Origin of the sequence: Nostoc sp. (assembly GCF_036916975.1) — a bacterium.
Taxonomy (GTDB): domain Bacteria; phylum Cyanobacteriota; class Cyanobacteriia; order Cyanobacteriales; family Nostocaceae; genus Nostoc.
The window spans coordinates 1-57,671 of the sequence record NZ_JBALFF010000056.1 but is presented as its reverse complement, the minus strand read 5'-3'; the positions used below and the strand labels follow the sequence as shown (position 1 = coordinate 57,671).

The 57,671-nt window shown below is 41.5% G+C and carries 49 protein-coding genes, 1 tRNA gene and 2 pseudogenes (1 of these 52 running past the window's edge); 27 read left to right on the top strand and 25 right to left on the bottom strand.

Going from position 1 to position 57,671, the window contains the following annotated elements:
• Nucleotides 1-1,125 carry the 5' portion of an aldehyde dehydrogenase family protein gene (locus tag V7K73_RS13065; RefSeq protein WP_334880541.1) on the bottom strand. 294 nt of this gene lie to the left of the window's left edge, so only the first 1,125 of its 1,419 coding nucleotides appear in the window; the start codon lies at nt 1,123-1,125; its stop codon lies beyond the left edge, outside the window.
• Nucleotides 1,126-1,217: 92 nt separating this feature from the next.
• Entirely contained in the window at nt 1,218-2,261 is a 1,044-nt protein-coding gene (locus V7K73_RS13060; protein WP_334880539.1) for a nitrilase-related carbon-nitrogen hydrolase, read from the bottom strand.
• Nucleotides 2,262-2,696: 435 nt separating this feature from the next.
• On the opposite strand from V7K73_RS13060, the gene V7K73_RS13055 reads away from it, so the two are divergent.
• Nucleotides 2,697-3,653, top strand: a complete 957-nt coding sequence (locus V7K73_RS13055) for an NmrA family NAD(P)-binding protein (RefSeq protein WP_334880538.1) — start codon at nt 2,697-2,699, stop codon at nt 3,651-3,653.
• Nucleotides 3,654-3,658: 5 nt separating this feature from the next.
• On the opposite strand, the gene V7K73_RS13050 is transcribed toward V7K73_RS13055, so the two are convergent.
• Entirely contained in the window at nt 3,659-3,829 is a 171-nt protein-coding gene (locus tag V7K73_RS13050; protein WP_334880536.1) for a hypothetical protein, read from the bottom strand.
• Between the two features lie 185 nt (nt 3,830-4,014).
• Here V7K73_RS13050 and V7K73_RS13045 point away from each other — a divergent pair, with 185 nt between their 5' ends.
• Both V7K73_RS13045 and V7K73_RS13040 read left to right on the top strand, forming a co-directional pair.
• Entirely contained in the window at nt 4,015-4,509 is a 495-nt protein-coding gene (locus tag V7K73_RS13045; protein WP_334880534.1) for a hypothetical protein, read from the top strand.
• A 146-nt stretch (nt 4,510-4,655) separates the two neighbouring features.
• Nucleotides 4,656-6,260: a sensor histidine kinase gene (locus tag V7K73_RS13040; protein ID WP_334880532.1), complete on the top strand. Its 1,605-nt coding sequence runs from the start codon at nt 4,656-4,658 to the stop codon at nt 6,258-6,260.
• A 382-nt stretch (nt 6,261-6,642) separates the two neighbouring features.
• Here the strand turns inward: V7K73_RS13040 and pbpC are convergent, their stop codons facing one another.
• Nucleotides 6,643-9,018 (bottom strand): penicillin-binding protein 1C, encoded by a 2,376-nt coding sequence (gene pbpC, locus V7K73_RS13035; protein WP_334880530.1) that lies wholly within the window; start codon nt 9,016-9,018, stop codon nt 6,643-6,645.
• A 481-nt stretch (nt 9,019-9,499) separates the two neighbouring features.
• On the opposite strand from pbpC, the gene V7K73_RS13030 reads away from it, so the two are divergent.
• From V7K73_RS13030 to V7K73_RS29870, 4 genes and pseudogenes are all read left to right on the top strand, one after another.
• On the top strand, nt 9,500-15,199 hold the full coding sequence (locus V7K73_RS13030; RefSeq protein WP_442936760.1) for an alpha-2-macroglobulin family protein: 5,700 nt from the start codon (nt 9,500-9,502) through the stop codon (nt 15,197-15,199).
• A 79-nt stretch (nt 15,200-15,278) separates the two neighbouring features.
• Nucleotides 15,279-15,818, top strand: a complete 540-nt coding sequence (locus V7K73_RS13025) for a hypothetical protein (protein WP_334880526.1) — start codon at nt 15,279-15,281, stop codon at nt 15,816-15,818.
• Nucleotides 15,815-16,216, top strand: coding sequence for a hypothetical protein (locus V7K73_RS13020; RefSeq protein ID WP_334880524.1), 402 nt, complete (start codon nt 15,815-15,817; stop codon nt 16,214-16,216). The genes V7K73_RS13025 and V7K73_RS13020 overlap by 4 nt, the downstream gene beginning before the upstream one ends.
• Before the next feature lie 33 nt (nt 16,217-16,249).
• Nucleotides 16,250-16,438: pseudogene (locus V7K73_RS29870) on the top strand (hypothetical protein); the annotation flags it as partial.
• 19 nt (nt 16,439-16,457) lie between these two features.
• Here V7K73_RS29870 and V7K73_RS13015 read toward each other — a convergent pair.
• From V7K73_RS13015 to cbiE, 3 genes are all read right to left on the bottom strand, one after another.
• The gene (locus V7K73_RS13015; protein WP_334880522.1) at nt 16,458-16,685 is read right to left on the bottom strand and encodes a type II toxin-antitoxin system HicA family toxin; all 228 of its coding nucleotides are present in this window, start codon (nt 16,683-16,685) and stop codon (nt 16,458-16,460) included.
• Nucleotides 16,682-16,885, bottom strand: a complete 204-nt coding sequence (locus tag V7K73_RS13010) for a type II toxin-antitoxin system HicB family antitoxin (protein WP_334880520.1) — start codon at nt 16,883-16,885, stop codon at nt 16,682-16,684. The genes V7K73_RS13015 and V7K73_RS13010 overlap by 4 nt, the downstream gene beginning before the upstream one ends.
• 237 nt (nt 16,886-17,122) lie before the next feature.
• On the bottom strand, nt 17,123-18,343 hold the full coding sequence (cbiE, locus tag V7K73_RS13005) for a precorrin-6y C5,15-methyltransferase (decarboxylating) subunit CbiE (protein WP_334880518.1): 1,221 nt from the start codon (nt 18,341-18,343) through the stop codon (nt 17,123-17,125).
• Nucleotides 18,344-18,462: 119 nt separating this feature from the next.
• Here cbiE and V7K73_RS13000 point away from each other — a divergent pair, with 119 nt between their 5' ends.
• Nucleotides 18,463-18,684, top strand: a complete 222-nt coding sequence (locus V7K73_RS13000) for a hypothetical protein (protein ID WP_334880516.1) — start codon at nt 18,463-18,465, stop codon at nt 18,682-18,684.
• Nucleotides 18,685-18,803: 119 nt separating this feature from the next.
• Here the strand turns inward: V7K73_RS13000 and V7K73_RS12995 are convergent, their stop codons facing one another.
• The 5 genes from V7K73_RS12995 to V7K73_RS12975 all read right to left on the bottom strand — a co-directional run bounded on the left by V7K73_RS12995 (nt 18,804) and on the right by V7K73_RS12975 (nt 24,441).
• On the bottom strand, nt 18,804-19,619 hold the full coding sequence (locus V7K73_RS12995; RefSeq protein ID WP_334880515.1) for a class I SAM-dependent methyltransferase: 816 nt from the start codon (nt 19,617-19,619) through the stop codon (nt 18,804-18,806).
• 160 nt (nt 19,620-19,779) lie between these two features.
• Nucleotides 19,780-20,988 carry a 4-hydroxy-3-methylbut-2-enyl diphosphate reductase gene (locus tag V7K73_RS12990; RefSeq protein ID WP_334880513.1) on the bottom strand — a complete coding sequence of 403 codons (1,209 nt, stop codon included), beginning with the start codon at nt 20,986-20,988 and terminating at the stop codon, nt 19,780-19,782.
• Between the two features lie 117 nt (nt 20,989-21,105).
• On the bottom strand, nt 21,106-21,939 hold the full coding sequence (locus V7K73_RS12985) for an SGNH/GDSL hydrolase family protein (protein ID WP_334880511.1): 834 nt from the start codon (nt 21,937-21,939) through the stop codon (nt 21,106-21,108).
• A gap of 296 nt (nt 21,940-22,235) precedes the next feature.
• Complete coding sequence (locus tag V7K73_RS12980) at nt 22,236-23,618, bottom strand: ammonium transporter (RefSeq protein ID WP_442936762.1); 1,383 nt, start codon at nt 23,616-23,618, stop codon at nt 22,236-22,238.
• 499 nt (nt 23,619-24,117) lie between these two features.
• Nucleotides 24,118-24,441, bottom strand: coding sequence for a YnfA family protein (locus V7K73_RS12975; protein WP_334880507.1), 324 nt, complete (start codon nt 24,439-24,441; stop codon nt 24,118-24,120).
• Nucleotides 24,442-24,703: 262 nt separating this feature from the next.
• On the opposite strand from V7K73_RS12975, the gene V7K73_RS12970 reads away from it, so the two are divergent.
• The 4 genes from V7K73_RS12970 to ilvA all read left to right on the top strand — a co-directional run bounded on the left by V7K73_RS12970 (nt 24,704) and on the right by ilvA (nt 32,402).
• A complete protein-coding gene (locus V7K73_RS12970) occupies nt 24,704-29,374 on the top strand; it encodes a GAF domain-containing protein (RefSeq protein WP_334880505.1) in 4,671 nt (1,556 codons plus the stop codon).
• An 86-nt stretch (nt 29,375-29,460) separates the two neighbouring features.
• Nucleotides 29,461-29,886 carry a DUF4363 family protein gene (locus V7K73_RS12965; RefSeq protein WP_334880503.1) on the top strand — a complete coding sequence of 142 codons (426 nt, stop codon included), beginning with the start codon at nt 29,461-29,463 and terminating at the stop codon, nt 29,884-29,886.
• A gap of 257 nt (nt 29,887-30,143) precedes the next feature.
• On the top strand, nt 30,144-30,422 hold the full coding sequence (locus V7K73_RS12960; RefSeq protein ID WP_334880501.1) for a peptidase: 279 nt from the start codon (nt 30,144-30,146) through the stop codon (nt 30,420-30,422).
• 468 nt (nt 30,423-30,890) lie between these two features.
• Complete coding sequence (gene ilvA, locus V7K73_RS12955) at nt 30,891-32,402, top strand: threonine ammonia-lyase, biosynthetic (protein WP_334880499.1); 1,512 nt, start codon at nt 30,891-30,893, stop codon at nt 32,400-32,402.
• 69 nt (nt 32,403-32,471) lie between these two features.
• On the opposite strand, the gene V7K73_RS12950 is transcribed toward ilvA, so the two are convergent.
• Together V7K73_RS12950 and V7K73_RS12945 are read right to left on the bottom strand one after the other, a co-directional pair.
• Nucleotides 32,472-33,524, bottom strand: a complete 1,053-nt coding sequence (locus V7K73_RS12950) for a hypothetical protein (RefSeq protein WP_334880497.1) — start codon at nt 33,522-33,524, stop codon at nt 32,472-32,474.
• Nucleotides 33,525-33,534: 10 nt separating this feature from the next.
• Nucleotides 33,535-33,780 (bottom strand): hypothetical protein, encoded by a 246-nt coding sequence (locus V7K73_RS12945; protein WP_094327534.1) that lies wholly within the window; start codon nt 33,778-33,780, stop codon nt 33,535-33,537.
• Nucleotides 33,781-34,130: 350 nt separating this feature from the next.
• On the opposite strand from V7K73_RS12945, the gene V7K73_RS12940 reads away from it, so the two are divergent.
• A complete protein-coding gene (locus tag V7K73_RS12940; protein ID WP_334880636.1) occupies nt 34,131-34,505 on the top strand; it encodes a HEAT repeat domain-containing protein in 375 nt (124 codons plus the stop codon).
• A gap of 243 nt (nt 34,506-34,748) precedes the next feature.
• On the opposite strand, the gene V7K73_RS12935 is transcribed toward V7K73_RS12940, so the two are convergent.
• The 8 genes and pseudogenes from V7K73_RS12935 to V7K73_RS12900 all read right to left on the bottom strand — a co-directional run bounded on the left by V7K73_RS12935 (nt 34,749) and on the right by V7K73_RS12900 (nt 41,020).
• Nucleotides 34,749-34,819: transfer RNA gene (locus V7K73_RS12935), tRNA-Cys, on the bottom strand.
• Nucleotides 34,820-35,082: 263 nt separating this feature from the next.
• Nucleotides 35,083-35,241, bottom strand: a pseudogene (locus V7K73_RS12930) (manganese catalase family protein); the annotation flags it as partial.
• A gap of 69 nt (nt 35,242-35,310) precedes the next feature.
• On the bottom strand, nt 35,311-35,652 hold the full coding sequence (locus V7K73_RS12925) for a cupin domain-containing protein (protein ID WP_334880495.1): 342 nt from the start codon (nt 35,650-35,652) through the stop codon (nt 35,311-35,313).
• 306 nt (nt 35,653-35,958) lie between these two features.
• The gene (locus V7K73_RS12920; RefSeq protein ID WP_334880493.1) at nt 35,959-37,128 is read right to left on the bottom strand and encodes a zinc-dependent alcohol dehydrogenase; all 1,170 of its coding nucleotides are present in this window, start codon (nt 37,126-37,128) and stop codon (nt 35,959-35,961) included.
• Between the two features lie 307 nt (nt 37,129-37,435).
• Nucleotides 37,436-37,801: a hypothetical protein gene (locus V7K73_RS12915; RefSeq protein ID WP_334880491.1), complete on the bottom strand. Its 366-nt coding sequence runs from the start codon at nt 37,799-37,801 to the stop codon at nt 37,436-37,438.
• A gap of 62 nt (nt 37,802-37,863) precedes the next feature.
• The gene (locus V7K73_RS12910) at nt 37,864-39,033 is read right to left on the bottom strand and encodes a zinc-dependent alcohol dehydrogenase (protein WP_334880489.1); all 1,170 of its coding nucleotides are present in this window, start codon (nt 39,031-39,033) and stop codon (nt 37,864-37,866) included.
• Nucleotides 39,034-39,126: 93 nt separating this feature from the next.
• The gene (locus V7K73_RS12905) at nt 39,127-39,825 is read right to left on the bottom strand and encodes an SRPBCC family protein (protein ID WP_334880487.1); all 699 of its coding nucleotides are present in this window, start codon (nt 39,823-39,825) and stop codon (nt 39,127-39,129) included.
• 97 nt (nt 39,826-39,922) lie between these two features.
• On the bottom strand, nt 39,923-41,020 hold the full coding sequence (locus tag V7K73_RS12900; RefSeq protein WP_334880485.1) for a DJ-1/PfpI/YhbO family deglycase/protease: 1,098 nt from the start codon (nt 41,018-41,020) through the stop codon (nt 39,923-39,925).
• 389 nt (nt 41,021-41,409) lie between these two features.
• On the opposite strand from V7K73_RS12900, the gene V7K73_RS12895 reads away from it, so the two are divergent.
• The 3 genes from V7K73_RS12895 (at nt 41,410) to V7K73_RS12885 (ending at nt 43,886) form a co-directional block, all read left to right on the top strand.
• A complete protein-coding gene (locus V7K73_RS12895) occupies nt 41,410-41,808 on the top strand; it encodes a DUF6335 family protein (protein ID WP_334880483.1) in 399 nt (132 codons plus the stop codon).
• Between the two features lie 606 nt (nt 41,809-42,414).
• Complete coding sequence (locus tag V7K73_RS12890) at nt 42,415-42,906, top strand: orange carotenoid protein N-terminal domain-containing protein (RefSeq protein ID WP_334880481.1); 492 nt, start codon at nt 42,415-42,417, stop codon at nt 42,904-42,906.
• A gap of 530 nt (nt 42,907-43,436) precedes the next feature.
• Nucleotides 43,437-43,886 (top strand): orange carotenoid protein N-terminal domain-containing protein, encoded by a 450-nt coding sequence (locus tag V7K73_RS12885; RefSeq protein WP_334880479.1) that lies wholly within the window; start codon nt 43,437-43,439, stop codon nt 43,884-43,886.
• Between the two features lie 408 nt (nt 43,887-44,294).
• Here the strand turns inward: V7K73_RS12885 and shc are convergent, their stop codons facing one another.
• Nucleotides 44,295-46,211 carry a squalene--hopene cyclase gene (gene shc, locus V7K73_RS12880; RefSeq protein ID WP_334880477.1) on the bottom strand — a complete coding sequence of 639 codons (1,917 nt, stop codon included), beginning with the start codon at nt 46,209-46,211 and terminating at the stop codon, nt 44,295-44,297.
• Nucleotides 46,212-46,330: 119 nt separating this feature from the next.
• Between shc and V7K73_RS12875 the strand changes: the two genes are divergently transcribed.
• The 3 genes from V7K73_RS12875 to V7K73_RS12865 all read left to right on the top strand — a co-directional run bounded on the left by V7K73_RS12875 (nt 46,331) and on the right by V7K73_RS12865 (nt 48,440).
• Nucleotides 46,331-47,551 (top strand): glycosyltransferase, encoded by a 1,221-nt coding sequence (locus V7K73_RS12875; protein WP_334880475.1) that lies wholly within the window; start codon nt 46,331-46,333, stop codon nt 47,549-47,551.
• Nucleotides 47,552-47,631: 80 nt separating this feature from the next.
• Nucleotides 47,632-47,868 carry a hypothetical protein gene (locus V7K73_RS12870; RefSeq protein WP_334880473.1) on the top strand — a complete coding sequence of 79 codons (237 nt, stop codon included), beginning with the start codon at nt 47,632-47,634 and terminating at the stop codon, nt 47,866-47,868.
• Nucleotides 47,865-48,440 carry a nucleotidyl transferase AbiEii/AbiGii toxin family protein gene (locus V7K73_RS12865; RefSeq protein ID WP_334880471.1) on the top strand — a complete coding sequence of 192 codons (576 nt, stop codon included), beginning with the start codon at nt 47,865-47,867 and terminating at the stop codon, nt 48,438-48,440. Before V7K73_RS12870 ends, V7K73_RS12865 begins: the two co-directional genes overlap by 4 nt.
• A gap of 238 nt (nt 48,441-48,678) precedes the next feature.
• Here V7K73_RS12865 and V7K73_RS12860 read toward each other — a convergent pair whose 3' ends face one another.
• Nucleotides 48,679-49,029 carry an ArsR/SmtB family transcription factor gene (locus V7K73_RS12860; RefSeq protein WP_334880470.1) on the bottom strand — a complete coding sequence of 117 codons (351 nt, stop codon included), beginning with the start codon at nt 49,027-49,029 and terminating at the stop codon, nt 48,679-48,681.
• 81 nt (nt 49,030-49,110) lie between these two features.
• On the opposite strand from V7K73_RS12860, the gene trxA reads away from it, so the two are divergent.
• The 6 genes from trxA to V7K73_RS12830 all read left to right on the top strand — a co-directional run bounded on the left by trxA (nt 49,111) and on the right by V7K73_RS12830 (nt 53,690).
• Nucleotides 49,111-49,434, top strand: coding sequence for a thioredoxin (gene trxA / locus V7K73_RS12855; RefSeq protein ID WP_334880469.1), 324 nt, complete (start codon nt 49,111-49,113; stop codon nt 49,432-49,434).
• A gap of 193 nt (nt 49,435-49,627) precedes the next feature.
• On the top strand, nt 49,628-49,834 hold the full coding sequence (locus V7K73_RS12850; protein WP_442936759.1) for an SDR family NAD(P)-dependent oxidoreductase: 207 nt from the start codon (nt 49,628-49,630) through the stop codon (nt 49,832-49,834).
• 105 nt (nt 49,835-49,939) lie between these two features.
• A complete protein-coding gene (locus V7K73_RS12845; protein WP_334880466.1) occupies nt 49,940-51,052 on the top strand; it encodes an alkene reductase in 1,113 nt (370 codons plus the stop codon).
• A gap of 260 nt (nt 51,053-51,312) precedes the next feature.
• On the top strand, nt 51,313-51,978 hold the full coding sequence (locus V7K73_RS12840) for a nitroreductase family protein (RefSeq protein WP_334880464.1): 666 nt from the start codon (nt 51,313-51,315) through the stop codon (nt 51,976-51,978).
• A gap of 220 nt (nt 51,979-52,198) precedes the next feature.
• Nucleotides 52,199-52,888, top strand: coding sequence for an SDR family NAD(P)-dependent oxidoreductase (locus V7K73_RS12835; protein ID WP_334880463.1), 690 nt, complete (start codon nt 52,199-52,201; stop codon nt 52,886-52,888).
• Nucleotides 52,889-52,922: 34 nt separating this feature from the next.
• Nucleotides 52,923-53,690, top strand: coding sequence for a class I SAM-dependent methyltransferase (locus V7K73_RS12830; protein ID WP_334880461.1), 768 nt, complete (start codon nt 52,923-52,925; stop codon nt 53,688-53,690).
• A gap of 103 nt (nt 53,691-53,793) precedes the next feature.
• Here V7K73_RS12830 and V7K73_RS12825 read toward each other — a convergent pair whose 3' ends face one another.
• Nucleotides 53,794-54,759 carry a class I SAM-dependent methyltransferase gene (locus V7K73_RS12825; protein WP_334880459.1) on the bottom strand — a complete coding sequence of 322 codons (966 nt, stop codon included), beginning with the start codon at nt 54,757-54,759 and terminating at the stop codon, nt 53,794-53,796.
• 267 nt (nt 54,760-55,026) lie between these two features.
• Between V7K73_RS12825 and V7K73_RS12820 the strand changes: the two genes are divergently transcribed.
• Both V7K73_RS12820 and V7K73_RS12815 read left to right on the top strand, forming a co-directional pair.
• A complete protein-coding gene (locus tag V7K73_RS12820) occupies nt 55,027-55,725 on the top strand; it encodes a glutathione binding-like protein (protein ID WP_334880457.1) in 699 nt (232 codons plus the stop codon).
• A 341-nt stretch (nt 55,726-56,066) separates the two neighbouring features.
• Nucleotides 56,067-56,915: a lysophospholipid acyltransferase family protein gene (locus V7K73_RS12815; protein WP_334880455.1), complete on the top strand. Its 849-nt coding sequence runs from the start codon at nt 56,067-56,069 to the stop codon at nt 56,913-56,915.
• Nucleotides 56,916-57,671: the final 756 nt, after the last annotated feature.

Below are 57,671 nucleotides of genomic sequence, written 5' to 3'. Positions count from 1 at the left end.
TACTGTGGAAAAAGGCATTATTGGCATAATGGGGCCGAAAGTCTCTTCGCTCATCACTTTCATGGAATGATTAACCTGGGTGAGAACTGTCGGACGACACCACCAACCCCCCCCTAAGTCTTCAATTACACCACCGCAGTGAATTACTGCTCCCTTTTCCACTGCATCTAAAAGATGGTCGCTAATAATTGCTGCTTGTTTTTCGGCAATAATCGGGCCAATTTCTCCACTTTCAACTGTGGGGTAGGCTAGCCCAAGGCGATGGGCTTTGGCTACTAATTGATGGTAAAATTTTTCAAATATCGATTCAGCAACATAAATTCGTTCAATTGATAAGCATGACTGTCCGGTGTTGACGACGGAACCCCACAAGATTGCTGAGGTTGCTAATTCTAAATTGGCTGATTCTAAAACGATCGCAGGGTCTTTTCCTCCTAATTCCAAAAAAGCTGGAATAAACCGTTTAGCAGCCGCTTCTGCTACTTTTCGCCCCGTTGCTACACTGCCTGTAAAGCATACCAAATCTACATTTTCAATCAAAGCAGATCCAGTTTCGCCTGCTCCTTCAACAAAAGTTAATACGTCGCGCAATTCAGGAACGGCGCTGATTGCTGTTTTCAGTGGTGCTACGAAGCGGGGAGCAATTTCACTGGGTTTAACAATCACAGCACAACCCGCCAGTAATGCCGGAATGGTATCAATGGCTGACAGTAACAGTGGAAAATTCCACGGGCTAATTACCCCAACTAGGGGATAAGGAACGGATGTTTGTTGCAAAGCGATAAATGGAATTGCTGTGTTTTTGGCAGAGTCTTGCAGCAATTCCGGCGCTAACTTACACCAGCGATCGATGCTAGAGAGAAAGGAGTCTATTTCTAATACTGAGGTCGATAATCTTCCTGTATCATTTACCAAAGCTTCTGTGAGGCGATCGCGCCCTGATAATATCGCTTTCTTCCACTGCTGTAAGGCTTCAATTCTCCCCTCTAAACCCAATTGCTGCCAGCTAACTTGCGCCCTGCGGGTGCGTTTACATTGCTGTGCCAGCAGCCTGGGAGGCGGCGGTATAATTACGTAGTCAAATTTGCCAGTTCGAGGATTGCGGACTTCTATTGGATTAGTCATTTGTCATTTGTCATTTGTCATTTGTCATTTGTCATTGGGCATTGATTATTAATTCTTCTCCCCCTGCTCCCCCTGCTCCCCCACTCCCCAATTCAAATTATCCCCAGTTTGGCTAACCGTTCAATGGTGGCTTGCTGCGTTTGGAGGAAGTGTTTGCGGTCTACTTCTCCCTCCAGCATAGTATTAGGTGGGTAAAAGTGTGATTGGCGATAACTTTCGGCGTATAGTTCAAATCGTTGGCGGGCAAGTAAATTATTTAACCCTGGTCGGCGGCGATCGCGGCGTAATGCTCCTAAATCAATCTCTGCAAATGCTGCCATGCTCTCACCTGCACCTGTCTCTGCTAATACTATTCCGCGATGGTCAATGATTTTAGAGCCACCATCAGCCGAAGCAATGGGGATAGCAATATTAGCGATGCCTGCGGTATTGGCTGAAACTACGTAAGCCATGTTTTCGACGGCGCGAGTGATTTTTGCCGCGTCTTTGGGGGTGAGGTTTTTGTTATACACTTCTGAGGTGGAATGGACAAAAATCTCCGCTCCTCGCATCGCCAGACACCGCGCCACTTCTGGATACAAAATTTCTTCTGATGCTAAAGCTGCCAAATTACCGATCTCCGTTTTGGCTACGGGGAAAACTCCCTCTAAACCATAGCAGTCAAGATATTTATCCCAAACATCATGGGGTGTAGGAGCAAATAAGGAATTTAGCCGCCGATATCGCAAAATAATTGAGCCAGAGGGGTCAAGAATAAAGCAGGTTTGAAAGTACAAGCCGGGGAAGTTGGGGTCAAGTTCGTAGGCATTACCAGCCAAAAATATTTTATGCTTTTGGGCAATTTTACCAAGTGCTTCATACTCAGCACCAGCCATTTCTATACAAGCTTTTTCTGCCCATCCTAAGAGAGAATCTCCCATCGGGAAACCACTCAGGAAATATTCTGGCAGTACAATTAAACGACAATCGAAGCCGATGAAAGCGATACTAGCAGCAATTTGTTGAGCTAGGCGGTTGATCGAGTTTTGCATGAGCCTACGCGCTTGTTGGCGATCGCTTGTTTGGTTGACTGCATGACAGGTAACTTGCAGCGCCAAAGCGCGGAATGAGTTGAGATTATCGGTATTATTGTCCAAAATTCCTCACCAAATTCTATAGAATGCGATTGCCACCCCAGAGAGATCGTACAAGTTTATCTGTCAATTCAGATCAAAATAGGGGTATGGCGCAATGCCCATTGATGTCAACTTAACGTGAAAGCGTTGTCTTGCAAGGAACTAAAGTTCCTCTCTTATAGCTAAAGTCATCTCTTGATGACTAAATATCCCCAAAAATTTTTAGTCTACTTCAGTAGACTTGAGCTATGAGCCATGAACTTCAGTTCAGGGCGGGTGAGAAAGCCAACAGATAAGCCATTTCTAGACTTAAGTTGACACCAATGGTCAATGCTATGAGAAATCTATATCTATCAGGATTTTCGTGAATTGGTATAAGTGGCGTGAAATTATTGTTTGCTTCTCTTGTCTTTGGATAAACTTAATTTAAATGAATAACTCCAGGTAGAAGAGAGAATGTCAAATTTCCCCGATCGCACAGAGTCAAACACTGATAAAGTTTTACTCATCGGAGTTACTGGCGGCACAGGTGGAAATGTCATTAAGGGATTTCTCGAACAGGGAGTTACAAAGATGCGAGTCATCACTAGAGAAATTGACCTTAATCGTCCCTCCTTGGCAAAACTCAACGATGCTGGAGTTGAACTGGTAAAAGCCAACCTCGACGATGAAGCCTCCCTCATAGCAGCCTTTACAGGGATTTCGGCTGTTTACTGCCATGCTACTTCTGCGGACTCCGCTAAAATTGACCCGCTAGAGGTGGATAGAGCAAGGCGAGTTGCACAAGTTGCAAAACTTGCTGACATTAAGCACTTTGTCTACAATGGAGCGGGTGGGGCAGACAGGAATTCAGGAATCCCCCGCATTGAGCAAAAGTACCAAGTGGAGCAAATTCTTAAAGAAGCTGGCTTACCGACTACCATGTTGCGAGCTTGCTTGTTTATGGAAGAGTTTTGGAAGAAGTACACGCGACCTTCCATCCTCAAAGGTAGTTTCCCATTTTCTATTCAGCCAAACAAGCCCCTTCATCTAATTACAACCAAAGATATGGGCCGCGTTGCTGCTTACGTAATTAAACATCCCACCAAGTATATTGGTCAAGAAATTGAGCTAGCTGGCGATGTGCTGACTCCTCTTGAAATGGCAGAGGCATTCTCTCAGGCGCAGGGGATGAAAGTTGTCTACAAAGAGACACCCGCCTGGATTTTCTTAATCTTGCTGCAAAAGGAACTGTTCGATTTGATTCAGTGGTATCGCAAGCAAGGTTATCAAGCCGATGTCTGGCGTTTACGAGAACAGGAGTTTCCTGGACTTCTGACTACATTTAGGGAATTTCTCGCAGAAACCAACTGGGCAAATGCCGAACTCACCTACGAGAGTCTGCGATCGCCTACCCCATCAATTAAACCATGATAAAGCTATTGCAGCAACAGACTTAAGTAGACGCGCAGAATCAAATATAATCCTGTCACTTTCAGTAGAAGGTAAACGCCGTGGCTTCCCATAGGGTAGTGAAACAAAGCGGTTAGAGGGTTTTGAGATGTACCGCTCTGCGATCGCGTACCCACACTTTCCAGTGGCGATCGCAATCACATATCAGTTCATTTAGATGCCTTTGCCTTTACTCTAAATTCAGTAATAATACTGTAGCTTCATGCAAAATAGTTTTTCTTATACTTAATTGTAAAAATAAAAATAATTTTCTCCGTAAATATAGACAAATCAGAATAAAAACAAATACTAATAAGTTAGTTCTTTTGTTATTAGTATACCTATGGCTTTCGATTTAGATGAAACTTTCCAAGTAGACATAGCTGAAATGAATTTAAAACAAGTACATTCAGCAATATTTAGTTTACATCAACCAAAAATACCTTTCGTAATTTGGTTACTAGAAAACCCTAATAGCCTATTGGCGTTACCTGGAAAAATTAGTCTGCGCCATCATGATTATATTCACATACTTTTAGGTAGAGGTATTTCTCCTCCAGATGAAGCTTTTGTAATTGGATTTACAATGGGTAATGACTTAAAGACTAATCAACTACATCTATTCATTTATAAAATTTTTGCTAGATTTATATATCCATATCCTTATAATTTATCGATATCAGATTTAATAAATTTTAATTTAGGTTTTTGTTATGGTAGAAAAATTAAAATCAAACAAATAAATGAAATAAACTTTAATATTTATCAAGATAAAACCATAGGGTATTTAAGAAATCTTTTCGGGATTAATCCTGATGAAATAAAACTTAAATATTAATTTTGGTTAATCGCTAATAGTACTTACGCATCAAGTACGAAATGTAGGAGTAATTCATGAATTGCCCCTATGAAAAATCAAGGTTTTCAGTGCATTGAAAGCGTAAGCCATAACTAATTAACATTTATCTAAAAAATATTATAAAAATGCACCTGTCTAATAAACTCAGATTCGTTCCCTCTCAAATAGTACCTATAACGTTACTACTGACATTAGTCTTGTTTATTCCTCAAATTTGCCTGAATTGGCAAGCATATTATAATTTTAATAGTATTACTAAACATGAATTTAAACTCCAAATTCTGAGTGATGAAATTACTTATCTTGATGAAGTCTTAACGATGTCAGCACGCATGAATGCTGCTACAGGAAAAATTATTTGGGAAGAACGCTATCGCCAATTTGAACCTAAACTCGATCTTGCTATTAAAGAATCTATTAAACTGGCTCCTAAAGTATATGAAAATGAGGATGCTAAAAAAGTTGATGCTGCTAATCAGCGGTTAGTAGCAATGGAAGATAAATCTTTTGAATTAGTTAAAAATAATCAAAAAGAGATGGCAGAAATATTACTTTCTAACCGGGAGTATGAAAATCAAAAACAAATTTATGCTGATGGTGTTGCTAAAAGAAAGCGTAATATATCACTTCAGTTACAGCAGAAAGTTGATGATTATTACAAAAGAATGTTTTGGGCAATTTTAGAATCTATTATAAGTTTAGCAATGCTGATTCCGGCATGGCTTTTAGTATTACATTTATTACAGCAATACTTAAAAGCTAAGAAAGTTGCTCAAGCCGCCTTAGAAGAAACGAACTATAGGTTAGAAATGCAAGTTGCAGAGAGAACGGCAAAATTAAAACAAAAAAATAATCAATTACAACAGACACTGCAAGAATTGCAACAGGCTCAAGTACAACTTATTCAAACTGAAAAAATGTCCTCATTAGGTCAGCTAGTTGCTGGTGTTGCTCATGAAATTAATAATCCAGTTAATTTCATTTATGGTAACCTGATGCATATTAGAGAATATAGTCAGGACTTACTAAATTTAATTAACCTGTATCAGCAACAAAAATTTAATTACAACCCAGAACTAAATAGTCTGATTAATGAGATAGATTTAGAGTTTATTATTGATGATCTACCGAAAATATTATCCTCAATGGCAGTTGGTACTGACCGCATTCGTGAGATTGTACTAACTTTGCGGAACTTCTCGCGTCTTGATGAAGCAGAAATGAAACCTGTTGATATTCATGAAGGAATTGATAGCACTCTATTAATTTTACAATATCGTCTCAAAGCAAACAATAAACAGCAGGAAATTGCAATAATCAAAGACTATGGTGATTTACCGCTTGTTGAATGTTATGCAGGCGGACTAAATCAGGTATTTATGAATATCTTAAGTAATGCTATCGATGCTTTATATGAATGGGAAGAAGAGTGTTTGAAAAAAGAGGCTAAAAAACACCTTAGCTCAATTATTGTCCATACTCAAGTTAAGAATGAAGAGTATGTGATTATTAGTATTAAAGATAATGGGCCAGGAATACCAGAGAAAGTTAAGGCTAAATTGTTTGATCCTTTCTTTACTACTAAACCTATAGGTAAAGGCACTGGCTTAGGATTATCTATTAGTTACCAGATTATAGTAGATAAGCACAAAGGAAAAATCGAGTGTATTTCTGCACCTGGTAAGGGTACAGAGTTTTTGATTGAGATTCCGATTAAGCAGATGCGGTAAGCAAATATATGCACTGTGCAGCTTAAGCAAACGCTATTGATAAGTAAGTGGGTCAAATTAAATATAAAACCTCACCCTGCCTCCGGCTTCCCTCTCCAAAATATCGGAGAGGGATTGAGGGTGAGGTTTTATCTTATGTTTAATTACGTCTACCTACTTATAGCTAGCTTTTCCTAATCAAATAAGGTACATAATAGCCCCCTCTTCGCTTGCGGGGAGGGGGTTCGGGGTGGGGTTCAGTAGCTACTCACTGAGAAGCACTATATTATTTGTGGTCATACCTTTGACATAATTTTGCAATGGCTTTGTCAATACGATCTGCAATAGTTTACTCATCAAACTGTTTAACGGAACTAGGCAGGTAATCCCTGCCTTTTTTTCTTTATGGACTATTCTCCTTTACCTGAGAATTACTAATAGAAAAGCCTCGATGCGTAGGTTTAATCCTAGCTAATTCTACCTGAAAAGTTACCTTGTCGGTCATTTCCCCGCTTCTTGCTTCTAAAGTCCACTTACCAGGACGCAAATTCCAAAATAAATAATTAGCTGAGTTTGTATTTAGCTTTTCTCCGTTTAGCCGCCATTCAACAGGCGCAGATTTATTTCCGCCTAATTTAAATTCGAGTTTTTGCTTCGCTTCTTCACCTGGATACAGTAAAAATAAATCGCCATGATGCGGAGATAAAATTCTCAAATTGGTAGAAACAAGACTCGATTGCTGTTGTTTTGCCAACCACTCATCATACTCTGGTGGTAAATTGAATTCATTGTCACCTTCGTAGGCAATTTTATCTTTTGGATAGAAATATTCCTGCACGACTGAGGTACAATCTGGTGTTGGTCTTAACCCCGAAATTGCACAAATAGGTAGTTGCACTAAACCTTCTGGAGGTGGAAAACCTGCTGGTTCTTGATGTTCGTGCAGGTGTAACATAATTCGATTCCACAAGGGTGCAGCCCCGGTAACACCTGAAACCTGACGCATCGGTTCGCCGTTGAAATTGCCTACCCAAGTAGCGACGGTGTAATCTGTGGTGAAGCCAACTGTCCAAGTATCACGAAAATTGGAAGAAGTGCCAGTTTTAACAGCAACCGGAAAAGGTAAATTTAATAATGAGTCTACACCAAATGCTGTTGCACGAGCATGGTTGTCACTAAGTATGTTGGTGATTAATTGCCAGATTGTCGCCGAATTTTGGATTTTAGATTTGGGATTTTGGATTGGGGAATCGGAAAATCTGCTTACTAAAGGGGTAGCATCTCCGAGTCGTGCCATAGTAACGTAAGCTCTAGCTAATTCCCATAGACTAACTTCGCCGCTACCGAGAGTTAAACCCAAACCGTAATGTTCTGGAGTTTGATTGAGGTGTTCAAATCCCAGTTGATGCAGACGTTCTAAGAAAGTTTCTACACCTACTTTTTCTAAAACCCTGACTGCGGGGACATTTAGGGAATTTGCTAAAGCGATTCGCACCCGCACTGGGCCAAGGAAGCGTTCGGTATAATCTGTGGGGCTATAAAGTTTCGCGCCGGGAATGGCATAATGTGCCGGTACATCTGCCAAAATGGTATTTGGGCGAATTAAATCTTTTTCTAAAGCTAATTCATAGACAAAAGGCTTGAGAGTAGATCCTGGTTGACGTAGCGCCTGTACTCCATCATTGCGTCCTAGTTTGGCTTCGTTAAAGTAATCAGGTGAACCGACATAAGCCAAAACTTCGCCAGTGTGGTTGTCAATTACCAACGCAGCTGCATCATGGACATTGTTAGCGGCGAGAGAAGAAATTACGTGCTGTACCTGTGCTTCGACAAACTGCTGTAATGGGCGATTTATAGTCGTGCGGATAACCGATTTATCCCCCCAACCTCCCTTAAAAAGGGAGGCTTGATTCTCCGCTTTGTAAGGAGGGCTAGGGGGAATTTGATTGGCTAACCAAAATAAAAAGTGTGGTGCGGCGATAATTCCGCGTTGGCGAGATTGAAACACAACTTTTTCGGCGGATGTTCGGGCTGCGTAGCTTGCCGCCGTAGGCATCGCATCACTAATATACTCATCGCGTACCATACGATTGAGGACGTATTTTTGTCGCTGCTTCAATCGTTCCCAATGCTGGTAAGGGTTAAAATATGTGGGATTATTAGGAATAGCAGCTAACAAACTAGCTTGGGCAAGATTCAACTCACTAGCTGGGATGGAAAAATAAGTCTGCGCGGCTGCTTCCACACCATATATATTCCCTCCCATTGGTAGGCGATTGATATATGCAGCCAAAATTTCATCTTTGCTCATCCCTGCTGCTAACCGCCAAGATAGCCAAATCTCACTTAGTTTACCAGAGAAGCTGCGGGGGACAGGATCTAACATCCGCGCTAACTGCATAGTAATTGTGGAAGCACCGGAAATAATTCGTTTCGCGTGGATAGCTTCTTTGCTGGCGCGGATAATAGCTTTCATATCCAACGCCCCGTGATGGTAAAAGCTGCCATCTTCGGCGGCTAAAATAGCATGGGTAAACTGGGGCGAAACCTGATTTAGTGGGACTACTGATGTATGTTCTTGGTCACGGGTGAGTAATGTTCCTAATGGTAAACCATTGCGATCGCTAAATTGCATTGCCAACTGATTTTGGGCAATATCTGCGGTATGAATGGCTGCAAAATAAGGTAGTAAGCGTACCAATAAGCAGATTAGCAGCACAGCTAGGATAACCTTACTAGTGTGCTTAATTTTGAGTAGCGATCGTAAAATTAGTTTCATCAGGGAATCCCTGCCCAAGAAAACTTACCTTAATTTTGACGTGGCAATTACATCTAAATCAGGAAATATGTCAAATACTTAACAATTAATTTGTTATAACTTAGCATATATAAATTAATATTTGCAGACTTAAATACTTCTTGATAGTTAAGAATTGTAGTGATTTTGCGGAACAATCACACGGTATTGGTTATCTATGTAAATAAACATAGTTAAATCCAATAATTGAGTAAAAAATAATCATCCGCCTTCCCTTATTAATCTTGGCATTGCCAACTCTATGAGGGAATACAAACTTTTATTCGCTATAATTTGTAAATTTTTATTTTGAATTACTAAAAATATGATTATCAGAGTTTTATTCCGTTTCCACCATAAAATTCTTTCTTTCTTCCTTGGCGTACTTGGCGGTTCGTTAAAAAAAATTATTCCTACTTCAAGCCAGAAGAGAAAAATACAGTTTCTTCTTCTCTTTACATTTATGCTAGCGATGACAGGGTGTAATTTTTTTGGTATTAACTCAAATAAAGAACAACTCCCAACAGTATCCGCACTCACCCCACCTAAGCTACCAGACTGGATTGAACAAATTAGTCCCATTGGAGATGCAAAATCTCTTAACCAAATCCGCATCCGTTTTAAAGAAGCTTTAATCCCAGTTGAAAGTCTTGACAGTCCAGAACAGCAGAAAATATTACAAGAATTTGCACTTTGGCCGCCTTTACCTGGTCAATTTCGCTTTTTAACACCGCGCATGGTGGGTTTTCAAGCCGAGAAAGCTTTACCAATAGCAACAAGATTTCAAGTTACCCTCAAAGCGGGTTTAGCCGATTTAAAAAATCATCGACTAGACAAAGATTTACCTTGGACATTTAATACCGAATCTATCAACCTGACTAATTTACCCGGTGTCAATCCCATTGAGAAAGCTGATATCGAACCAATTGATTTACAACAAAAATTACAGTTTACTTCTAATGTAGAATTGGATTTAGCCTCTATACAAAAACATTTACAATTAATCCCCGAAGGTAAAAAGAAAGGTACAGGTTTTAAAGTTGAATTAAACAAAGAAGAAAAACCATTAAAAGATGAAGAACCTTTAGAAAAATTTGACCCTTCAGTACGCAATTGGATTTATAACCTCATCCCCCAGCAAAATCTCGAAAAAGCAACCCCTTATCGGCTAGTATTTTCTCCCGGAATACGTCCTGCTTATGGTAATCTACCTACAGAGAAAGAATTTGCCAGTAAGCTAGCAACTTATTCGCCTTTAGCATTTCAAAAAATTAACTTTTACGGACAGCCAGATGCAGCTGGAACTATTGGAAGATTTCTTAAAGGCAGTCCACAACTAGAATTTAATAACGTCTTAGTGGCAGATTCAGCTAAAGAAAATATTACTATTAATCCAGCACCAAAAGATATTTCGAGAATTCTGCAAATAAACGATGAAGATAAAATTGTCGGCATCAACCCTTACGCGTTAGAACCTGCCAAGACTTATACAATTACTATTGGTGGAAATCTCAAAGATAAATTTGGGCAAACTTTAGGTAAACCTATCACACTTAAATATGATACTGGAGATTTAGCTGGGGATATCTGGGTACCCTCAGATTTGAATATTTTCCCCACAGGTAAAGATTTACAGCTAAATATTAGTACGGGAAATCTCCCAGAATCGAAATATAAAGCAGCTTATCGAGTAGTTAAACCGACAGATTTAGTTTATTTTAATAATGGTAGTGATTTATTACCACAACCTTCTGATTGGCAAAGCTTTAAGGTATCGGGTAAGAAAAATCAATCAGTTGATATTGCTGTTCCTCTGCGAGAAAAAATAAGTGCAGCTACGGGAATGTTAGCTTATGGAGTGCAAGCCCGCACTAATAAATATCAGGAGAATGGGAAGGAACTGTGGCGTGAACCTACAACTTATGGATTGGTTGAATTGACGAATTTGGGCGTATTTACTCAGTGGTTTCCTGAGTCAGGCTTAATTCGCATCAATCATCTTACAGATGGTTCGCCAGTTCAAGCGGCTGCTGTGGAAATTTATCAATCAAAGTTAGAGGCTAAATCTCGCCCCGAACCTGTACCTTGTGCAACGGGTAAAACTGATGAAAATGGAACTTTGACAATTATTCGTGAGCGATTACAGCAATGTTATTCTGGGAATGAAAGTTCTAATAAATCACCACAATTATTAGTAATTACCCGGCAAAATCAAGATTGGGCATTTGCTAGAGTTGAAGAATATAGCGGCATTTATGGCTATGGTATTGATGCAGGCTGGCAAGTTGGTAAACCTGAATCACGCGGGGTAATTTTCTCTGATAGACAGTTATATCAACCAGGTGAAAAAGCTTGGTTAACTGGTTTCGCTGACTTTTTACAAAATGGTATAATCCAACAAGATAAAAATGCTGTTTACCAATTAATTTTGGTTAATCCTGATGGGCAAAAGACTAATTTAGGTACGCAAACGACAAATGAATTTGGTACATTTTCTCTAGAATTGCCCATCAAGACTACTCAGCGCTTAGGCTATTATACAATCCAGGGTAAGGGGAAGAATGGGCAAGAGATTTCTGGAGAATTTCGGGTAGCTGAGTTTAAGCCACCCAATTTTAAAGTCGAACTTAACTTAGATAAAGAATTTGCTTTCATTGACGACAAAGTTAATATTAATGCCACAAGTAATTATTTATTTGGTGCGCCTGTCGAAGGTGGCGAAGCAAAATACTTTATTACTCGCCAGCAAGCTAATTTTGTTCCTAAAGGTTGGGATGAATTTACTTTTGGTAGGCAATGGTTATGGCCAGACGAAACCCCTACTATATCTAGTGATGTCTTACAAACTAATGCCCAGCTAGATGCTAATGGGAAAAGTAGTCAAACTGTGAATGTGGCTAATGATTTACCATATCCGATGACTTACCAGGTGGATGTGCAAGTTGCAGATGTTTCTAATCTATCTGTAGCAAATTCCAAAACTTTTACAGCCTTACCAAGTAATCGCCTCATCGGGTTAAAAAGTAATTTTATCGCTGATGCTGGTAAGGCTTTCCCGATTGAAGTGATTGTTACTGACCCTACAGGAAAAGCGATAACAGGTCAACCCGTGCGGCTGGAATTACAACAGATTAAATACAGCAGCGTCACGCAGTTGCTAGAAGGTAGCCGAACTCCAAAAAATCAAGTTGAATATAAAACAGTCGGACAAGCTGAAATTACATCTGCTAGCAATCCGCAATCGGTAAATTTGACAGCACCCGAATCTGGTTCATACCGGATTCGAGTTAATTTTAGTGACCCAAAAGGCGAATTAACTGCCACAGATTTACAAATTTGGGCAACTGGTGAAAATCCGGTATTTTGGGGTTCTAAAGAAAAAGATGTCTTAGAAGTTAAATTAGATAAAAAAGAGTTTCAACCTGGTGAAACCGCTACTGTATTAATTCAATCTCCCTATCCAGATGCAGAATTGTATTTTGCTGTGATTAAAGACAAACCCCTTTATCAGCAAATTACCAAAACTCAGGGAAGCGCACCACAAATTCAGTTTAAAGTCACGCCAGAAATGCTGCCAAATGCAGCCATTGAAGCTGTCTTAGTCAGACAAGGTAAACCGATAAACCAAGTGGAAGCAGGAAGTTTAGATAACTTGGTGAAGATTGGTTTTGCACCTTTTAAAGTTAACTTAGAAGATAAGTATTTAAAACTGCAAGTTAAGCCAGTGCAAGCATCATTAGAACCTGGTGCAGAAGAAACGGTACAACTGGAACTGAAGGATAATCAAGGCAATCCCACCAAAGGACAGTTTACAGTTATGGTGGTGAATGAAGCAGTGTTACAACTTTCTGGTTATCGTCCGCCAGATTTAGTGGATACAGTTTATGCAGAACAGGTAATACCTACCCGCTTTAACGATAATCGCGCCGATGTAATATTACAACCACAAGATGTAGCTAAACCTAAAGGTTGGGGTTATGGCGGTGGTTTTTCAACTGGTGCAGCCAATACTCGCACTCGCACAGATTTTCAAGCCTTAGCTTACTACAACGGTTCTGTTCTCACCGATGCAAATGGTAATGCACAGATAACCTTTAAATTACCGGATGACTTAACTACATGGCGGGTGATGGCTGTGGCCACAGATGGAAATCTGCGTTTCGGGAATGGAGACGCGACATTTATCACCACAAAGCCACTGCTAACTAATGCCATCTTGCCACAATTTGCCCGTCCAGGCGATCGCATCCTCGCTGGTTTATCTGTAACTAACAACACTGGGAATACAGGAAATCTCTCAATTAATGGCGAACTTAGCGGTAATGTGAAATTTGCTGACAAAAACCCCACAGCTACTTCTTTGCAAACCAAAGCCGAATCCGCAACTCACGCTTATCGCTTTCCAATGTTGGCGGATAGCGTCGGAGTTGGTAAAGTTCGCTTTAGCACTCAGCTAAATGGTACAGCCGCAGATGCTTTTGAAGTTCCTTTAGAAATTAAGCCAATTGAAATTACAGAACAAGTCGTTGAAACTGGTGTAATCCCCCCAAACCCCCTTACGAAAGGGGGGGATGAGGTAAAAATTCCCCTCAATGTTGATAAAAATACCTTCCCTGATGCGGGAGGTTTAGATATTCAGTTGGCGAGTACCTTAATTCCAGAGATTCAAGCACCAGCAAAACAGGTTTTAGGAGATGATGATTTACCGTTTACAGAACCTGCTGCAAGTCAGTTAATGATTACGGCTAATCTGCAAAATCTTACACAAAAATATGGTCAGACATTTTCAGAATTTAATCCTAGCCAACAAGTAAAACAAGCTATTGAAAAATTAAAAAAACTGCAAATAGCAGATGGTGGTTTTGCTGCTTTTCCCGGACAAGAAAAATCTGACCCTTGGGTTTCTTCTTACGCGGGTGAATCTTTGGCTAAAGCTAGTCAGGTGTTCCCTAATTTAGTCGATTCGGCAATGCTGTCTTGCCTCAAAACTTATCTGCAAAAAGTTCTCGCAAACCCTGGAGAATATGACTTTTGCAAACAACTACTATGTAAAAGGCAACTGCAACTTAATGCTTTAATTGCCTTAGCAGAATTGGGGGAAAAACGCAATACTTTTCTCGCAGATATTTATGAACAGCGCAATAACTTTGATTTAGTAACTCAAATTAAACTGGCGCGATACTTATCTCAATTCCCAGAATGGCAAAATGAATCTCAACAATTAGTAAACAAGCTGCAACAGAGTATATATGAAACTGGTCGCACAGCAGTTGTAAGTTTACCAGGTAATTGGGGATGGATGAGTTCATCCACCGCGACGCAAGCGCAAGCAATACGTTTATTTATTGCCAAACAAAGTAAACCCGAAGTTATAGATAAGTTATTCCAAAGTCTTCTCGCATTACGACGGGATGGCACATGGCAAACTAACTATAATAATGCCCAAGCCTTAACAGCTTTGGTAGAATATAGCCAACTGCAACCAACACCACCTAATTTTGTTTCCACAGTCCAATTAGCTGGTAAAAAGTTAAAAGAAAATCACTTTCAAGGCTACAAAAATTCTAGTTTACAGTTAAATGTACCGATGAATCAATTACCTCGTGGGCGTAATGATTTAACACTGCAAAAATCAGGTAATGGCACTTTACACTATCTGGTTGCTTATAATTATCGCTTGCAAGGAAATCAACCAGGTAGATTTAACGGTTTACGCATAACACGAGAAATTAGTCAAGTAAATAAAGAGAAAGTTTTACAAAAAACAGGTATTTACGCTTTCGATAAACCCTTGACTTTAGGCTCTGGACAGGTGTTTGATATTGGTTTAGAAATTATCGCCGATCATTCTGTGGATCATGTGGTGATTAAAGATCCGCTACCATCAGGTTTTGAGGCGGTGGATGCAAGTTTTCAAACTACCACATCTGCATTACAAGCAAAAGCCGATAGTTGGGAACTTGGGTTTAAGAATGTGTACCGCGATCGCATTATCGCCTACGCTGACCATTTGGAACCAGGAGTTTATAGTCTACATTACTTAATCCGTTCTGTTACTCCTGGTACATTTTCTTGGCCTGGTGCCGAAGTTCGCTTGCAATATACACCAGAAGAATTTGGGCGTACTGCTGAGTCTACCTTGGTGGTTGAGGATGGCAAGTAGTAATTGTAGTTTATTGCATTTCTGTAACTGCAATTAAAGTATAATCAAACTAATCACGGTAAGATTCGCTCTGTTTAGCTTGGATAAACCCCAAGAGTTAGTATTAACTAAATTAGGAGAAGGACTACCCGCTATAACTCCATCTTTTGGAGCAGCTTTAGCAGAAGCTTGTGCGGTGTGTTTGGAGGATCAAAGTCATTTGCAGGGTGTAGAACTCACAGTTAATGGAAACTTTCCTACCAGCTTTAGACTATATTGGCAACCTGTTACACAACAAATGCTCCGTTGCTGGAATGATGAAGAGTTCACCACAGAACAAGCAGCCTATGGCATTGCCTTTATGCTCATCAGACAATTGACTCAGTTTACAGTGATTGAGCGATCGCGCAAAGGCACTGGATTTGATTATTGGTTAGGTAGCGAAGACGAAGCAGGTGAACTTCCGTTTCAAAATAAAGTAAGGCTGGAAGTTTCAGGTATACGTAAAGCAGATGATAGCAGGGTTAGAGCTAGAATAAAACAAAAAATCGAGCAAACTAATCCTTCCGATGGCGAATTTCCCGCCTACATTATTATTGTTGAATTTAGCAGACCCCTATCTTTTATTGTGGAAAAATGAGTCAGATTCAAGAGTTGCATAAACAGGCGATGGATTTGGCCGAAGCAGCTTTTACTGCTAAACTCAGAGGAGACTTAAAGCAAGCTAGTCAAGTTTCTCGACAAGCTTTTGATAAAGAATCTCAAGCTGCTGCACTGATTGCCAATCAACTTGATGCCGAGCCGACTCGTTCAGTATTACATCGCAGTGCTGCAACGCTTGCAATAGACTGTGGTGAATTTCGAGCAGCAGAACGTTTGATTGCGATCGCATTATTAGGAAATCCACCCCAAGAAATTGCCCAAGAACTAAAAGATTTATTCATTAAAATAAATTTACGCCCATATTTAGAACGTCACGGGCTTACTTTTGATGAAGAAAAGTTGAGGAATTTAATAGTAGATAAACAGGGTACTTGAAACACAGGCGAACACACTACTGTAAAGGTAATTATAAATGGCGATCGCATTATCGCCTATGCTGACCACCTGGAACCAGGAGTTTATAGTCTACATTACTTAATCCGTTCTGTTACTCCTGGTACATTTTCTTGGCCTGGTGCCCAAGTTCACCTGCAATATGCACCAGAAGAATTTGGGCGTACTGCTGAGTCTACATTAATACTGGAGGATGGGAAGTAGCTATTTATGCCATCTTTGGCTACAACAAATCTAAAAATCTTTCTAAGTCTATACGAGCCTGCTTTAAAATCTTAGCTAGAGTGAAACGCTTAACTGGCCGATGAGCAGGAACAGTCAATTTCAAGACTTCATCTGGTATGCTTTTTTCCAATCTAATGTGACTACCTCGCTGGCGTACAACTATCCATCCATCCCGTTCTAAAGCAGCGATAATCTGAGTATAGGGTAAATTGGGAACTTTGCTCACAGTACCAATTCCCTGACAATTACGCCTTCTTGAGTAATCAATTCATCTTCCAATGGCTCTAGGTAAAGTTCTATTGCTTCTTGGATATTCTCTAATGCTTCTTCTACTGTTTCTCCTTCGCTGATACAGCCAGGAAGGGAGGGAACATGGACGGTGTATCCGCCTTCTTCACTGGGTTCTAATACAACTTTCAGTTTCATAACTTGGTAATGAACTTACTTTTCTATTTTTAATGATTTTTGGCGAATGCATTGTAATTGAAGTGCGAAGATTTAAAAAGGGCGCGATCGCACTACTACTGAGAGAAAAGAAAGCGATCGCTCTTTTCTTGTGATTTCTTGCAAGATATAAATATTGAGTCTTAAACAGTATCACAGTTTGATACCCCATCGGCTTCTCTAAGGACTGCAACTGATGAAGAATTATCCTCATCGGCATCACGATTTTTCAGACTTCACAACTACCCATTGCGTCACACCTGCCATTGCTCGCCAACCCAAAAATTTCCCTATAGGTTCCGCCCGTTGAATGGCAATCCGAGTTAAATCACCACCGACTCGTTCATGCCATTGAAATAAAGTTTGCTCACCCTCTACCGTTACCACATTTGCCACCAAACGTCCACCCGATTGCAGTGCTTCCCAACAAACATCAAAAAGCCCTACTGCTGTCACTCCACCACCAATAAAAATCGCATCTGGTGCAGGTAAATCTTTCAGAACATGGGGCGCTTTACCTTCAATGATTTGCAGATTTGGAGTACCTAGAGTGGCGGCATTATCAGCAATATATAGTAGTCTAGAAGAATTTTGTTCGATTGCGATCGCTCGACACCGAGCATTACTCCGCATCCATTCGATAGAAATCGAGCCGCAACCCGCGCCAACATCCCATAATAATTCTCCCGGTGTGGGTGCTAAAGCTGCTAGGGTAATTGCCCTAACTTCACGCTTCGTTAACTGTCCATCGTGGTGATAGGCGTTATCTGGTAATCCTGGTAATCTTGGTAATGGGATAACCCCAGCATCAACAATACAATCAACTGCGATCGCATTCAAAGCCGCAACTTCAGTTTCACTCCAAGATGCAGCCGTACCTTCCACAATTCTTTCATGAGCGCCGCCCATACGCTCCAATACGGTTATTTTACTGCCACTATAGCCGCGATTTGTCAAAATTCCGGCAACAATGGCGGGTGTGTCCTTCCCTTCACTCAAAATCAACAGCCGCGCTTTTGGGTAAATGTAAGATTGCAGTAGAGAGGATGGACGACCATTCAAACTCAAGGTTTCCACCTCAGTTAAAGACCATCCAACCCTACTACAGGCGAGGCTGAAGGCTGAAGGTGCGGGGATAATCGTCATTTGGGAGACGGGTATTCGCCGCATCAAGGTAACACCAATGCCATAACACATCGGATCGCCACTTGCAAGTACGCAGATTGACTCACCCCGACGTTTGATAATTTCTTCAACTGAAGCGCTAATGGGAGATGTCCAAACTAGTTTCTCACGTTGGTCATCTGTAGGGAGCATTGCTAAATGGCGATCGCCTCCCACAATTACTTTAGCTTGATTGAGTAAAGAACGAGCGATCGCGCTTAATCCCTGTAACCCATCTTCTCCAATGCCAACGATAGAAAGCCATTTCTCTGTCATGCTAATTCATGATTAATAATTATTACTTCATAACTAAGACTTGACATTAATTCTAATTCTGAATTATTCCGTCAATTTTGGTAGTATATATTGTATAGTGCTGGATTGAGGATAACTCGATGAACTCACTCTTAGAAATCGAAGCTGGTATTATGCAATTGTCTGAAGGTGAAATACGGGATCTATCGAATTGGCTTCAAGAATATCTCAATGTTGCCTGGGACAAGCAAATTCAAGTAGATGCAAAATCTGGTCGATTGGATCAGTTAATCGAGCGTACAAAAGCAGATATTGAAGCTAATCGGGTAAAACCGTTAGATGAAATCCTTAACAACCCCTGATTTTCACCCTTTAGTTGATGAAGACTTTTTGATACATACCTCGCCCCTTGTGGGCGAAAAAAGTAATCATATCGGGATTAATTCAAAGCAAGTGCATTGTGGGCGTGGTATCTCTTGGACTAATGACTAATGACTCTCGCGTTGCGGTTTGATGTTGCTACTTTATCGGCGATTACAAACAAATAATCTCCTTGATTATTTTCATACTTTTTGACAATCTCTGTGATGCGTCCTGTATTAATGTCTGCTGCTAGCCGTTTACATCCTGTTACGATTTCATCTGCCGAAGCTAGTAAAGCAAACGTAGAAATTCCAGAGCGGATATTTTCATCTAAATATATTTCAGGACGATATTTACCACTATATAAAAATAGGTCTTGCAAATTTTGGGAAATCGAATAAGGTTCGATATTAACTGAGTTAAAACTTGCCTCATTGAGAGCATATTTTACCTTTTCTAAACTTGGCATCTGTTCAGCAGATTTATGTATAGCCTCTGGAAAATATTCGACTAACCAATATTTGCTCATTTGCTCTGGGGTGGCAGTAAACAATACAAAACGACCAGCCGCTAAGACACGGTAAATCTCTCGAAAAGCAGGAGTTAGTGCAGCAAAATGATGTATCGCCAGCGTGCATAGCACACCGGAAAAAGCCCCATCAGCATAAGGTAAAGCTTCAGCTTCTGCAACTTGCCAAGCTACAATATTACTCTTATTCGTAGCAGCATCAATCATCTTTTTTGACTGGTCTACTCCACTCCAAACACCACCATGTTTTGCCAAAGCTAGCGTGTAATTTCCCGTGCCACATGCCACATCAAGATAGGAGGAATCTGATTTTATTTGGAGGTGTTTAGCTAATTGTGAAGCAATGTAAAGGTCAGCGCGACGAGTCAAATCATAGCCTTTGCCAATTTGCTCATAAACAGCCATTTATTGAATTCTCTACAAATTTTAAAAATAGTGAAAAGTCAATAGTTATCAGTGAACACTAGTATAATGTCTAAGCTAGTTTTGAAGGTTCATAGTAAAGACTTTAATGCTGAAAAAAAGGACTAAAGTCCTTACTACGAACTTGATTACTTGATAACTGTTAAACCATCGCGGCTGTTGCTTTCAATGCAAAAATTTTCTCAATCACATCTTCTACTACTTTATCTGGCGTGGAAGCACCAGAAGTAATTCCTACAACAATTTCTCCCTTTGGTAACCAGTTTGCTGTAGTTATTAACTGCCCATTTAATTGCCGATGTTCAATCAAATCTGCTGATGGAATCCGTTCAACAGTATCAATATGATAAGAAGGAATTCCCCGCTCAAAAGCAATTTGTTGCAATTGAGTAGTATTCGATGAATTAAAGCCACCAATTACTACCATTAAATCTAAATTTTTTTCTACTAACTCCAACATTGCATCTTGGCGTTCTTGGGTGGCATCACAAATAGTATTGAAGCTTTGAAAATGCTGATTTAACTCAGTGGGGCCATACTTCTGTAACATAGTCCGCTCAAAAAGCTTGCCGATTTGCTCAGTTTCGCCTTTTAGCATTGTAGTTTGGTTAGCAATACCAACTCTTGCTAAATCTTGATCGGGGTCAAATCCTGCTGAACAAGCTTTAGCAAATTTTGTCAGAAATTCTTCACGGTTCCCACCATTAATAATATAGTTAGCAACATATTCTGCTTCTTGCAAATTCAACACAATTAAATACTTGCCAGCAAAAGAACTAGTAGCAACTGTTTCTTCGTGCTTATATTTGCCGTGAATTATTGATGTATAATCGATTTTTTTGTGCTTTTCTACTGTATTCCAAACTTTAGATACCCAAGGACAAGTTGTATCAACAATTTTGCAGCCTTTATCGTGAAGTATCTGCATTTCTTGAACGCTAGCCCCAAAAGCGGGTAATATGACTACATCACCAGTTCCAACAACAGAAAAGTCTTTATTCTTTCCTTCAATGGGAATAAATTCTACTTCCATCTCCTGCATACGCTGATTTACAGAAGGGTTGTGGATAATCTCGTTAGTAATCCAGATGTGTTCTGTAGGGAAGTGCTGGCGGGTTTCGTAGGCCATTGCCACAGCGCGTTCTACACCCCAGCAAAAGCCAAAAGCTTGTGCTAGTCGGATTGTCACATCACCTCGTTGTAGAGTGTAATTGCGATCGCGAATTTTTTGAATCAAGTTACTCTGATACTCAGACTGCAACTGGGTGGCGACTTCTGCTTGATGACCAAAACCCTTGCGATTGTAATTTTCGGAATGTTGCAGGCTGCGCTTAAAAGCTTTTGTATCCATTAGATTTGTCTACTTAAACCACTATTTTTTATTTTCTCGCGCCCAGACGCGATTTATACAAACTTGTATTCAAAGATATTACTTCTTTTTGTCCTTTACCTTTTTCACCAAAGGACATTAGCGCTGTGGTTTTAATTCGATCTCGCCATAAATCTGCAATGCAGAACGCCAAACTATATAGCCTTCAGGACTTAAATGTAAGCCATCAGTAGTAAATTCGCGGCGGAGATTACCTTGTTTGTTGGTAAACAGGGGATGTAAATCGAGATATTTGACACCTTTTTTGTGACAAATACTTTGCAGTTGCTGATTTAACTCACGAATGCGATTATTGTCAACAGCTAAAAGTTTCTCTCGTCCTTTCCAGGTTGCTTCCTTTGCCCCATGTGGCAAAATCGATTGGACAACAATTTGCGCCGTAGGATGCTTCTTGCGTAGGTAATTGATAATTTGCCGCTGATTATCTAAAATTACCCTGTCGCTCACCCCCCGAATTAGGTCATTAATGCCAATCATCACAAAAATCACCTCTGGCTGGGTGCGGTCAAATATCTCCAATCTTTTCAAGAGTCCATTGCTGGTTTCGCCAGAAATTCCTTGATTGAGCCAATTTTTACCTTCGGGTAATAACTCAGGCGGAAACCACAAACTCAAAGAATCTCCCACCAGGATGCTTAAATGCGGGGGACGTTGGTCTGCGGCTACCTTGGCTTCTTGCGTGAGGATGTCTACCCACTGCTGGTAAGAGAGTTGGTGACGACGACCTAAATCAGGTGTAGCAATTTCGGATGAGTTGTTAGGGCTGATTGCCTCTGGGGATGTTATTACACCAAAAAAAGCGGACAATTTCTGCTGTTGCCAAATTAGCAGGATGACCGCCAACATTAGGATGCCGTTGGTTAACAGCGAGAAAAATGCCCAGATCGGGAAGGTTTTAAAAGATGTAGACACGACTAGCGAAATTTACCAATTATTTGAATCAAATTTTAACGCTAGCGATCGCAAATTACACAATTTTAAATTGGGAGTGGGGAAGAATAATAACTCCAAACTCCAAACTCCAAACTCCAAACTCCCAACTCCCAACTCCAAACTCCTAACTCCTAACTCTAAACTCTAAACTCCAAACTCTAAACTCCAAACTCTAAACTCCAAACTCTAAACTCCAAACTCTAAACTCCAAACTCCAAACTCCCAACTCCTAACTCCTAACTCCTAACTCCTAACTCCTAACTCCTAACTCCCTACTAAGTGGAACGATCGCCAAACTCGGAGTTGTAAGCTTCTTCACCGTGTTCGTTGATATCCAAACCTTGATATTCCGCTTCCTCTTTGACTCGCAGCCCGACTGTAGCATCGATAACCTTGAGAATAATCCACGTACCAACACCTGCGATCGCATAAGCAACGGCAATTGCTACTAGTTCAATTCCCAATTCACCCAAATTACCGCGTAGCACTCCGTCTTTACCTCCGCCGTTGACTTGAGTCGTGGCAAAGACGGCCGTTAAAATCGCCCCCACTGTACCACCAACACCATGCACGGGATAGGTATCTAAAGCATCGTCAATTTCTAGCTTGTGCTTGAAACTCACAGCATAGAAGCAAACAAAGGCAGTGATGAAACCAATTAAAATCGCTGATAGCGGTGTGACAAATCCGGCGGCGGGAGTGATGCCAACTAAACCAGCAACGGCTCCTGTAGCCGCTCCGACAGCTGTCGGTTTCCCCCGTAAAACTGCTTCCAAAATCAGCCACATTAAAGCCGCCGCCGCTGCTGCCGTATTGGTGGCAACAAAGGCTGTTGTTGCTACATTTGTTGTTAAGTTACCAGAAGTTCCACTAGCAACAGATAAAGCACTGCCAGCGTTGAACCCGAACCAGCCAAACCATAGTAAGGCAGCACCCAGCAAAATGAAGGGGACATTGTGCGGGGGGCTAAGGCGATCGGGATGGGTTTTCCGAGGCCCAAGGACGATCGCTGCTACTAACGCTGAAACCCCAGAACTAATGTGAACTACTGTACCACCTGCAAAGTCGAGGGCACCCAATCCACCAGCTAAACCTAAAAATCCACCTTTCGCCCATACCATGTGTGCCAGAGGGGCGTAAACAAAGGTTGACCACAGCAGCACAAACAGCGAATAGGCGCGGAAATTCATCCGCTCAACGATCGCTCCAGAAATTAAGGCTGGGGTGATAATAGCAAACATGGCTTGATAAATCATGAATGCCTGGTGGGGTATCGTTCCCGCATAAGAAACAACTTCTACCGGATTTGACCCTTTAAGATAATCGGTTATTTCTAGCCCGACACCATTCAACCCGAACCATTGCAATCCGCCGATGAATGGCAACCCTGGTGCAAAAGAAAGACTATAACCCCACAAAATCCAGGTAACTCCCACGATCGCCATCAACACAAAGCTCATCATCAATGTATTTAGGATATTGCGCGATCGCACAAATCCACCATAAAAGAATGCCAATCCTGGTGTCATTAGTAGCACCAGTGCTGCTGAAATCAGCATAAATGCCGTATCTCCAGTATCAGCAGTAGCTGGAGCAGCAGCTGGTGTTTGGGCAAAAGCATTGCCCATCAGCGGACCTCCTAAAAACAGTAGGGTCATAGCCCCAATCATCACAACTTTCTTCAACACTTCTTTTTCTTCCTTACCACCAATGATTTGTATACTTAACTACATTTGATTACTTTTAGTTATACATTTTTGTGTTGAATGTTACTTAACCTTAATTTTCTGGAAATGTTAACAAAAATATAATTCTGTTTGTAGTTGCCAGCAAGGGAATAAGGATGTATGTATCCAATAATTTGATTGCATCTTTTTTTTTGAAGAACAGCATTTTATGGAAGCGCTAGAAAATTCCAAATTTTTAGTTACCTAGTAGTGTTACAAATCAAGATACTTCCGATCCGTAAATTATCAGAAGTCTTACCAGAGAATTTAGCCAAATATAATATGTGATGATTTCTTTTGATATCTTACGCAAGGTGTAGATATCGAGATGCTTTTTTTTACAGGTTAGTTGCTTAAAAACCTTTGCTCTTTTGGATGAGGTTATTATCTGTATAAAAGTTATTGGTCAAAAATAATAGAAAAATTTTACTTAGCTTCTAGGTGCAAACATGATAATTAAAACACCCACCAAAGCTAAACATGCTCCGATTAAGTCGTAGCGGTCTGGAGTTACTCCGTCTACCTTCCAACCCCAAAGCATTGCCATTGCGATAAACACGCCACCGTAAGCCGCATACACTCTGCCAAAATTTGCCGATTGGAGAGTTGCAATAATCCCATAGAAAACTAAAGCGATTCCACCCAATATGCCCCACCACAAGGGCTTACCTTCGCGCAACCACAACCACACTAGGTAGCCGCCGCCGATTTCAAATAAACCAGCCCACAAAAAATACACTAGGGACTTAATCATTTAACAGATTCTTTAATAAGATCGAACTCAGTGAAATTACGCTAACGCTTTTAACTAAAGTGTTGTCATTAATTAAAGTAAGTTTGTTGAACTAGGGACTGGGGATTGGGGACTAGGTACTGGGTACTAAGGAATGGGAAGAAACAAAATAAGGACTTCTTTTTTAATAATCCCTAATCCCCCAATCCCCCAATCCCCAGTCCCCATCCCCAATCCCCAATCCCCAATCCCCAATCCCCAGTCCCTAATCCCCAAAATAAGGATGAAAGCCCAATTACCTGATCACGAAGCACAGAGAATCGAGACGCTTTTGGAGTATAAGATTCTCGACACGCCATCTGAAGCCGCTTTTGACGACCTCACCCGTTTAGCCTCGTATATTTGTCAGACTCCTATTGCCTTAATTAGTTTAGTTGATACAAACCGTCAGTGGTTCAAGTCAAAAGTCGGAATCGATGCCTTAGAAACACATCGAGATTTGGCATTCTGTGCTCATGCTATTCTACAGCCTGATGTTTTGATTGTGCCTGATGCAAAAGATGACAAAAGGTTCGCCACCAACCCACTGGTAACATCTGACCCAAATATTCGGTTTTATGCTGGTGTACCTCTGACTAATCCTGAGGGATATGCACTAGGAACCCTATGTGTGATTGACTACGTACCACGAGAACTGAATCCAGAACAAGTGGAGGCATTACGAAGCTTAGGCCGTCAAGTCATCAAGCAACTGGAATTACGCCGAAATTTAGCAAATTTGGTACTTATAACCAAGAAAGGCAAACAGGCGCAGAGGGTAGGCAAGCAATTTTTCAAAAAGATTGCAGCAGGTTTTGGTTTAGCATCGGCAATTTTAGTTCTGATTGGCGTGGTTTCTTATCAAAATACAAGAGGATCTACTAAAAATCGCAGTATAATAAAAAATACGTATATAAAAATCGAAAGTCTAGAAAAATTAGAATACCAGATAAAGGATGCTGAGACTGGACAAAGTAGTTACATTTTCACTGGAAAACAAATTTATCTCAAACCTTATCAAGAAGCACTTGCTAACGTCGATCAAGAAATTGCCAACCTGAAAAGTTTGACAGCAGATCAACCGAATCAACAAAAGCAAATTGCAACGCTTGAATTTCTAATAACGGCTAAATTTACTGAACTAAAACAGACTATTGACTTGCGCCAAAACCAGGGATTAGAGGCGGCATTGCAAGTACTAGTGAGAAACGATCAACAAAATCTCATGGATCATATCCGCAAGGTAATCAATGAGATCGAAAACGAGGAAAAGGAACGACTCCAACAGCAGTTACAAGCAAAAAAATCCACTACTCACAACACAATTCTGACACTTGCGATCGCCATCTGCATGAGTTTTATTGTTCTTGTCATAGTCTACTACTTGATCTATCGTGAGGCCATTGAGCGCAAAAGAGCAGAAGAAGCCTTAAACCAAGAACGCAACTTTATCTCAGCAGTCCTTGATACAGCCAACGCTTTAGTAATGGTTCTTGATTCTCAAGGGCAAATTATTCGTTTCAATCAAGCTTGTGAGCAAATAACAGGTCACTCCCTCGATGAGGTCAGAGGTAGGTATTTCTGGAACTTGTTCTTAATTCCTGAACAAGTCGAGCCGGCCAAAGCAGTTTTTGAGCAGATGCGAACTGGTAAAGTATTGAATGATTACGAAAGCTATTGGGTAATGAAGGATGGCAGTCGGCGGCTGATTACTTGGTCGAACAACTTCTTAAAAGACTATGAGGGATCAATAGAATACATTGTTTGTAGTGGCATTGACATCACTGATGGCAAACGCGCCCAACGGCATCTAACTGCACAATATGCTGCAACCCGCGTCTTAGCAGAGTCTGCAACGATGGGCGAAGCTACTAGCCAAATCTTGCAAGGAATCTGTGAGAGTTTGGGATGGGATTTGGGTGAAATTTGGATGGTCGATCGACAAGCAAATGTGCTGCGTTTTCTCGATATGTGGCATAAAGCATCTCTTGAGGTGCAAGAGTTTAAAGCACTGAAGCGGCAAACCACCTTTATGCCAGGAATTGGCCTACCTGGTCGGGTTTGGGCTAGTTGTGAACCTGTTTGGATCGCTGATATCGTTAAAGGTATTAATTTTCCTCTCTTCCAAATTGCTGCTCAAGCAGGACTAAACGCAGCTTTTGGTTTTCCGATCCGCAGTGGTAACAAAATCCTTGGTGTCATTACCTGCTTTAACCGTGAAATCCAGCCGCCTGACCAAGATTTGGTAACAACGATGAATTCTATCGGTGAGCAAGTAGGGCAATTTATCCAGAGGAAACAGGCTGAAGAAGAAATACAACGCCAAAACTTGCGATCGCAACTATTTACCGAAATCGCCTTCAAGATTCGCCAGACTTTGCAAATCGAAGAAATTCTCCAAATCACTGTCGAGGAAGTCCAAAAGATTCTCCAGACTGACCGAGTTTTAATCTATCAGCTTTCGCCAGATCAGTTTGCAACCACAGTTACTGAAGCAGTTGTTTCTGGCTTACCACCAATAAAAGAACAAAACATTACCAACCTATACTTACAATCAGAATATCTACAACAATACTATTTACAGCAGTACCGTCAAGGACAGATTTTAGGACTAGCTAACTTGGATCTGCCAGAATTTGAACAAAGCCATCTGGAATTAATGCAAAAGTTTGGGGTCAAAGTCAATTTGGTTGTACCCATTCTTGTTAAACAAGAAGTTCGCGGTTTGCTGATAGTTCATCAGTGTGATGATTCTCACCACTGGTCAAGCTTTGAAACTTATCTTTTGCGGCAAATAGCCGACCAAGTAGGCGTTGCTTTAGCCCAAGCCCAATTATTAGCATCAGAAACTCGTCAGCGACAAGAACTTGAAATTGCCCGTCGCCAAGCCGAATTAGCTTCTCAAGCTAAAAGCGCCTTTTTGGCAAATATCAGTCATGAAATTCGGACTCCGATGAATGCTGTTTTGGGCATGACCAGTTTGGTGTTAGATACTTCCTTAGACCCAGAACAGCGAGATTTTATTGAAACAATTCGTAGTAGTGGAGACGCTCTTTTAAGTTTAATCAACGAGATTTTGGATCTTTCCAAACTTGAGGCTGGAGAGATGGCTCTCGAAACTCTAGATTTTGACCTATCCACTTGTGTGGAAGAAGTGGTGGAATTATTGGCTCCCTCAGCCCATAACAAGGGATTAGAAATTGCTGCACTGATTGAGCATAACGTCCCCACCTACCTCAAAGGAGATACTGGTAGGCTGCGGCAAATTCTCATGAATTTAATCAGCAACGCTATCAAGTTTACCAGCGCTGGCGAAGTATTAGTGCAAGCCGAATTACGTTCGCTTTCCTCTACTACAGCCACGATTCATTTTGCCATTACAGATACAGGCCTTGGCATTAGCCCTGAAGATCAACGCAAACTCTTTATGCCATTTACCCAAGTGGATGCTTCGACCACTCGCAAGTATGGTGGTACCGGTTTGGGATTAGCTATCTGTAAACAACTGGTGACCTTAATGGGAGGAGTAATTGGAGTAGAAAGTCACATGGGGAAAGGATCTAAGTTTTGGTTTGAGGTGCTGTTTATGAAGCAAGTTGAGCCTGTTTTGCCAAAATGCGATGGCTTTGCCAACGCTAAGAGCGAACGCGGGCTTTTAAGCAATCGCCGCTTGTTATTGGTGGATAACAAGGCGACTAATTATAAAATTATCTCCCATCAAGCTACTCATTGGGGAATGCAGATAGATCAAGCTGACAGTATCGCTACTGCCCTCAAAGTTATTCAGTCAGCTTATGAACAGAGGAAATCTTATGATATCGCCTTCGTTGATATAAAAAATGACATGGCAATAGAAGAACAAATTAAAGCCAATTCTGCAATTGCTGAAATACCTTTAATTATGCTCACCTCTACTAATCAACGCGATGAAGTGCAGCAGGCGCTCAAAATCAGATTTGCTGCTTATTTGGTCAAACCCATTAAGCCATCACGACTCCTGGATGCCATTATTAATATTTTAGAAACTCAGGCGGAATCAGAACAAGGGGCTAAAGGCTCAAGGCTTTGCCTAACTGAAAAAAACCAGAGTACAGATTCAGGCATTCTTACTTCCTCTTCTCCTAACTTTGCTACTAAATCTAAGTTAAGAATTTTGCTAGCTGAGGATAATTTGGTGAATCAAAAAGTAGCCCTAAAACAACTCCAAAACTTGGGCTATCAAGCCGATGTCGTTGCCAATGGAAAGGAAGTTTTGCAGCTATTAGAAAAAGTTCCTTACGATTTGATTTTAATGGATTGCCAAATGCCAATTCTTGACGGTTTGGAAACTACAAAAGAAATTCATCGTTGGCAAGAGCATACTTTTCCTCTACGTCGTCGTCCTGTGGTGATTGCGATGACCGCTAATGCGATGAAAGAAGACAAAGAAATGTGCCTCAATGCCGGAATGGATGACTATCTGAGTAAGCCTCTGTTTAAAGAAAAATTGGCTGCAACTTTAGAGCATTGGACAGGTGTGATCCTCTCACAACAAGAGGCAATGGTGTATGAGCAGACAGTTTCCACTGACCTAGCCATTGATTGGGAACACTTGCATCGGATATCGGGAAATGACACAGAATTTGAGTTAAATCTATTGGAATTATGCGTTGAAGATATTAAACCCCGTTTAGAAATAATTAAAGCAGCGATCGCATCTCATGACTTTGGGCAAATTGCGCGAGAAGCTCATCACCTTAAAGGTGCTAGTGCCAACATTGGAGCCACAGCTATGTACCAAACAGCTGATAAACTAGAAAAATTGGCTTACTATCAAGAGCGTAGAGGCATGAATAACTCAGTCTCAGAATTAGAACAATTTCTCAACCGCATTCAAGACTTTTTAATCATAAACCAAGTAACAAATCGCACCTAAAATCTTTATACATCTCCAGCAACTTTAGCTGATATAGTAGCTGATACCGCCAGCATTTGGCGATTTATCATTATTCCAGAGGTCTTATGAAACGCTTAATCTACATCATCCCCGTTACTGCAATTGCCTTACTGACATTAGTAGGATGCAACAGCGAGCAAAAATCTACTACCCAGACTCCTACTGCCACTGAAACCACTGCGGGGACAGCAGTATCCAAAACAACTGTTGGTACACAAGGAGGTTTTAATACTTTGGTCAGTGTAGTTTCAAATACCAAAACTGCGGTGCAAGGCGGAAACTTTGACAAAGCTCAACAGCAATTTAATCAGTTTGAAAACTCTTGGTCTAAGGTTGAGGATGGTGTCAAAAGTAAATCTTCAAAAACCTATAATGTAATTGAAGATGCTGCGACCCAGGTGAAGGGTGCGCTGAAAGCAAAAAATAAAGCAAAAGCTCTTAAAGGGTTACAAACACTTGACACAAATATCGCTAGTGTTTCTAAAAAGTGAAATAAAACTAACATAGAGCAGGAGTCCAAAGACACGACATAAGTAGGTCGGCGTAAATAATTATCGTTGGGATAAAGTAGGGGCTAAGGGGCGGGGAAAAAAGGGTTTGAGCCTTGTTTACTTTTCTTCACACACTTTGGTTTGATTGTGGCAACTTACTTAAGAGGAAAACAGTCTTTATATTTGGCTTTGAGACAAATAGTTCTCTACCTCATCAAGTTGCAAACTGCTATATTTTCCACTGGAGATTTTGGATAATGCGTTCATTTCGCAAGTACCACCGGACTCTGGCGATTATTTTGGCTTTACCCCTTGCTGTAACATTATTAACTGGAATTGCAGCTACGCTGGTAGGTGAGTGGTCAGCTAACCTGGGAGTAGGGCGTAGTGTACTGCTTTCGATTCATCGTGGTGAAATATTTGGTTTAGAGGGAATCTACCCGATTTTGAACGGATTAGGGCTATTGGGATTATTGGTTACTGGATTAAGTATGACTAGTTTGTTTGGTAGGAAAAGGCCAAAATCCGAGAAATAAATACATAGCGATGTGAATTAACGATGCTCCCGGAAGTTTTCAGGCTTTTCTTAATTATCCTGCGATCGCTTCCACAAATAGCAGAACGTTAACTCATCCCACGGCTATAAAAACTCAAATCCCAAAACTATAGTAATCCAATTTGATGTTTGAAAAAATCTAAATATATGTAGGGTGCGAAAGTGTTTCTAAATTCAATTTTATCGATAAGCTAAAAAACATCTAATTTGCATAATCCAATTAAATATAACTCTTCTGGGGTAGGCCGAAAAGCCCGCCCAGTCTATTTGTGAATTTGAGACCACTACAAAAAATCAATTACTGAACTGATTTCTCTTCAAAGAGTATTAGTAATTTTTAAATTTTATTGACTCAAAATTTTGAGATAGTGCAATTAAATAAAACCAGTGCGATCGCTTGTAACGTAAAATTAGTTTCCATCCGGCATTTGCTAACACCTTGACGCCCATGTATTGCGACTACCTGATCCAAATCCTAACTGCCCGTGTGTACGATGTTGCCCAGGAAACACCACTGGAGTATGCCCCAAATTTGTCTGCACGGCTGAATAATCAACTCCTGCTGAAACGTGAAGATATGCAGTCAGTATTTTCCTTTAAACTGCGGGGTGCTTATAACAAAATGGTGCAACTGCCACCAGATATATTAGCACAGGGTGTAATTGCCGCCTCTGCGGGAAACCATGCTCAGGGAGTCGCCCTTGCAGCCAATCGCTTAGGAACCAAAGCGATTATCGTTATGCCAGTAACCACGCCCCAAGTCAAGGTGGACGCAGTTAGAATGAGGGGCGGAGCAGTCGTCTTACATGGAAACACCTACGATGATGCTTATAGCTATGCCCGTGAATTAGAAATAGAAAAAGGTTTGACGTTTATTCATCCTTTCGATGATCCTCATGTCATTGCTGGACAGGGAACAATTGGGATGGAAATTTTACGACAATATCAGCAACCCATCCATGCAATTTTTGTAGCGATTGGAGGGGGCGGATTAATTTCTGGGATTGGAGCTTATGTAAAACGCTTGCGTCCCGAAATCAAGATTATTGGCGTTGAACCAGTAGATGCTGATGCGATGTCTCAATCGCTAAAAGCCGGATATCGGGTGCGCTTATCTCAAGTGGGGTTATTTGCTGATGGTGTGGCGGTGCGAGAAGTAGGTGAAGAAACCTTCCGTTTGTGTCAGCAGTATGTAGATGAAATTATTTTGGTGGATACAGACGATACTTGTGCTGCGATTAAAGACGTGTTTGAGGATACGCGATCAATTTTAGAACCAGCCGGTGCATTAGCGATCGCAGCTGCCAAAGCATACACAGAACGAGAGCAAATCGAGGGACAAACCTTAATTGCTGTCGCCTGTGGTGCAAACATGAATTTTGATCGCCTCCGCTTTGTGGCAGAACGGGCAGAGTTGGGCGAACGCCGCGAAGCCATCTTTGCAGTCACAATTCCAGAAGAACGGGGAAGTATTCGCCAGTTTTGTGAATCTATTGGCAACCGTAATCTTACTGAGTTTAATTATCGCATTGCTGATGAAAAAACAGCCCATATTTTTGTCGGTGTGCAAATTCAAAACCGTGCTGATGCTGCAAAGATGGTAGAAACTTTTGAAGCTCAAGGATTTGAAACTCTTGATTTAACAGACGACGAACTAACTAAATTACATCTGCGGCACATGGTAGGTGGGCATTCTCTTCTGGCTCACAATGAATTGCTCTACCGTTTTGAGTTTCCCGAACGTCCCGGCGCATTGATGAAGTTTGTTACTTCCATGAGTCCCAACTGGAATATTAGTCTTTTTCACTACCGCAACAACGGCGCAGACTACGGACGAATCGTTGTTGGTATCCAGGTTCCCCCCGGCGAGATGGAAGAGTGGCAAGCTTTTCTCGATAACCTGGGCTATCGCTATTGGGATGAAAACAAGAATCCGGCATACAAGCTGTTTTTGGGATAGGGGGAGCAGGGGGAGCAGGAGAAGAATAACAATACCCAATGCCCCAGTCCCCAATTTCCACTCCCCAAGTTACCGAGAACTACCCTCTAATATCATATTGGAGTCCCAAGTATAGAAGCCAATTTGGTTAGGAACCCTAGAGAATCTGCCTGTCCGATAGCCTCTAGATAATTCGTTCAATACCTTATTTTTGACCTCTCGAAGTTGGTGAAAATGTAGTTCTCCATAAATTCCGGTGATGACTTCAGCAACGCTGAAAACTTTACCTGGATTTTCTTCAAACAAAGAGGTGAGGGCATCAATTAAGAATTGACCCTCAAAGGCTTTGAGCATCGGTACTGCTTTTGGCGGGGGGACAAAAGGCTTTTTGTTTTTGATGCTCCTAGAAGCACCATTGCGCTTACTTGGGGCTACCAAACTTAGATCCAGAGTATAACAACCTGGCTCATCAGGAATAGTTACCCAGTAATTCCTTTCTCTGCCTTGGGTGAGGGAAGATTGAACTCTACCTTTAACTACTTTGAATAGATTGGAATCTAACTCTCCATAAAGCGATCGCACGATAAAATCGATATGACACACAGTACCTATCTGCTCTTGCAATAGCTGTTTTATGGCTTCCATTCGGGAAAGAGCGCGATCGTACTGGGGTAGCATAGGGATTTCTGCCACCTTCGTTGAACTATCGTTGTTCTCTAGGGCGATCGTTATATCTGATGATGTAGTTGAAGGTTGAATCTCTGTTGAAGGTTGACTCTCTTTTGTATCAACAGCAGCAGAAAAAGAATTATCTATATCAACCTGATCTGATTCTTTTGGTTCTGACTTTACAGACTCTACCAACTTGATTTCATTGATGTCATCAAAGGGTGATAAAAACACCAGAGGTTCATCTTCGGAAACATCTGAGGTTTCATCAGCCGCCGTCAGACTTGATATCTGCTTGCTGCCATCAGAAAAAGACCAGTTAGACAACAACGCTTCTACATGATCTAGCTGCTCCCGCGCCTCCACAAAGAGGCGTTCGTACTCTTCTGTCAGACGACCATAATAGTCTCGCAATTCTATCAGTGGTGAGAGAAAGCTGTCGGGAGGTGGTTCTAATTGTCCATTTTGAGTCATAAGGCTTCAATCAATTTAAATCGATGTCACTTTTGTAAGACATTGCTCTGGGTTTTGCTTTGTGAGATGTTGGCTGCGATTTCTTAGGCGGTTGGGGAGGGCGACATCTCTCACAATATAAAGGTCGAGGCCCGAAAGTCTCGCGCTTTGTCAGATCGTTACACTCTTTACAGACAAACTGGAAAACACGAGTATGAATCTGTCTTTTGTGCGCCCTGACAGTATATTCTCTAACATCAATGAATTTACTTGCCATAATCAGGATTGTGAATTGCTCTGGTATCAATGTCCTATCAATATAGCTATTCAAGCAAATCAACCTGCATCAGTGTGTGTTTATGTAGAAGTTTTATTCAAATCACTGAATTTGACACCTACCATAAAGTGCAGATGAGGAACTTGATAGTTAGTTCTTGACTATCCTCTCAGCATATAATTGGTGACGAAGAAACACCACTACCATTTTTTAGCCGCAGGCAATTTTCATCGCCATCTATAAGACTCGTATTTGATTTCTGAAAAAAATCAGTACATCCCAAAAAGGCTTCTTTCCCACTCCCTACTCCCTCCCTACGCAAATAATTTCAAAAATCAAAGCGGACTGCTATAGCAGCAGAATCTTTAGGGAAAATCGACCCTGGCAACAAGGATGCGATCACTGCCTTAGTCGAGCTAATGGGCAACGCACAGGATGAATTCACCCGTAGGAGAGCAGCAGACTATTTAGGGGAAATCGACCCTGGCAACAAGGATGCGATCGCTGCCTTAGTCGAGCTAACCCGCAACGTGGGGAATCAGGGATATACGCGAGAGACAGCAGCGTCAAGTTTGAAAGAGATTTTAACAGTGGATCAGATGCCTTTCGTTGTTACTAAGTTGAAGAATTATTCAAAGTTCTATCCCTCAAGTTACTCAGTTATCTGGTACTGCGCCCAATCTCTCAGCTACCCTGAATTCTATCAAGCTTGGCATCGTTGGTGAATTTTTACAGATTGATGCCCCAGTTTCTCAAAATTATGTCAGATTAACCTGCCAACCTATTCATCAACTGTTGATAAATCACCTATAGCCACACCGGAATTACAGGTTTAGCTTCATTTAAAGATGCGATGCGTGTTTTCGGTCATCCGCTATAAGAGAAAGCGATCGCTTTTGGCTATCAGTTTGACTATCAAGAAAGCCTTTTATGTGATTTTTGATTATCCTAAAAGGCTGAAAGCTTTAAGGCGGCACCCGGATTTGAACCGGGGGTGGAGGTTTTGCAGACCTCTGCCTTACCACTTGGCTATGCCGCCACAGCGAAATTTCCTTAAACTACTTTAATCTTCCTAAGGTGTCTTAGTAGCATTCAGTAGCCATAGGACGCTAGTTAACCCATGATAGCATAGGATTCTGAGGGAAATAGGACTTACGCAAAACTACATGCGTAGGGGCAATTCATGAATTGCCCCTAGCATAAAATCAGGGTTTTGGCTATTATTTTGCTACTTCATGCCAATGATTAGCCACCGATAGTTATTGTACGCTCAATCAAAGGGGGTGCGATCGAACCCTTGCCTTATGCCAGTGGCATTTTCGAGGTACCATGCAGTCGGGGATCGGTTACAGGAGGTTGCGGTTCTGGGCCTAGTGGTTGGGGATTTTCCACATACTCGAATTCGCCTTTGCCATCCATTGAGGGGCCTTTTGCCCAACGACCTTCAGAGCTTTCTGTGCCAAGCAGCTATAAGTTTTTAGCGATACCTTCGGTGAGCTTCGCTAACGCAAAACTTCAGATAACTGCAAATCAGCTTTCGTCTCGCCCGTGAACTTGAGCGGGTGGACTGGTTGCCTCAACAGCAGTAAATGATTCTAAAATTTTATAAGTATGGCTGGCTCCTTTTGGTACTACCCAAGAACTCCCAGACTCTAGTAAAATTGTTTGCCCTTCAATATGCAATTCTGCACGACCATTGATTACATAACCAACAGTTTCATATTCTCGTGCTGTTGGTTCTTTAGGTTCGTTCGGTTGCTCATTCTCCCACAGACGCATGGAAAGGTTTTTACCTGATGCAAGATATTTTTGACCAAGTTGACCTTTAGGAGAATGGCTAGAGTCTACTTTAATAACGGTTGTATCAGACATATTTTTTGCCTCTTTCTACTTTTTAACTTTTAACTTTGGGTATTGGGAGTATCCCGTCAGGTGCAAAAACTTTGTGTTTGCCCTCATCCCCTAACCCCTTCTCCCAAAGCTGGGAGAAGGGGAACTAGAATTATGTCTCGCCTCTGGCAGCTTTGGTAAAGGGGGAACTAGAATTATGTCTCGCCTCTGGCAGATGAAGGCAGAGAGAGGGGAAACTAGAATTATTTCTCCCCTCTGGCAGCTTTGGGAGAGGGGCTGGGGGTGAGGGAAAAGATTTAGCGAATTGCGAATTGGTTTATCGCCCTATTACGGTTTGAGTACAACTTTGATACAGTTATCTTTCTTCTGCTTAAAAATTTCGTAGCCGTGGGGCGCTTGTTCTAAAGGTAAAGTATGAGTGATGATAAAAGTTGGATCGATTTCACCGTTTTGAATCCGCTCTAACAAGGGTCGTAAATACCTATGGACATGCGTTTGTCCCATTTTGAAGGTTAATCCCTTGTTCATCGCAGCACCCATTGGGATTTTATCTAAAAAGCCACCGTACACACCTGCAAGTGATACGTGACCACCTTTAGCAGCAGATACTATTACTTGCCGTAATGCCGTCGGTCGGTCTGTTTCGAGACGTACTGCTTGCTTCACCTGGTCATAGAATGCCATAAAGTCTGTGCCGTGTGCTTCCATTCCTACTGCATCTATGCAAGCATCGGGGCCACGACCGCCAGTCATTTCTTTGAGTGCTTCGCCTATGTTCACTTCTTCGTAGTTGAGAACTTCTGCTTTGCCGTATTCTTTAGCCATTTGCAGGCGTTCGGGAATGCGGTCAAAGGCGATTACCCTTTCTGCACCTAGCATATATGCGCTTTTAATTGCGAATTGTCCAACTGGGCCACAACCCCAAACAGCGACAATATCACCGGGTTTGATGTTGCAGTTTTCGGCTGCCATGTAGCCAGTAGGGAAAATATCTGTTAAAAATAGCACTTGCTCATCCGTTAAACCATCGGGTATTTTGAGCAAGCCGACATCGGCAAAGGGTACTCGTGCATACTCTGCTTGACCACCAGCGTAACCGCCGAATAAATGAGAGTAGCCAAATAAACCTGCTGGCGAATGCCCCATTTGCTTTTCTACTAACCAAGCATTGGGGTTAGAGTTGTCGCACAATGACCATAAATCCCGATTGCAGAAAAAGCAACTACCGCAAGATATAGTGAAAGGAACAACGACGCGATCGCCTACGTTGACATTTTTAACTGCACTTCCAAGTTCTACGACTTCCCCCATGAATTCATGACCAAGGATATCGCCCTTTTGCATGGTGGGAATGTAGCCGTCATAAATATGCAAATCTGAACCACAAATTGCCGTGGAAGTAATTTTAACAATGGCATCGCGTGGGTTAAGAATTTTGGGGTCGGGAACTGTATCAACCCGCACATCGTTTGCTCCATGCCAGCAAACTGCTTTCATAATTATTTATTCCTTAGTTATGATTTCTGGCTTGTTTATATCAAGATAAATACTCGATTTAGCCTGATTTTGAGACGCGATAACTATCACGTCTCAGTGAATTTTCAAAGGTTATTTTACAATTTTTGAGTCAAAAAGTTAGACTCAAAAATGGCTACAAATCTAGCTTATAAGTAGGTAGGCAAGATAAAACCAAACTATGTAACGAAAAGTTAAATCTCTGTATCTGGCTTGTAGTTGCGCTTTAGCGCTAAAGCGCAACTACGAGCGAGTGATGATTATTTGCGCCTACTTACTTATCTTTTAGTTATTTGCTAGGAGGAGTTCGGTAATAACCTTCTTTAGTTTCAGTCAGCTTAACTTTGTCTCCAATTGTATTTTTTGTAGACTTCAGAAACTCTTTTGTAGATCGAGGAGTTTCTTCATCCAAGTTTAACTTCTCGCGGATAGTATCAGCAGCGCTTTTTAATTTATTGCCAGTCTTTTCTAACTGGTTATTGTTTTGCCCGTCTGGGATTCCTTTATAATAAGTACCTTCTGGAGTTTGAACATCAGCTTGTGCTACGCTAACGTCGCTAAAAGCTTGACCTAACAAAAACATAAATCCTACCAGAAAGACTACAACGATTTGGGAAATGCGAATATTCCGCACCCAAGAAATTACTCGATTCATAAAAAACCTCAATTGCATTATGTTAGGTGTACAATTCAAAACTCTAAATGACTATTCACAACTCAGGGTTTAAGAACAACTTTGATGCAGTTATCCTTTTTTTGTTGAAAGATATTATAGGCGTGGGGTGCTTGTTCTAAAGGTAATTGATGGGTGACAACGAAGGATGGATCAAGTTTTCCATCCAAAATCATCTGCAATAACGAATGCATATATTTTTGTCCATGCATTTGTCCCATCCTAAAGGTTAGACCTTTATTAAAAGCTGCACCAAATGGTAGTTTGTCTACAAAACCACCATAAACACCCATGATTGAAAGAGTCCCGCCTTTACGACAGGCGACCATCATTTCCCGCAGAACGTGGGGACGGTCGGTTTCCAATCTGAGCTTTTGTTTTGTTTCGTCGTAGAAGCCTTCTAAACCAACACCGTGTGCTTCTAGACCAACAGCATCGATGCAAGCATCAGGGCCACGACCACCAGTCATCTCTTTCAACGCTTCGCCAGCATTAACTTCTTCGTAGTTAATCACTTCTGCTTTGGCAAACTTTTTCGCCATTTCCAGGCGTTCGGGGAAGCGATCGATACCGATCACTTTTTCGGCTCCCATCATGTAGGCGCTAATCATAGCAAATTGTCCAACAGCACCGCAACCCCAAACGGCTACGGTATCACCCGGTTGAATATCGCATAATTCTGCGCCCATGTAACCGGTGGGGATAGCATCGGAGATGAATAACAACATCTCATCCGGTAAGTCTGGCGGAACTTTGACGACACCCACATCAGCAAAGGGTACACGGATATATTCTGCTTGTGCGCCTGCATAACCCCCTAACATGTGGGAGTAACCATAAATAGCTGAGGTGATATTGCCAAATAATTTTTCTTGAATCCAACCGTTGGGATTGGAATTATCGCACAATGACCACATATCACCTTGGCAATAATGGCAATTACCACAGCCAATTGTGGAAGGAACAACAACGCGATCGCCTATTTTTAAATTATTGACTCCCTTACCAACTTCCACGACTTCTCCCATAAATTCGTGACCGATAATGTCACCCTTCTGCACTGTGGGAATATAGCCGCCATAGATATGTAAATCGGAGCCACAAATGGCTGTGGAAGTAATTTTAATAATTGCATCACGCGGGTTAAGAATTGTCGGATCTGGTACCGACTGTACCCGCACATCATTTGCACCGTTCCAGCAAACTGCTTTCATAGTTATTAGTCCTTAGTCATTGGTCATTAGTCATTGGTTATTAGTCATTGGTCATTTGCTTTAGACAAATGACAAAGGACAAAGAACAAATAACTAGCTGCGTCCCGAAGGCTGGCCTTCGGTGGTCGCAATTTCGCCTGCTTCCATTAGCATTTTGAAGCGGCGCAATTCATCACCAATTTGCTGTTCTGGTTCTTCACCAAAGAGTTTAGCTACTGTAGCTGCCAATGCTCCACCGGGGGGATTATACTCCAAAACAACCTTAACTTCCGTGCCGCGATCGCCTGGTGCTTTTTTGAAGCGAACAAAACCAGAATTATCAACATCCGCACCTTCTACAGAAGCCCAAGAAATAAATTCATTTTCCCGGTCTTCGAGAATATCTGCATCCCATTCTACAGTATTATCCAAGGGTGCATTAGCAATCCAATGAGAACGTTTTTCGTTATGCACCTTCACAGATTTGAGATGCTTCATAAATGTGGGCAAATTCTCAAAGTTGTGCCAAAAACGATACAATTCTTCTGCCGATTTATTAATTGTTACCGTCTTTTCAACTTTGATCGGTTGGTTTATCCCTATTGCTTCTTGTGCTTTCTGGATTGTGCTTTGCTTGGTTGCACCTTGATAAACCAAACCTCCACCTGCTAAAGCCGTCAGCGCTCCCCGCAATGAACCTTGCCTTAAACCCATCAGCACCATCGCCCCGCCACCAATGAGAGATGCCCAACGCTCTACTTCACTAGCTTCAGTCTGATTTGTACTTGATTTATCCCCTGATGTTGAAGTCACTTTTTTATATCTCCATCACAGTAAATTCACCATAGAGGCACAAATAGCCTCTTATTTCTTTGCGCCTCTGCCATAGCCGTCTACGTTCAAAAATACCTTACATTGACACAGCAGCCCCTGTAGTCGGCTTAGGAGGTTGAATCTGAGTACCTATCCGCGCCCGATATAAGTCTACCAATCGCTGTTCGTATTTCAATAAATCGTGGTAAATTTCTTTGAAAATAGCAGTTGCTACTGGGTCAGTGAACATTGCAGACAAATTGCCAATATCGCCGATACCAGTTTGCACATCACCTAAAGCAGAACGTAACTGATATATATCATCACTTCCGGTCAAGGCAGTTTTGACCTTGGCGTACTGATTGGCAATATTCGCAGCTATTGAGGTTTTTTCGCCTAATCGCTGAAGATAAGTTTCCAGTTTTTGAATGTGGCGCCCTTTATTAGCAATTATTTCTTGAAAGACTGAGTTAACTTCGCTATCTGATTCTTTTTGCAAGTAGTTTTCAAATGCTTCTTGCGAATAACGTTCACCAGCAAGGGCATTATTTAAACCTTTGGTTATCTCACCTTTAGTTGAGCCACCCCAAGCATCAGCCAGTTTCCACCATTCAGCACTTGTGTCTTTTTCATTTGGTAATGCCGCATCTTTGCCGCCATAACCCAAACGGCTTAATATAGCTGTGGTGAAAATTGGTAAGTCTCCGGGTTCACGGGATGTAATCAAATTTCCGTCAACTACCACAGGCTCATCTAGATATTTTGCGCCAGCGTTAATCATATCTTTGGCAATAGCGATAAAACCAGTGGCTTGTTTATCTTTGAGCAAGTCGCCTTCAATCAGAACTTGTGGCCCATGACAAACCGCAGCGACTAATTTTCCTTGTTGTATGGCTTCTTGGACAAAGCGGACTGTGTTGGTGTTGCGCCGCATTCTGTCGGGAGCCATCCCACCGGGAATTATCACTGCGTCGAATTCAGCTGAATTCGCTTCTGTGGTAGTACCATCAGCTTGGATGCTAAGTTTGCCGCGTTTACCTTTATATTTTTCATTCATTCGGGAACCAAGGACTACTACTTCAATTCCCGCTTGTTTTAGTCCATTATAAGGGACTGTAAATTCTGCATCCTCTACTGCCTGTTCAATAAGGATAGCAACTTTTTTATTATTTGAATGATTGTTCTGGTCAGTCATAGATTGTATTACCTGTTTTTTTCTAGTATTTAACTAGCTATATTTATCGATTAGAAGAGTTAAACAGCCCGGTTTCGTGATAAATTTTCTTTGAATTGCCTACTATGCAGAAACACTTAAATTTTTATTTTTGCTGGACAACAAAGAATAGTTATGAGTGAGAACCTGGCTACTGAATAATTTCGGTTTTATAGCTCTTAACTCATAACTAAAAACTTCAACTACAAGTTGCTTGACCATGAATTTATATTTACATGGTATGCGGCGATCGCTAGTTTAGCTTCGTTCCCAGGGGATAGATTATTTTATTACTAAAGCCATACATCTCTAGTTAGACAAGTTAGAGACAGAAAAAGGTTATTGTAAGAATGCACAAAAAGGCTAGTATCATGGCAGAAAAAAATCATAAAGACGAAATTGAAACCAATGATTTGCCACAGGAAATTACCGAATCCTACGGTACTGGTGTGAAAGACTTGCCGGGATACAATATTGGTGGTAGATCAATTCGAGCAGAAAGACAGGAGTACACAGAAACTAGTCCAGAACTGACTGGTGGCGATGTTGATGCTTATTGGCAAGATGCAGATGCGGTTGGAGATGAAGCTGTTGGTGGTAGTACTTCCACTCCCGATCAAAATGTAACCCAGGAGTTAGAAGCAGCAGTAGGGCTAGAAATGGATGATTCTGAGTTTCTGGATACTAACGATATTTTAGAGGAACGTGATGGCGATCGCTGGGAGTTAGATCCGAAATCTTCTGAAGATTATCAAGATCGGCGAGAATAAGCTTAATAAAAGTGTCACCGTTAATAAATTAAGGTCGCTGAATTGGGCAGTGCTTTTATAAGCACTGTCACAATAAAATTAACATCTATCTACCGAAATACCTCAGGGTAATACAATCCGCTTGGGTTAATGATAATTGTCAGGGCTATTTCATTCTATTTTTACGGTAAGTAGGTCGGCGATAAAAAACCAAACTATGTAACGAAAAGTAAAATCTCTGTATTTGGCTCGTAGTTGCGCTTTAGCGCTAAAGCGCAACTACAAACCAGTGATGATTATTTGGGCTGACTTACTTAGTTTTTACGAATCTTTTTGAGAAAAATAAGAATTTAAACCTGATATAAGTTGAGAACCGTAGTTTTTGCCCTCACCCTAAATCCCTCTCCCAAATCTGGGAGAGGGACTTTGAAATTCTGTGTTTTTGATATTGGGTTTTTATCTCACTGTAATCCTTCTAATGCAGGACTACAAGTTGCCCGATTTATGTTTAGTTTATAATTGTTCTTCTTTATGATTCTAATACATCTGTCTTCAGTAGGGTAAAAGGCTAAATGTACATTTGGTAACCTTGCTAATGAAATCAATTAATTGCAATTGGAGTTAATAATGACATTTACACAAACTGGCGATCCAACTATTCGTGAACATGTTCAAGCTTGGCAACAGTTGGGTGTGGATCAACAACTGGCTTTGTTTTGGTTCATTTACAAAGAAATGGGTAAGTCAATTACCCCAGCTGCTCCTGGTGCTAGCACTGTTTCCCCAGAAATCGCTGAAGGTTTGTTTAATCAAGTTAAGGAATTATCTCACGAACAACAATTACAAGTTCAGCGTGACTTGATTAATAAAGTAGATACCGTAATTTCTCGTGAATATGGTTCTTTGGGTGATACCACTAAGCTACTATTTTGGTATCGATTATCTCAAGGTATGGATGATGGTACTATCATTCCTATACCTTCTGACTATCAACTCCCCTCAGAATGTCAACAGTTGTTTGGCAAAATTCAAGGATTAGAGTTTGAGCAACAGATTACTCTTTTCCGTGATTATGTTTCGCCAATGGGTGCCGAAGCAAAAGCAGGTGCTGAAATTTAGCACTTTTAAAGTTTTTAGGTAAGAATGTCAGAATCCAGAAGTCAGAATTAAGAAGACTTTGATATCCAAACTTAATAATTTTAATAAAATCAAGAAGTTATTGTCCGCTTGATTTTACAATTATTCTGGCTGCTAAATGCTGAATTCTTACCATTTTTTATGATAAATAAACACAGAGTAAAAACTAAAACTCTTACTCTGTGTTCATCTATGTCTTTAGCCAGTTGCGCTCTCCAGTCGTAATGCCCTTTGTTTTGTATTTAATACATTAAAAGTAATTATATTTGATTTAATCTATCTTTTTGTTAAATATGCTAATTTTATTATATAATTACTCTTTTAGGTAAGTAGGTAGGCGTGATTAAATATAAGATAAAACCTCACCCTGCCTCCGGCTTCCCTCTCCTTATTAAGGAGAGGGATTGAGGGTGAGGTTTGATATTTAATTTGACCCACTTACTTAGTGTTTTGTTTAAAGTAAAATCAATATTTTTTTAGTTAATTAAGCAGTTAATTAGGTTGAGGTGTTTATGACTTCTACAAACGTCAATTTTTTAGAACAAAGTGTATCAAAATTTCAGAGTTTGGATACAGACGATCGCCTGACGGTTCTAGCGTTACTGTATACTGAAATTTCTGATGGAATTCCAGCGATCGCTCTCAATGATGTGTGTAACGAAAAAACTACAAATTTACTCGCACAAATTCAAAACCTACCCCAGCAGGAACAGGTTTTTGCTTTGCGTCAGTTGCTACACCAAGGCGAAGGAGGGGAAACAGCAATTCCTACTCAAGAGTATACTTCAATGAGCGCTGATGATAAATTGGCTTTTTGGTATCACCTCGCCCAAAATTTGGGAACTACAATTATCGGTGTACCAGATGACTATATACCCTCTGAAAAAGCTACAGAAGTAATAGATTTACTTCACACACCCAACATTGAGGATTTAGTGACTTTCTTCAAGCGGGTACTGTAAGAGTTTTGAGTTAAGAATCAAAGGTGAGGCTATGCCCATTGGTGTCAACTCAACGTATAAGCTAGATTTGGCGAACTTTCCAGGTTTGACCCTCACCCCCAACCCCTCTCCCAATTTTCGGAGAGGGGAGTAAATTATCGAGTTCACCGAATCCTAAGTTGGGATTTGGGGTTAGGGGATGAGGGCAAAACGTCCTCTCAAAGCAGATTTTTTCTTAAGTAAGTAAGGGCATGGCAGTGCTGGCGATATAATGTTGTACTGCATCTGAATGGGAACCGCTATATTTATACAAAACATATTTTTATAAGGCATAAATACGCAAAAAAATGTGTTTTTATATTAAATTTTCTAATAAAGGAATACGCAGTAGGGGCTAACAATTTTATGCCCCTACCACAGCAACAAATATTAACCTTTTTGAATCGCTGCTTGATAGCGACCTAAAGCGATTAAAGGAAAGTATTGTTGATACAGATGATACTTGAGATAAAAATGGCAGGGAAAGCCAGTACCTGTAAAGTCCGCCTCAAACCAAGTACCATCTGGCTGTTGAGTTGCTAGTAAATAGCCAATTCCCCGATCGATCGCAGAATGAACTAATTTACCAGTTGCTTCACCTGCTGCCAAGAGGCCAATTAAAGCCCAAGCAGTTTGAGATGCAGTACTATTTCCTTTTCCTTTAAGACTGGGGTCGTCGTAGCTGCGGCAAGTCTCACCCCAACCACCATCCGGGTTTTGACATCCAACTAACCAAGCTGCTCCTCGTTCTATACTGAGTTTATGCTTTTGAGGAGCAATTAAGGACAAAGCTGATAAAACGCTACTGGTGCCGTAGATATAATTTACACCCCAACGACCAAACCAACAGCCTTCGGTTTCTTGTTCGCTGTGAAGATAAGTAAGCGATCGCTCTAAATTATCACGATCAATTGACAAATCACAAGCACCCAGCATTTCTACGACTCTAGCCGTAACATCTGCGGTATTTGGATCGATCATCGCTTTCAAGTCGCCATAAGGGATGGAGTTGAGCCAATCTTGATCGTTGTCCAAATCAAAAGCAGCCCAGCCGCCTGGTTTACATTGCATAGATGCAATCCAGTTTAACGCCCGATCGATCGCAGCTTGCTTGATTTCTTCATTAGGGAGTTTCGCCAAATGTAAAGCCATCACCACCACAGCCGAGTCGTCTACATCGGGATAAAAGCGATTGTCAAACTCAAACGCCCAAGCCCCTGGTTTTCCCTGGCGATTTTTTACAGCCCAATCTCCGTAATCTAAAATTTGTTTTTCCAACAACCATTCTCCAGCCTTTACCACAGCCGGATGATCTGCTGCAAAACCAGATTCTACCAAAGCCCGCATCGCCCAAGCTGTATCCCAAACGGGTGAAACACAGGGTTGAACTCGGTAGCTATCCTCTGTTTCAATGGCAAAGTTATCAATTGCTTGCAAACCTCGTTCCACAATGGGGTCGCTTCGGTGATAATCTAGACACCGCAAAGCCAACATTGAATTCAACATCGCCGGAATAATCCCGCCCCAGTCACCTGTAGCTTCTTGGCGCTCTAAAATCCATTTTTCGGCGGCTTTGATGCCTTCTTCACGAAAGGGTACTAAATTCAGACTTTCTGCAAACTTGAACCCCCGATCGAGGGTGAGAAATAAATCAGTCCAATCGCCAGTTTGCGGTAATTCCCATCGGACTCGATCAACACCTTCAGCGTATAGCTCATCTAAGTTGATAGTTGGGTCAGTGATAAAAACAGGTTTGCGATCGCATACAATCAGTAATGGCACTGTGCTGGAACGCGCCCAACTAGACATCTCGTAGATATTAACTGGGAAAGCTTTTGGCAACAGCATCACCCAAGCTGGTAGCGAGGGAATACCGCGCCAGTTGTAGCAGCCAATCAAGGCTAGGTGCAACTTGGTAAAAATTCGAGTTTTGCTGATCCCACCCCGTTGGAGAATAAAGGCTTTTGCCCGAATCATCGCCGGATCGTTTGCTGGTACACCTAGCAGCCTTAACGCCATGTAAGCTTCAACCGAGGTGCTAAGTTCTCCACCATCACCATAATAAAGTTCCCAACCGCCATGCTGGCGTTGCTCTTGACGCAGGTAGGCTGCAACTTTGTCTAAAGGTCTGGTTTGGTCTGTTCCCCAAATCTTATGCAAAAGAACGACTTCAGCAGTGATGGTGACATTAGATTGTAACTCTGCCCACCAGTAACCTACGGGATTTTGAATCGATTGCAAATATTGTTGACTGGCTCCGATCGCCTCTGCAATTTGATTGACTTTTACCCTGTCTTGTGTTTGCATCAAATCCTATTTAACCTCAACACCCAACACTAGTTATGAATACGGCAATATGAAAAATTTTTTTCTCTATTCAGTAGACATAGTATTCTGTCTGAGTCAGTGATAATTTGCAATAGCTCATGGATGTAATTGTATTAGGATTGATGCTGTTATCCTTGACAATTTGGTTAGGATTAGTGGGTTTTTGGGGACAGTTTTGGCGAGTAGACCAGCAATTAGAGGTTACAGAAACTCAGCTACAATCGTTACCTGTGGTTTGTGCCATCGTTCCAGCCCGTAACGAAGCCCAATTGCTACCTACCACACTGCGATCGCTCCTACTTCAAGATTATCCTGGTTCTTTCAACGTGTTTTTGGTAGACGATCGCAGCACAGACCAAACAGCAAATTTTGCCGAAGGAGTTGCACACGCTATAGCTAAACCTCAGCAATTGCATATTATCTCAGGTGAATTACTGCCGAATGGTTGGTCGGGTAAACTTTGGGCAGTAGAGCAAGGTATAATGAGTGCTAGTAAATTTGCACCTGACTATTTTTTTCTGACCGATGCAGATATCGCCCACGATCCTGGTAATCTGAGCCGACTGGTTGCGAAAGCTGTCCAAGAAGATTTAGATATGGTTTCGGTAATGGTGCGACTCAGATGTGAAAGCTTTTGGGAAAAACTTTTAATTCCAGCTTTCGTCTTTTTCTTTCAAAAACTCTATCCCTTTCGCTGGGTAAATAATCCCAACAATCCCACCGCCGCAGCCGCAGGAGGATCTATTTTAATCGCCCGTGAAGCTTTAGAGCGAATCGGGGGTATTCAAGTAATTCGCCAAGCTTTAATTGACGATTGCGCCCTTGCTAAGGCTGTTAAGCAGAAGAAAAAAGCAGACCAACAGGGCAAAAATAACCAAAGCCCAATACCCAATCAAGGGCGTATCTGGCTAGGATTGAGTACCTTAACTCATAGTTTGCGTCCCTATGATTCGCTGGCGACAATTTGGGATATGGTTGTTCGTACTGCCTATACCCAATTAAATTATTCTCCATTACTATTATTGGGAACTTTAGCGGGAATGATCTTGATTTATCTAGTTCCGGTTGTATGTGTAATTCTAGGTGTAGTTTGGGGTAATTGGGCGATCGCACTTACAGGTTTATTAGGATGGCTGTTAATGACTTTCGCTTACTACCCGACAATCCGCTTTTATAAATGTTCTCTCTGGTTCGCTTTTAGTTTACCTGCGATCGCTTTTCTGTATACGCTGATGACTCTAGACTCAGCACTACGTCACTGGCAAGGGCGCGGCGGCGCTTGGAAAGGAAGAGTTTATCCCAACCCGGATAATTTATAGTTAGAATAAAATTGAATTTCAAAATCGTTAGTGCTAATCTAAAGTTAAAGTTAAGCCTAAAGTGGTTGATTAAAAGAGTTATGACAACCGCAACACCAACAATTAATCCTGTTCTTGTCCCCAAAAAACTGCCTTTTCTAGAGTCAATTTGTTGGCAGACCGCCGATGTATATCGCTTTACTTCAGAAGAAATGCTGAGTCGCTACGAGCGTGGTTGCCAATATCACAATCTATTTGATAATCTTGAGGGTGAAGAACTCAATTTCCTTCAGGAACTTGCCAGACGCTATAAGTCCTGGTTGCAAGTTTGTTTATGACCTTTAGGTTAGAACATCATAATCAAATTCTTACAGTTCTTGAATCCTTAGATTCTGACATACTTAGAAAGGGTTCTGCTTACTTCGGTGGTGGAACCCTTATTGCATTTGAGTTTGATGAATATCGCTGGAGTAAAGACGTTGATTTTATCGCTTCTGTCGGTACAGAAGGCTACAAATACCTGCGGACAGTGGTATTTGATGGTGGGCATGAAGCATTATTTAGTGATTTAAGTAAAATCCAAATTGGACGTAGCACAACTGACCAATATGGAATTCGGATGATAGTTTTTGTGGATGATATGCCAATTAAAACCGAAATTATTGCCGAAACTCGTTTTCAACTAGACCCACCAAGATATCTAAAGTGGTCACCCGTTCCCTGTTTAAGCTTCAATGACTGTTTTACCTCTAAGCTGTTGTCAAATTCTGACCGTTACGCAGATGATAGCGTTGAGGCAAGAGATTTAATCGATCTAGCAATTCTCAGGCTGCGATCGCCAATACCTCAAGCATCAATTGAGAAGGCTGAAAAAGCATATCAGGTTATGCGCCCTTTGAAAAGAGCGTAGGCGTAGCCCGTCGTAGACATCGCACTTTTTCAGGAAAGACCAAATTACAGGGAGAAATGCTTTCTCAGTCTGCAAGTCGATCAAGCTCAGATACCCAAAATTATCGACGGTATTGATTTACTCTCTATAGATTTAGGATTATCTCACACTCCAAGGACTTTTCGAGAACAACATGATATCTTTGCTGATTTAAAAACACAAATTGAAAAACAAAAAGATTCTTAAACAGACTATGCCCCTAAATCCTAAAAGCTGTTTGTTTAGTACTCGCGGGGTCAATAGGCAATGGTTGTGCGGCTTTCAATACTGCATCCAGCAACCCTGGAAACAGCACCTCTAAATCTTCACGCCGCAATATGTTAATGTGATGGGTGCCTTCTTTACGTGTCAAGACTATCCCCGACTCCCGCAAAATCTTAAAATGATTGGACATAGTAGACTTAGCGATCGCAAAATCAAAACTCGCACAGCATTGTTCCCCCTCAGTCGCCAGCCGCCGCACAATCTCTAGCCGCACTGGATCGCCCAATGCATACAGCACTCCCGCTAAAGAAATATTTTTTATATCTGGATGATAAAGAAATCTCATACTTGCATTATCTCATTAGGTGGCATATATTTTTATTATTCGATAATATCGAATTATAGAATTAATTAGGAAGGCAATTTTATGTCATCCATTACAAATGTCACAGAAGCCACATTCAAGCAAGAAGTATTGGAAAGTGAGATTCCGGTATTAGTAGACTTTTGGGCGCCGTGGTGCGGCCCTTGCCGGATGGTGGGGCCAGTCGTCGATGAAGTTGCTGCTGAATACGTTGGACAGGTGAAATTTGTGAAGCTGAACACAGATCAAAATCCTACTGTCGCCAGCCACTATGGTATTCGCAGCATTCCAACACTGATGGTTTTTAAGGGAGGTCGGCAAGTCGATACTGTCGTAGGGGCGGTTCCAAAAACCACCTTGAATAAGACCTTAGCACAGCATCTTTAATTTAACTGAAGGGGAGTAGGGAGTGGGGAGTGGGGATTGGGGAGAGACTTCTTGAATATTCTTTGTTCCCCTTGTCCCTCTAGAGTTCTGAGCGCCGACTTCCGGCGCTTAGACCTTTCTCCTTGTCCCCCTCCCATTCTCCCTAGTCCTCAATCCCAGATGATTCTGTTTCAACTAACGGGGAAAGAGCGAAATGGACTTGAAATTGCATGGTAAATCCGCGCTGGTGAGTGGCTCAACCGCAGGTATTGGTTTGGCGATCGCTCTTGGGTTAGCTCAAGAGGGTGCATCAGTGATTATCAACGGTCGATCTCAGGAACGAGTAACTGAAGCGATCGCTTCAACAACTAATGGTGCAGCTTTGCGGGTGGATGGTGGCGTTATTCGGTCGATTGTTTAATTTGGGCGGGAGTGAGGGAGATGAGGGGGATGAGGGAGCAGGGGAAGAATAACTATTGACCAATGACCAATGACAAATGACTAAAATAATTTGGAGATAAAACCAATGACTAGTGATATCAACTTATTCTCTCCTTACCAATTAGGGAATCTGGAACTACCTAACCGGATAGTAATGGCACCCTTAACTCGAAACAGGGCAGGTAAGGGAAATGTACCACACCAACTGAATGCTACCTACTACGCCCAACGTGCTTCTGCCGGACTGATTATAGCGGAAGCAACACAGGTAACTCCTGAAGGACAGGGCTATCCCGCTACACCAGGAATTCATTCACCAGAACAGGTGGAGGGATGGAAGTTAGTAACGGATGCCGTACATCAGCAGGGAGGGAGAATTTTTCTGCAACTATGGCATGTAGGCAGGGTTTCTCACCCAGACTTACAACCAAATGGAGCTTTACCTGTGGCACCTTCTGCCATTGCTGCTAAAGGTGATGCCGCAACTTATGAGGGGCCTAAACCCTTTGTGACTCCCCGTGCTTTAGAAACTTCGGAAATACCGCAGATAGTCGAACAATACCGTCAGGGAGCGGCAAATGCTCTAGCGGCTGGGTTTGATGGGGTAGAAATTCACGCAGCTAATGGTTATTTAATAGATCAATTTCTGCGCGATCGCACCAATCAACGTACAGATAACTATGGCGGTTCCATTGAGAATCGCGCCCGATTCCTGTTGGAGGTGACAGAGGCGGTAACTAGTGTGTGGGATTCTAACCGAGTCGGGGTACGTCTTTCTCCCAGTGGGACTTTTAACGATATAGGTGACTCCAATCCCCTGGAGACATTCGGTTATGCGGCTCAAGCGTTGAACCAATTTAATTTGGCATATCTGCATATTTTTGAGGCAACAGAGGCAGACATCAGACATGGCGGAACAATTGTACCTACTACTCATATACGCGATCGCTTTACAGGTACACTTATCGTCAATAGTGCTTATACTCGTGAAAAAGGCGATGCTGTACTGGCAAACAAAGCAGCAGATTTAGTTGCTTTTGGCACGTTATTTATATCAAACCCAGATTTACCCCGACGCTTGGCTTTGAATGCACCACTAAATGAAGCAAATCAAGCAACCTTTTATGGGGGCGGTAAAGAAGGATATACAGATTATCCATTTTGGTCGGCTGCTAATGAGCCGGTAGCTAAGGTGTAATTCGTAATTCGTAATTCGTAATTCGTAATTATGGTCTTATGACTGTTCCGTTGCGTATGGGGTAGGCAAGTTGTTTGTTTTGAAACAAGGAATAATTTTTATTTTTGTTTCGGGAATAAATAGATTTGCTTGTATCCTAATTACGTACAGCCCAAAGGGCCATGAAAACAGCGCAGTGGTAGCAAGTGTGCATTTGCTTTTAGCGTTTCGTAGAGAACTACGAATGATTTGGTCAAAACTATAACCATCAGGAGAATATCATGAGTTCTATCACCCAAACTCAAGCTTTAGATGTACCGAGTGCGATCGCTCAACGTCGTTCTATCAAAACTTTTAAAACAGACCCCATTGCCCCAGAACTACTCAAGCAACTGGTAGAGTTGACTGTGGCAGCGCCCAGCAGCTTTAATATCCAGGACTGGCAAATTATTCTCGTGCAAGATGAGGCGCAAAAGGCAGCACTATCAGCAGCATCGTGGAATCAACAGCAAATTGTCCAAGCACCTGTAACCTTCGTCTTTGCCGCCGATCCTAACTTAGGCGAAGGAGACTTAACTCCAATTTTTGAGCGGGCAACTGAAACTGGAGCATGGAATGAAGGTACGGTAAACTACTTTAAAACCGCCATCCCACAATTTCAAGCTGGGCTAGGCGACAAACGACGCGAATATGCGATCAAAGATGCGATCATTGCCGCTACTCATTTGGTGTTAGCAGCAGAAAGTTTGGGATTATCCACTTGTTTTATGAACGGTTGGATTGAGGATCAGGTAAAACAAGTGATTAATGCAGGGGATAATCCAGATTTAGCGATCGCTGTTTTAGTTCCTGTTGGCTATGCCGCAGAACCACGCTTAAATCCAGGTCGTTTGCCATTCTCTTCTAACGTCTCTGTAGACAGAATCGGTAATCCTTATGCAGGGTAGCTTTCTCTAAATTTGCAATGGGGCATGAGACATAAAACCTCACCCTATCTCCGGCTTCCCTCACCCTATCTCCGGCCTCCCTCACCCTATCTCCGGCTTCCCTCTCCTTAATAAGGAGAGGGATTGAGGGTGAGGTTTTACCTTAATCTATGAATGTCTTAATTGAATAGCACGCTTGTAAAGCTCTAAGCTAGGCGAATAAACGCTACATGTTGAAAATATGCCAACAACAGCTTTAATTGTCGGTGCAGGTAGTGGACTAAGCGCTTCTTTAGCCCGCCTATTTGCCAAAGAGGGATTCACCGTAGCATTAGCGGCTCGCCAAATTGAAAAACTTACTCAATTGAGCAGTGAAATTGGCGCAGTTAGTTTCGCTGCTGATGCTTCAAAGCCAGATGAAGTAGAACAGTTATTTATTGATATTGATAATAAAATTGGTTCCCCGAATATTGTCGTTTACAATCCCAGTTTCCGGGTGCGGGGGCCTCTTGTTGATCTAGACCCTGGTGAGGTGGCAAAAACCCTAGAGGTAACTGCTTATGGAGGCTTTCTCGTCGCCCAAGCTGCTACCAAAAGGTTTTTGCAACTTGGTGGCGGTGCTATCTTCTTTACTGGAGCCTCAGCGAGTGTCAAGGGTTATGCTCAGTCTGCTCCCTTTGCAATGGGTAAATTTGCACTGCGCGGTTTGGCTCACAGTATTGCTAGAGAATTAGCACCAAAAAATATCCATGTGGCGCATTTCGTAATTGATGGTGTAATCCGTTCAGCAGTGAGCCAAAATCCAGCAGATAATCCTGATAGTACTCTTGACCCGGATGCGATCGCCCAAACTTATCTCAGTATTTTACGTCAACCCCGCAGTGCTTGGACTTATGAAGTAGAACTACGTCCCTGGGTAGAGAACTTTTAGCCAAGACAATTGTTACAAGAATAGTTTTGCAGGTATGAATATTGATTTTGGTGCAACTGCTGTTGATTATGCAAAACACCGCGCTGGCTTTCCGAGTTCATTATTTAATAAACTGTCTGAATATGGTATAGGTTTACCAGGGCAGAATATTGTTGACCTTGGTACAGGAACAGGAACACTAGCGCGGGGGTTTGCGGATAGAGGTGCTTATGTAATTGGCATAGATCCATCAGCATCACTTTTAGAACAAGCGAGACTGTTAAGCGAATCTATCGAACTCAAAGTAGATTATCGAGTCGCAAGTGCCGAGAATACTGAGTTACCAAACGCAAGTGCGGATGTGGTGACAGCAGGACAGTGTTGGCATTGGTTTGATCGTCCCCAGGCCGTCCAAGAAATTACTCGGATATTAAGAAGAAATGGCTCAATTGCGATCGCACATTTTGATTGGATACCTTTAAAAGGTAATGTAGTTCAAGCAACAGAACAACTGATCAAGGCTCATAATCCAGTGTGGAATTTAGACGGCGGTAATGGAATGTATCCTTTGTGGTTACAAGACATTGGCGAAGCAGGATTCCGAGAAATCCGCACATTTTCTTACGATGTCTTTGTCTCTTATACACACGAAGCTTGGCGGGGACGAATTCGTGCTAGTGCAGGCGTGGGAGCCAGTATGACACCTGAAAAAGTAGAAGTATTTGACCAAGAATTGGCAACATTACTCGAAGCAAGATATTCTACACCAATTCTTCAGGTTCACCATAGAGTTTGGGCTGCGATCGCCAAATCACCCCTATGAAAAGCTCTAGTTTCATCCAAAAAAAGCCATTACTAGCGGTTGGCTATGTGTTGCTAGTGATGGCTTATTTGCAGTAAATAGACGAATACTGCAATTGTTAAAGCTAGTCGTTCTTGATAGGTTTGATTCTAGCGATCGCTTGTAGTAACATTTTTGGCAGCCAAAAAAGATAAAAATATACTTGTTTTGCCTGACTATAAAGCGAGAATAACTTTCTTTCACTCAAAAAAGTATATGGTCTAACTGCTCTGAGAATTTCTGCAAATTTATCTTCCGTCGCAGTTTTAACTGAACCACTTACAGAATAACCTTGTAAATGTGGAGGTAAAGGCCAGTTAATTTTAGGATCTGGCTGATGTATTACAGGCTCAACATTTCCCCGCCATGCAACTCCCATAATTTGCATAGTTTGATAGACCATTATCTTCCATCCTTTCTCTTTTAAGTAGTCCAAACCTTGTCCTACGTCGGGAGAAGCCAAATCATGAAATAAAATTAAAGCATCTGCTTCTGCAAACTGTTCGCAAATAATTGTATCATTCAGCGGTGCTGGTGCTTCATGATTACCATCTATAAATATCAATGACCATTTCCGTTGAAATTTATTTGCTATCTCTTCTACTTTTTCAGGGCTACATCCTGCTATTAGATTCACACATTCTTTAACGCCTGCCGACTTTAGTGAATCTGTGACGCTCTCATTAAATAATTGTTCAGATAGCATCGGATCGATTACATCTAGCTCTACTCCTCCTAGAGCCAAATGGCAAGCTGACCAACCCATCCAGCAACCTATTTCTAAAGCTTTTTTTTCCTTAAATTTTAAGGCTGTATTGTATAAAATATGAGCTTCATCTCTGCTGACAAATCCTACATTTTGCCGTCGCTTATCCACGTACCAGTTATGAGTAATATTCCGCCGCAAGTAAAGCCAAAAAGAATCATATTTATTCCCTAAAATTATATTGGGAAAATATGAATCTGGCCAGATAGTGGAAAATTCTGGCGAAACATAATCTCCTTTTGGCAATAAGTTACCTTCAATTAATTTTACTGTTTTTTGACTCATATTTTTTTAAGCATCTTGTCTTTTTTTGTAATGCCGTCAGCAGTAATAGCCCAGGACAATAGTCCAGTATGGGGCTGTAGCTCCATTACTGGCAGCAATTTTCCATCTTACCTCTAGGGCAATACTTTGTGGTATATAGTGCTAAAATAATTTGCTATATAAACATTTTCGCAGTTCTCGCTTTTTTTCAGATTTTGTGATAAATGCGAAAGAGATGTCCGCATCATTCACTTAAAAAACAATCGCACAGTTTTAGGAAAAATAACCATGATTGATCTTTATTATTGGACAACTCCAAACGGTCATAAAATTACGATTTTCTTAGAAGAAGTCGGTTTGCAATATACCATAATTCCTGTGAATATTGGGGCTGGGGATCAATTTAAACCGGAATTTCTGAATATTTCTCCTAACAATCGCATACCAGCGATCGTTGACCACGAACCAGCAGATGCAGGTGCGCCGATTTCGGTATTTGAGTCTGGTGCAATCTTGCTATATTTGGCAGAAAAAACCGGGAAATTAATCCCCCAAGATTTACGTAATCGCACTAAAGTTTTAGAATGGTTATTCTGGCAAATGGCAGGGCTGGGGCCAATGGCGGGACAAAATCATCATTTTAGCGCCTATGCTCCTGAAAAAATTGAGTATGCGATTAACCGCTATGTGAATGAGACGGGACGCTTATATGCAGTGCTGAATAAGCAACTAGCAGATAGAGAATTTTTGGCTGGCGATTATTCTATCGCTGATATTGCTGCCTATCCCTGGATTGTACCTCATGAACGCCAAAGTCAGAATCTAGAGGATTTTCCTCACGTCAAGCGGTGGTTTGAGGCAATTAAAGCCCGTCCGGCAACAATTCGCGCTTACGAGAAAGCAGAAGCACTGAAAACTCAAGCGCTTGATCCAGATAAGTCACGAGATTTGTTATTTAACCAGTCGGCGAAGACTATTCAAGCTTGAGCCTTTGGAATTGTCTTGTGACTGTGGCGATCGGGTTTATGCTCAGTGGTTTTGGATTGGGTGGACTAATTTAGAGTCGCTCAGTTAAATAGTTAGTCAGGCGACAGGGTGAAATTGGTTTAATGGGGATAGGAGGGGGCTTGATGTGTATTAGCTTATGAGCGCGATCGCTCTGCTCTCTATTTGGTTAGTCAATCAGAAGCAAGTCGTACCTAACTAAAACTTTTATATAAGTAGGTGGACATAATTAAACGTAAAATGCTAAGCAGTGAAATCATCTTGGTGAGAAGCTTTTAGCTCCTGGATTGTTTGACCTTTACCAATCCTCTTAGAATCCATCAATGTCAAAAAAGCAACATTTCATAAATAAAAAACCCGGTTGGTCTTTGGATGAGCGAGATCCAAAGTTCATAGAATCTCTGATGCCTCTATTTAGCTTTTTGTATAACTACTATTTCCGAGTTCAAACTAGTGGCTGGGATAATATTCCACCTCAAGAAAAAGTCCTATTTGTCGGTTCGCATAATGGAGGACTTGCAGCCCCAGATATGACAATGATGATGTACGACTGGTTCCGACGATTTGGTGTCGAGCAACCGGTTTATGGTTTGATGCATCCCAAAGTTTGGCAGGTTAGCCCGCCACTAGCGCAACTGGTTGCTAAGGCTGGAGCAATCATCGCTCATCCGAGAATGGCTTACGCTGCTTTGCGGTCTGGAGCGAGTCTGCTAGTTTATCCAGGTGGAGCCGAAGATCTCTTCCGACCGCATTATTTACGTAACAAAATTTACCTGGCGGGGCGGCAGGGATTTATCAAGTTAGCATTGCGAGAAAATGTGCCGATTGTGCCTGTGATTTCTTGGGGCGCTCACGATACGCTGATTATACTAACTGACTGCTATAAAATTGTGCAGCAACTCCACGAATGGGGGATGCCTTGGCTGTTGGGGATTGATCCAGAAGTTTTTCCGATCTATCTCGGACTACCTTGGGGATTAGCAATTGGCCCGTTACCCAACATTCCATTTCCTGTGTCCATGTACACGCGGGTTTGTCCGCCAATTGTATTTCAACGCTACGGACTTGAAGCAGCCAGCGATCGCTACTATGTCAATGAATGTTATGAATTAGTTGTTACTCAGATGCAGCAAGAGTTAGATCGCTTAATCAACCTAGCTGCTAAATCGTAAAGCTATTAAGTAGAATTAGCACGTCCAACTTTTAAACAGTTTTATTCCAGACAACTAAGGACAGCACGAAAATTATCTTGCCAACGGTGACAAGCGCAAAAATTGTTGACTGCATTTTCCAATGAATTGGACTACACCACTCGCCATTATTTGAAAAGTGATCCATAAAGCACTACGGACAAGCAAACTACGCGCAGCGTCTCGTAGATAAGCAACTTAACTGTTAGTTGGCGCTTGATAAAAGTTTTAAATCCTTACACAACAGATATTTCAAAAGGTATAACGATTATGTGCTGAAAGAGCAAAAGATATTTCAACTATTTGTAACCATCATTTATCTCTTACTGAAAATAGTTTAAATTCAGAACTGACAGGCGCTTTCAAACTTAATTCCGGTTTTTGCAAGGATCTTAGCTCAATACTAATACCTGCTAAAGTAATTGAAGATGTTCAGTTTTGCTGTGTCACTTTATAGTACTATTGATTTAAACCACATTTACCTTAAAAACCGTAGTTTTGTGAAATTAAGATAAAGCTCAAAATTCAAGCCAGGACTGAATAACATTCGATTCTACAAAATCCAGGTTTCATGCCAAATTGACGGGGTTTAGACGCATTTGATTCTGTATATAATCCAATTAAAAATAAACGTTCATTTGGATAATAAGTAGGTAGGCAAGATAAAACCAAACTATGTAACGAAAAGTAAAATCTCTGTATTTGGCTCGTAGTTGCGCTTTAGCGCATCTTTATCCG

Bases quoted from the DNA above. Each gene is read 5' to 3' on its own strand.
- V7K73_RS13055 (WP_334880538.1), top strand. From the start codon at position 2,697: ATGTCAAATTTCCCCGATCGCACAGAGTCAAACACTGATAAAGTTTTA.
- V7K73_RS13045 (WP_334880534.1), top strand. From the start codon at position 4,015: ATGGCTTTCGATTTAGATGAAACTTTCCAAGTAGACATAGCTGAAATG.
- V7K73_RS13040 (WP_334880532.1), top strand. From the start codon at position 4,656: ATGCACCTGTCTAATAAACTCAGATTCGTTCCCTCTCAAATAGTACCT.
- pbpC (WP_334880530.1), bottom strand. From the start codon at position 9,018: ATGAAACTAATTTTACGATCGCTACTCAAAATTAAGCACACTAGTAAG.
- V7K73_RS13030 (WP_442936760.1), top strand. From the start codon at position 9,500: ATGCTAGCGATGACAGGGTGTAATTTTTTTGGTATTAACTCAAATAAA.
- V7K73_RS13020 (WP_334880524.1), top strand. From the start codon at position 15,815: ATGAGTCAGATTCAAGAGTTGCATAAACAGGCGATGGATTTGGCCGAA.
- V7K73_RS13010 (WP_334880520.1), bottom strand. From the start codon at position 16,885: ATGAAACTGAAAGTTGTATTAGAACCCAGTGAAGAAGGCGGATACACC.
- cbiE (WP_334880518.1), bottom strand. From the start codon at position 18,343: ATGACAGAGAAATGGCTTTCTATCGTTGGCATTGGAGAAGATGGGTTA.
- V7K73_RS13000 (WP_334880516.1), top strand. From the start codon at position 18,463: ATGAACTCACTCTTAGAAATCGAAGCTGGTATTATGCAATTGTCTGAA.
- V7K73_RS12995 (WP_334880515.1), bottom strand. From the start codon at position 19,619: ATGGCTGTTTATGAGCAAATTGGCAAAGGCTATGATTTGACTCGTCGC.
- V7K73_RS12990 (WP_334880513.1), bottom strand. From the start codon at position 20,988: ATGGATACAAAAGCTTTTAAGCGCAGCCTGCAACATTCCGAAAATTAC.
- V7K73_RS12980 (WP_442936762.1), bottom strand. From the start codon at position 23,618: ATGACCCTACTGTTTTTAGGAGGTCCGCTGATGGGCAATGCTTTTGCC.
- V7K73_RS12975 (WP_334880507.1), bottom strand. From the start codon at position 24,441: ATGATTAAGTCCCTAGTGTATTTTTTGTGGGCTGGTTTATTTGAAATC.
- V7K73_RS12970 (WP_334880505.1), top strand. From the start codon at position 24,704: ATGAAAGCCCAATTACCTGATCACGAAGCACAGAGAATCGAGACGCTT.
- V7K73_RS12965 (WP_334880503.1), top strand. From the start codon at position 29,461: ATGAAACGCTTAATCTACATCATCCCCGTTACTGCAATTGCCTTACTG.
- V7K73_RS12960 (WP_334880501.1), top strand. From the start codon at position 30,144: ATGCGTTCATTTCGCAAGTACCACCGGACTCTGGCGATTATTTTGGCT.
- ilvA (WP_334880499.1), top strand. From the start codon at position 30,891: ATGTATTGCGACTACCTGATCCAAATCCTAACTGCCCGTGTGTACGAT.
- V7K73_RS12950 (WP_334880497.1), bottom strand. From the start codon at position 33,524: ATGACTCAAAATGGACAATTAGAACCACCTCCCGACAGCTTTCTCTCA.
- V7K73_RS12945 (WP_094327534.1), bottom strand. From the start codon at position 33,780: ATGGCAAGTAAATTCATTGATGTTAGAGAATATACTGTCAGGGCGCAC.
- V7K73_RS12925 (WP_334880495.1), bottom strand. From the start codon at position 35,652: ATGTCTGATACAACCGTTATTAAAGTAGACTCTAGCCATTCTCCTAAA.
- V7K73_RS12920 (WP_334880493.1), bottom strand. From the start codon at position 37,128: ATGAAAGCAGTTTGCTGGCATGGAGCAAACGATGTGCGGGTTGATACA.
- V7K73_RS12915 (WP_334880491.1), bottom strand. From the start codon at position 37,801: ATGAATCGAGTAATTTCTTGGGTGCGGAATATTCGCATTTCCCAAATC.
- V7K73_RS12910 (WP_334880489.1), bottom strand. From the start codon at position 39,033: ATGAAAGCAGTTTGCTGGAACGGTGCAAATGATGTGCGGGTACAGTCG.
- V7K73_RS12900 (WP_334880485.1), bottom strand. From the start codon at position 41,020: ATGACTGACCAGAACAATCATTCAAATAATAAAAAAGTTGCTATCCTT.
- V7K73_RS12895 (WP_334880483.1), top strand. From the start codon at position 41,410: ATGGCAGAAAAAAATCATAAAGACGAAATTGAAACCAATGATTTGCCA.
- V7K73_RS12890 (WP_334880481.1), top strand. From the start codon at position 42,415: ATGACATTTACACAAACTGGCGATCCAACTATTCGTGAACATGTTCAA.
- V7K73_RS12885 (WP_334880479.1), top strand. From the start codon at position 43,437: ATGACTTCTACAAACGTCAATTTTTTAGAACAAAGTGTATCAAAATTT.
- shc (WP_334880477.1), bottom strand. From the start codon at position 46,211: ATGCAAACACAAGACAGGGTAAAAGTCAATCAAATTGCAGAGGCGATC.
- V7K73_RS12875 (WP_334880475.1), top strand. From the start codon at position 46,331: ATGGATGTAATTGTATTAGGATTGATGCTGTTATCCTTGACAATTTGG.
- V7K73_RS12870 (WP_334880473.1), top strand. From the start codon at position 47,632: ATGACAACCGCAACACCAACAATTAATCCTGTTCTTGTCCCCAAAAAA.
- V7K73_RS12865 (WP_334880471.1), top strand. From the start codon at position 47,865: ATGACCTTTAGGTTAGAACATCATAATCAAATTCTTACAGTTCTTGAA.
- V7K73_RS12860 (WP_334880470.1), bottom strand. From the start codon at position 49,029: ATGAGATTTCTTTATCATCCAGATATAAAAAATATTTCTTTAGCGGGA.
- trxA (WP_334880469.1), top strand. From the start codon at position 49,111: ATGTCATCCATTACAAATGTCACAGAAGCCACATTCAAGCAAGAAGTA.
- V7K73_RS12850 (WP_442936759.1), top strand. From the start codon at position 49,628: ATGGACTTGAAATTGCATGGTAAATCCGCGCTGGTGAGTGGCTCAACC.
- V7K73_RS12845 (WP_334880466.1), top strand. From the start codon at position 49,940: ATGACTAGTGATATCAACTTATTCTCTCCTTACCAATTAGGGAATCTG.
- V7K73_RS12840 (WP_334880464.1), top strand. From the start codon at position 51,313: ATGAGTTCTATCACCCAAACTCAAGCTTTAGATGTACCGAGTGCGATC.
- V7K73_RS12835 (WP_334880463.1), top strand. From the start codon at position 52,199: ATGCCAACAACAGCTTTAATTGTCGGTGCAGGTAGTGGACTAAGCGCT.
- V7K73_RS12830 (WP_334880461.1), top strand. From the start codon at position 52,923: ATGAATATTGATTTTGGTGCAACTGCTGTTGATTATGCAAAACACCGC.
- V7K73_RS12825 (WP_334880459.1), bottom strand. From the start codon at position 54,759: ATGAGTCAAAAAACAGTAAAATTAATTGAAGGTAACTTATTGCCAAAA.
- V7K73_RS12820 (WP_334880457.1), top strand. From the start codon at position 55,027: ATGATTGATCTTTATTATTGGACAACTCCAAACGGTCATAAAATTACG.
- V7K73_RS12815 (WP_334880455.1), top strand. From the start codon at position 56,067: ATGTCAAAAAAGCAACATTTCATAAATAAAAAACCCGGTTGGTCTTTG.